41 protein-coding genes (1 of these 41 running past the window's edge) are annotated in these 57,671 nt (G+C 45.6%); 24 read left to right on the top strand and 17 right to left on the bottom strand.

What is annotated here, in order from left to right; all coding sequences use genetic code 11:
- Nucleotides 1–402 precede the first annotated feature (402 nt).
- The 3 genes from QUA42_RS07250 to QUA42_RS07260 all read right to left on the bottom strand — a co-directional run bounded on the left by QUA42_RS07250 (nucleotide 403) and on the right by QUA42_RS07260 (nucleotide 4,576).
- Complete coding sequence (locus QUA42_RS07250; RefSeq protein ID WP_333136410.1) at nucleotides 403–2,721, bottom strand: CHASE2 domain-containing protein; 2,319 nt, start codon at nucleotides 2,719–2,721, stop codon at nucleotides 403–405.
- Between the two features lie 130 nt (nucleotides 2,722–2,851).
- On the bottom strand, nucleotides 2,852–3,844 hold the full coding sequence (locus tag QUA42_RS07255; RefSeq protein WP_333136412.1) for a DUF1822 family protein: 993 nt from the start codon (nucleotides 3,842–3,844) through the stop codon (nucleotides 2,852–2,854).
- A 51-nt stretch (nucleotides 3,845–3,895) separates the two neighbouring features.
- On the bottom strand, nucleotides 3,896–4,576 hold the full coding sequence (locus tag QUA42_RS07260; RefSeq protein WP_333136414.1) for a sigma-70 family RNA polymerase sigma factor: 681 nt from the start codon (nucleotides 4,574–4,576) through the stop codon (nucleotides 3,896–3,898).
- 541 nt (nucleotides 4,577–5,117) lie between these two features.
- Between QUA42_RS07260 and glgA the strand changes: the two genes are divergently transcribed.
- Both glgA and QUA42_RS07270 read left to right on the top strand, forming a co-directional pair.
- Nucleotides 5,118–6,593, top strand: a complete 1,476-nt coding sequence (gene glgA, locus QUA42_RS07265; RefSeq protein WP_333136416.1) for a glycogen synthase GlgA — start codon at nucleotides 5,118–5,120, stop codon at nucleotides 6,591–6,593.
- A gap of 881 nt (nucleotides 6,594–7,474) precedes the next feature.
- The gene (locus QUA42_RS07270; protein WP_333136418.1) at nucleotides 7,475–8,524 is read left to right on the top strand and encodes a Fe(3+) ABC transporter substrate-binding protein; all 1,050 of its coding nucleotides are present in this window, start codon (nucleotides 7,475–7,477) and stop codon (nucleotides 8,522–8,524) included.
- Nucleotides 8,525–8,589: 65 nt separating this feature from the next.
- Here QUA42_RS07270 and QUA42_RS07275 read toward each other — a convergent pair whose 3' ends face one another.
- Nucleotides 8,590–9,111, bottom strand: coding sequence for a pentapeptide repeat-containing protein (locus QUA42_RS07275; RefSeq protein ID WP_333136420.1), 522 nt, complete (start codon nucleotides 9,109–9,111; stop codon nucleotides 8,590–8,592).
- A 22-nt stretch (nucleotides 9,112–9,133) separates the two neighbouring features.
- Nucleotides 9,134–10,855 (bottom strand): iron ABC transporter permease, encoded by a 1,722-nt coding sequence (locus QUA42_RS07280; RefSeq protein WP_333136422.1) that lies wholly within the window; start codon nucleotides 10,853–10,855, stop codon nucleotides 9,134–9,136.
- Between the two features lie 126 nt (nucleotides 10,856–10,981).
- Between QUA42_RS07280 and QUA42_RS07285 the strand changes: the two genes are divergently transcribed.
- From QUA42_RS07285 to QUA42_RS07295, 3 genes are all read left to right on the top strand, one after another.
- The gene (locus tag QUA42_RS07285; RefSeq protein WP_333136423.1) at nucleotides 10,982–12,070 is read left to right on the top strand and encodes an ABC transporter ATP-binding protein; all 1,089 of its coding nucleotides are present in this window, start codon (nucleotides 10,982–10,984) and stop codon (nucleotides 12,068–12,070) included.
- Between the two features lie 355 nt (nucleotides 12,071–12,425).
- Nucleotides 12,426–12,980: a hypothetical protein gene (locus QUA42_RS07290; protein ID WP_333136425.1), complete on the top strand. Its 555-nt coding sequence runs from the start codon at nucleotides 12,426–12,428 to the stop codon at nucleotides 12,978–12,980.
- A 169-nt stretch (nucleotides 12,981–13,149) separates the two neighbouring features.
- Nucleotides 13,150–14,139, top strand: coding sequence for a hypothetical protein (locus tag QUA42_RS07295; protein WP_333136427.1), 990 nt, complete (start codon nucleotides 13,150–13,152; stop codon nucleotides 14,137–14,139).
- A gap of 489 nt (nucleotides 14,140–14,628) precedes the next feature.
- Here QUA42_RS07295 and QUA42_RS07300 read toward each other — a convergent pair whose 3' ends face one another.
- Nucleotides 14,629–15,399 carry a TerC family protein gene (locus tag QUA42_RS07300; protein WP_333136429.1) on the bottom strand — a complete coding sequence of 257 codons (771 nt, stop codon included), beginning with the start codon at nucleotides 15,397–15,399 and terminating at the stop codon, nucleotides 14,629–14,631.
- Nucleotides 15,400–15,737: 338 nt separating this feature from the next.
- Here QUA42_RS07300 and psaM point away from each other — a divergent pair, with 338 nt between their 5' ends.
- Together psaM and QUA42_RS07310 are read left to right on the top strand one after the other, a co-directional pair.
- Nucleotides 15,738–15,833 carry a photosystem I reaction center subunit XII gene (gene psaM, locus QUA42_RS07305; protein WP_015174804.1) on the top strand — a complete coding sequence of 32 codons (96 nt, stop codon included), beginning with the start codon at nucleotides 15,738–15,740 and terminating at the stop codon, nucleotides 15,831–15,833.
- A gap of 285 nt (nucleotides 15,834–16,118) precedes the next feature.
- Nucleotides 16,119–16,535: a slr1601 family putative cell division protein gene (locus tag QUA42_RS07310; protein ID WP_333040994.1), complete on the top strand. Its 417-nt coding sequence runs from the start codon at nucleotides 16,119–16,121 to the stop codon at nucleotides 16,533–16,535.
- 223 nt (nucleotides 16,536–16,758) lie between these two features.
- Here QUA42_RS07310 and ctpA read toward each other — a convergent pair whose 3' ends face one another.
- A complete protein-coding gene (ctpA, locus tag QUA42_RS07315; RefSeq protein ID WP_333136431.1) occupies nucleotides 16,759–17,997 on the bottom strand; it encodes a carboxyl-terminal processing protease CtpA in 1,239 nt (412 codons plus the stop codon).
- A 603-nt stretch (nucleotides 17,998–18,600) separates the two neighbouring features.
- Between ctpA and QUA42_RS07320 the strand changes: the two genes are divergently transcribed.
- Entirely contained in the window at nucleotides 18,601–21,324 is a 2,724-nt protein-coding gene (locus QUA42_RS07320; protein ID WP_333136433.1) for a DUF4347 domain-containing protein, read from the top strand.
- Here QUA42_RS07320 and tnpC read toward each other — a convergent pair.
- A complete protein-coding gene (gene tnpC / locus QUA42_RS07325) occupies nucleotides 21,228–22,685 on the bottom strand; it encodes an IS66 family transposase (RefSeq protein ID WP_333136435.1) in 1,458 nt (485 codons plus the stop codon). The genes QUA42_RS07320 and tnpC overlap by 97 nt on opposite strands.
- A gap of 190 nt (nucleotides 22,686–22,875) precedes the next feature.
- On the opposite strand from tnpC, the gene QUA42_RS07330 reads away from it, so the two are divergent.
- The 7 genes from QUA42_RS07330 to QUA42_RS07360 all read left to right on the top strand — a co-directional run bounded on the left by QUA42_RS07330 (nucleotide 22,876) and on the right by QUA42_RS07360 (nucleotide 33,749).
- Nucleotides 22,876–27,429 (top strand): S8 family serine peptidase, encoded by a 4,554-nt coding sequence (locus QUA42_RS07330; protein ID WP_333136437.1) that lies wholly within the window; start codon nucleotides 22,876–22,878, stop codon nucleotides 27,427–27,429.
- Nucleotides 27,430–27,661: 232 nt separating this feature from the next.
- Nucleotides 27,662–28,090 (top strand): calcium-binding protein, encoded by a 429-nt coding sequence (locus QUA42_RS07335; RefSeq protein WP_333136439.1) that lies wholly within the window; start codon nucleotides 27,662–27,664, stop codon nucleotides 28,088–28,090.
- Nucleotides 28,091–28,102: 12 nt separating this feature from the next.
- Entirely contained in the window at nucleotides 28,103–28,723 is a 621-nt protein-coding gene (locus QUA42_RS07340; protein ID WP_333136632.1) for a hypothetical protein, read from the top strand.
- A gap of 599 nt (nucleotides 28,724–29,322) precedes the next feature.
- A complete protein-coding gene (petB, locus tag QUA42_RS07345) occupies nucleotides 29,323–29,991 on the top strand; it encodes a cytochrome b6 (RefSeq protein ID WP_333136441.1) in 669 nt (222 codons plus the stop codon).
- Between the two features lie 183 nt (nucleotides 29,992–30,174).
- The gene (gene petD / locus QUA42_RS07350; RefSeq protein ID WP_333033520.1) at nucleotides 30,175–30,657 is read left to right on the top strand and encodes a cytochrome b6-f complex subunit IV; all 483 of its coding nucleotides are present in this window, start codon (nucleotides 30,175–30,177) and stop codon (nucleotides 30,655–30,657) included.
- Between the two features lie 929 nt (nucleotides 30,658–31,586).
- Nucleotides 31,587–32,948, top strand: a complete 1,362-nt coding sequence (locus tag QUA42_RS07355) for a cytochrome 450 (protein WP_333136443.1) — start codon at nucleotides 31,587–31,589, stop codon at nucleotides 32,946–32,948.
- Nucleotides 32,949–33,203: 255 nt separating this feature from the next.
- Complete coding sequence (locus QUA42_RS07360; RefSeq protein WP_333136445.1) at nucleotides 33,204–33,749, top strand: hypothetical protein; 546 nt, start codon at nucleotides 33,204–33,206, stop codon at nucleotides 33,747–33,749.
- A gap of 492 nt (nucleotides 33,750–34,241) precedes the next feature.
- Here QUA42_RS07360 and QUA42_RS07365 read toward each other — a convergent pair whose 3' ends face one another.
- A complete protein-coding gene (locus tag QUA42_RS07365) occupies nucleotides 34,242–40,130 on the bottom strand; it encodes an SdrD B-like domain-containing protein (protein ID WP_333136446.1) in 5,889 nt (1,962 codons plus the stop codon).
- 352 nt (nucleotides 40,131–40,482) lie between these two features.
- Entirely contained in the window at nucleotides 40,483–40,626 is a 144-nt protein-coding gene (locus QUA42_RS07370; RefSeq protein ID WP_333136448.1) for a hypothetical protein, read from the bottom strand.
- Nucleotides 40,627–40,664: 38 nt separating this feature from the next.
- Between QUA42_RS07370 and mtnA the strand changes: the two genes are divergently transcribed.
- The 4 genes from mtnA (at nucleotide 40,665) to QUA42_RS07390 (ending at nucleotide 44,984) form a co-directional block, all read left to right on the top strand.
- The gene (gene mtnA, locus QUA42_RS07375) at nucleotides 40,665–41,726 is read left to right on the top strand and encodes an S-methyl-5-thioribose-1-phosphate isomerase (protein WP_333136450.1); all 1,062 of its coding nucleotides are present in this window, start codon (nucleotides 40,665–40,667) and stop codon (nucleotides 41,724–41,726) included.
- Between the two features lie 4 nt (nucleotides 41,727–41,730).
- Nucleotides 41,731–42,252 (top strand): type IV pilin-like G/H family protein, encoded by a 522-nt coding sequence (locus QUA42_RS07380; RefSeq protein ID WP_333136452.1) that lies wholly within the window; start codon nucleotides 41,731–41,733, stop codon nucleotides 42,250–42,252.
- A gap of 3 nt (nucleotides 42,253–42,255) precedes the next feature.
- Entirely contained in the window at nucleotides 42,256–43,113 is an 858-nt protein-coding gene (locus tag QUA42_RS07385) for a rhodanese-like domain-containing protein (protein ID WP_333136454.1), read from the top strand.
- Nucleotides 43,114–43,238: 125 nt separating this feature from the next.
- Entirely contained in the window at nucleotides 43,239–44,984 is a 1,746-nt protein-coding gene (locus QUA42_RS07390; RefSeq protein ID WP_333136456.1) for a CHAT domain-containing protein, read from the top strand.
- Nucleotides 44,985–45,101: 117 nt separating this feature from the next.
- On the opposite strand, the gene QUA42_RS07395 is transcribed toward QUA42_RS07390, so the two are convergent.
- Nucleotides 45,102–45,449: a hypothetical protein gene (locus QUA42_RS07395; RefSeq protein ID WP_015174783.1), complete on the bottom strand. Its 348-nt coding sequence runs from the start codon at nucleotides 45,447–45,449 to the stop codon at nucleotides 45,102–45,104.
- Nucleotides 45,450–45,690: 241 nt separating this feature from the next.
- Here QUA42_RS07395 and QUA42_RS07400 point away from each other — a divergent pair, with 241 nt between their 5' ends.
- The gene (locus QUA42_RS07400; RefSeq protein WP_333136458.1) at nucleotides 45,691–46,638 is read left to right on the top strand and encodes a cation diffusion facilitator family transporter; all 948 of its coding nucleotides are present in this window, start codon (nucleotides 45,691–45,693) and stop codon (nucleotides 46,636–46,638) included.
- A gap of 157 nt (nucleotides 46,639–46,795) precedes the next feature.
- On the opposite strand, the gene QUA42_RS07405 is transcribed toward QUA42_RS07400, so the two are convergent.
- Nucleotides 46,796–47,032: a hypothetical protein gene (locus tag QUA42_RS07405; RefSeq protein ID WP_333136460.1), complete on the bottom strand. Its 237-nt coding sequence runs from the start codon at nucleotides 47,030–47,032 to the stop codon at nucleotides 46,796–46,798.
- Nucleotides 47,033–47,250: 218 nt separating this feature from the next.
- Nucleotides 47,251–50,304, bottom strand: a complete 3,054-nt coding sequence (locus QUA42_RS07410; RefSeq protein ID WP_333136461.1) for an NACHT C-terminal alpha/beta 1 domain-containing protein — start codon at nucleotides 50,302–50,304, stop codon at nucleotides 47,251–47,253.
- A gap of 361 nt (nucleotides 50,305–50,665) precedes the next feature.
- On the opposite strand from QUA42_RS07410, the gene QUA42_RS07415 reads away from it, so the two are divergent.
- The 4 genes from QUA42_RS07415 to QUA42_RS07430 all read left to right on the top strand — a co-directional run bounded on the left by QUA42_RS07415 (nucleotide 50,666) and on the right by QUA42_RS07430 (nucleotide 54,207).
- Nucleotides 50,666–50,938 carry a hypothetical protein gene (locus QUA42_RS07415; protein ID WP_333136463.1) on the top strand — a complete coding sequence of 91 codons (273 nt, stop codon included), beginning with the start codon at nucleotides 50,666–50,668 and terminating at the stop codon, nucleotides 50,936–50,938.
- 21 nt (nucleotides 50,939–50,959) lie between these two features.
- A complete protein-coding gene (locus QUA42_RS07420) occupies nucleotides 50,960–51,493 on the top strand; it encodes a DUF2726 domain-containing protein (RefSeq protein WP_333136465.1) in 534 nt (177 codons plus the stop codon).
- 535 nt (nucleotides 51,494–52,028) lie between these two features.
- Entirely contained in the window at nucleotides 52,029–53,492 is a 1,464-nt protein-coding gene (locus QUA42_RS07425) for an ABC transporter substrate-binding protein/permease (RefSeq protein ID WP_333136467.1), read from the top strand.
- The gene (locus tag QUA42_RS07430) at nucleotides 53,458–54,207 is read left to right on the top strand and encodes an amino acid ABC transporter ATP-binding protein (RefSeq protein ID WP_333136468.1); all 750 of its coding nucleotides are present in this window, start codon (nucleotides 53,458–53,460) and stop codon (nucleotides 54,205–54,207) included. The genes QUA42_RS07425 and QUA42_RS07430 overlap by 35 nt, the downstream gene beginning before the upstream one ends.
- A 160-nt stretch (nucleotides 54,208–54,367) precedes the next feature.
- Here the strand turns inward: QUA42_RS07430 and QUA42_RS07435 are convergent, their stop codons facing one another.
- The 4 genes from QUA42_RS07435 to QUA42_RS07450 form a co-directional block, all read right to left on the bottom strand.
- Complete coding sequence (locus QUA42_RS07435) at nucleotides 54,368–55,093, bottom strand: hypothetical protein (RefSeq protein ID WP_333136470.1); 726 nt, start codon at nucleotides 55,091–55,093, stop codon at nucleotides 54,368–54,370.
- Nucleotides 55,094–55,111: 18 nt separating this feature from the next.
- Nucleotides 55,112–56,419 carry a glutathionylspermidine synthase family protein gene (locus QUA42_RS07440; RefSeq protein WP_333136472.1) on the bottom strand — a complete coding sequence of 436 codons (1,308 nt, stop codon included), beginning with the start codon at nucleotides 56,417–56,419 and terminating at the stop codon, nucleotides 55,112–55,114.
- A 111-nt stretch (nucleotides 56,420–56,530) separates the two neighbouring features.
- Nucleotides 56,531–57,184: a DUF1190 domain-containing protein gene (locus QUA42_RS07445; RefSeq protein ID WP_333136474.1), complete on the bottom strand. Its 654-nt coding sequence runs from the start codon at nucleotides 57,182–57,184 to the stop codon at nucleotides 56,531–56,533.
- Between the two features lie 214 nt (nucleotides 57,185–57,398).
- Nucleotides 57,399–57,671: the end of a UPF0104 family protein gene (locus QUA42_RS07450; RefSeq protein ID WP_333136476.1), read on the bottom strand. 789 nt of this gene lie beyond the right edge of the window; only the last 273 of its 1,062 coding nucleotides appear in the window; its start codon lies off the right edge, out of view; the stop codon is at nucleotides 57,399–57,401.

Genomic DNA, 57,671 nt, shown 5'->3' on the forward strand with positions numbered 1-57,671 from the left:
ATTCATTTTTTTTGTCATAATCAAGTATTGCATATAATTGTACCGTACTCATGATAATGATTTAGGATTGCTATATCTGCACCAGCACAAATAACCAAAAATAGCCGATCGCGATCGGGAGCATCTCACTTTTGCCGCCAAGCTAGAAATTGGAGTTGGGAGCCAGGAGCCAGAAGCTAGGAGGAAAGAGGAACAAGGAAGGAGCCAGAAGAAGTGTTTTTACAAATATGAGATGCTCCCTACTTAGTTTCTAAGTGAATAGCCTGGGGAGCGTGAAGCATTTGGGCATAAAATCAAAGGTGGGAAACATGAATTGTCGCCCAAATGCTCCACCTCTACATCTCTCGAAGGGCTTGAGATTATCGGTTGGCGATGTCATCTAACGATTGCCAATTGATATTGTCATTTCGGCCGAAAAGTAAAAACGATCGCAATTAAACCCGCTTCTACCATTGCCAAAGCTGAGGGTACCAAAGGCACCCACCAGCCCCCGATTAGCAAAAACCAGCAAACCCCGCACAAAATCCCCGCAGATGCGATCGCCCCCGACACCGCGTGCAGCCTGCGTCGGCTGACAATCGCGATCGCGCTACCAACTGCTGCCCAACCCACAATCCACAGCACTTGGGTCCATTCAGGAGCAATTTGCAGCAGCGGGCGCCGATCCAAAACAGCGCTGATAATTTGACTCGACATTTGCGCTTGAATTAATACCCCCGGCATTTTCTGGGAAGGCGATTCTCCCGCACTGTAAGGCGTCAAAAAATAATCGGGATTGGAAATCGGAGCCGTCACGCCAATAAAGATAATTCGGTCTTTTATCAAATTGGGATTGACTTTTTGTTCTAACAGTTCGGCCAGCATGACTCGGTGAACAAAATTTTTTGGTTGTCGGTAATTGAGTATTATTTGAAAACCGCGATCGTCCAAGTTTTGATAAGCGCCTGTACTGCCGTGAATCGGTGCAAAAACTGCATTGCCCAGCCTTATCTTATCTCTGGGAAGAGATTCCGGTTGGATGCCTTTTGCTGCTAGGTAATGGAGAGCAGCCCTCGCGCTCAAAGAGTAGTCTGTATTACAAGGATCGCTGCTGTGCGGCTGCATAAACAGCAAGTGGCGGCGGAGAATGCCATCGGCATCTGCCACCACATCGCTGAACCCGAGGCGCTCTTTTGGCAGTGCGGGCGGCGGTTTGATGCCGTATTTGTTGGGTTTGCCGGTTTCTTTGACGCTGCACAAACCAATTAAATTTCGATCGCCCTGAAAGCGAGCGGCTAATGCTGCATAACCGGGCCCTAAAGGGCGATCGCGGAAGATATCCAGGGCGATCGTTTGCGCCCCATACTGTGCCAATTTTCCCACTGCTTTTGCGATCGTCGCATCCGGCAGTGGAAAGCCGTATTTGTTGATATCCATTTCCGTGGCTTCCACCACCAGCAAACGCGAGTCTGAGCTTTCAGCAGGACGCAGCCGCATCAGTTGGTCAAAAGCTTGCAATTCCCATATCTGGAGCAAGCCCAGCGATCGCGCTCCCATGACAGAAACAGCAGCAGTTGCGATCGCCAACAGCCCGCTCTGAAAGCGGCGCAGCCGAGATAAAGATGGCGGATTGCTGACAGTTTCCGGCTCGGCTTTGTGCAGCAACTCTTGCCAAGTTGGCGGCTGGGATGCCGGATTTTGACAAATTATCGGCAGCCAATCCGCGCCGGGAATTTCTGACTCTAATTCTGCCAATCTTTGCCTCGCGAGGCGCACTGCCACATACAAAGGTTCCCCGCGGCAAAAAGCTTGGAGAAAATACTTTAAAAAATCTTGGGCCGCTCGATCGCACACCGGTTCCCGCATTACTATCGTTTGCGGGATGCCCAAATCTTCAAGCTGCCGCCCTATTCCCAATCCATCACAGGAATTCAAAATGGCCAACTGCAAGCCGCTGCTAACCGCTAGCTTGAAACCGTGTTTCAGTTCTTCTACTGTTAAACTCTCTGTTTGATTAATATAAAATTTACCCGAGTGGCCGTCGCTGTGGGTAGAACTGTGTCCTGCAAAAAATAAGATATCCCAGCTTTTTTCCCAAAGCTGATCGCCGATTTGGCGGCGACTTGGTTCTACTAAAAAAGTAACTTCTGCTGAGGGCAATCCTGCAAGTATAATTCGATCTTGCTCAATATCAATTTTTTGACTGTTCCCCAAAATTGCTAAAATTTTTACGCTGCCTTGAGCGGGATTTCTGTTGGCGATAGCCGGTTTTTTATAAGTAGTTGCGGGGCTCAAAGCAATTTCGGCTTTCGGGTAGCGCTCAAAAATATCCCAGCAGTACCAAGGCAGCCGCCGCAAATCGATGTCGTCAGTTTTGACTAAAAATCGAATCGTGTCCGACGGCATTAATTGTTCGAGCAATGTTTCTTTGAGTTTGCGAAACGGTTCGGAGTTGAGCCAGCTATTGATTTGCTGGCTTAACTGTTCCCGCAAAAAGCGGCATTTGGACAACTGTTCTGCACGAGAGCCCATAATGCTAATTTCGATCGGCTTAATGCGGAAATCTCCCAAACTGCGGTAGGTTGACTGCCAGCGATCGTAGTGTTCAGCTATTTCTGGTTTCGGAGGCAGGAAGGCTTGGATTTCCACTGCGGGCCGCTCTCCTTCCGCGCCGATTTCCAGAGAAACTCGCACCCCTTTTATCAAGTTATCATCTAGCTTCAAAACAACTAATTTCGGCATGGCTAACGACTGATAAGCCCAGGCGCATCTAAATTTTACAGTCACGGCGCGATGAAATTATTGTGGGCTGGGCATCCTGCCCGCCCAAGTTCAATTTCTATGCTCAACAACTTATGGCAATCGGGCCTCTTTAGGCGGCAAAATTCTCTGCAATACAGAGTTCTTTCAGTTTTACCACAACGCTGAAACATTCTCCGCGATCGGCGGCAAATTCTAGAGTCATGTAGCCGTTACCGCTGCCGGCACAAGCTTCCATGACAGTTTTTCCCTCGCCGTCGGTGACTTTCAGAGTCAGATTGAGCGGCAAGCTGTCTGCCCCGCCGGCGGGATGCACCTGTACTTTAATATTAGTTTCAGTATCGGTTGTTGGTTCGATCGCCACCAGCAAAGCTACCGATCGGGCTGGTTCTATTACACCCCTCCAGAAATTAGGTTTTTCTTGAAAAGCATCGATGGTTGCGGATGCTTTTTCCGAGGTATCTGCTGTCAGATGGATTATCTTGCCCCGCACGACTGCGCTGCTGTAACGAAAAACTAAATGAGGTTCTTTTGGCACTAAAATATCTTCTATAGACTGCCAACCAGCCTCAAAAATACTGTGCAGCCACTGGCGCAGTTGTACAGTTTTTTTGCTGCGTTCCAGACAATCCAAATGTTGGATAAGTTTGTCAAAACTTTGCAATTTCTCAATCGCTAAGTCTCCAGCTCTTGCAGTTTTCATAAATCCCACCAAAGTAGCTTCTTGTCGCTTTATATCGATTTCAACTGCTACTAAACCAATGCGATCGTCCGGTATTTCCAGCGGAATGTAACAAAACTTGCCAGACTTCAGAGGTCGGCATTCCAAATGACCTAGTTGAGTTAATTTCAAGTCTGCTGCATCGGTGTAAAGGCGCATGGCCGCGTTCCAACTGTCGCTGGCATTCAAGTCTGTGGGAATGTCCATCATTTCCATGTAATCTTTCACTGCACATACAGCTAAAGTGTTGAAATAAACTTGCTCTTTTTTTTCCGGCGATGTCACTCCGTCAAGATTTGAAAACTTCTGTGCCACCCGCAGGGCGGCGGCTGTAATGGGCAGGGTAATAGATTTTTCTCTGATATTTTCGGTGCTGTTATTCATCACGGTTTTCCTGTTTGACAGATGTTTTTTAGGACAGGAGTTGTCCTGCCTTTATTCCAGATATCCTTGATTTTTGGCAAAATTTCGCAAGCGGGGCAGACATTCTCTTTTATAAAAATTGGGGGCGGTTGACGGCGGCAAGTTAAATTCAAGAGCAATGTTTTTCCAGGGAGTCTCCGGGGGAAGACGCCTCAGAATTAAGGTTTGGCAAGTGACATCGGGGCGTTCTTTGATGTGAACACTTCTCAATTCCCCCTCCGGATCGGCCCGCACCCATTTTTTTGTCTCTTCTAGGATGGCTAGCGGACTGTCAGAATAAGTCGGCGGGTTTTCGATATTATTGATTGGGTTAATTTCTGCTGAGTCTTCGGAAATCAACGGTAAATCACGTCTAACTTTTTCCTGCTTTCGTTCGAGAGTAAAGTCTTTCAGTCGCATCTTGAGATATTTGTCCAGCCAAGTAATGACGCTGCCCAGATTGCGATCGTAAGGTTTGTTTGCGGTGTTCGCTTCGCAAACATTGCGACAAAAATACACCCAAGTTTGCTGTAAAGCATCGTTGTAATGAGGCGTGTCTTCTTGCCAAAGTTTGCCGGATTTTACAATCAGCCTCACTATCTCGCTGAGTTTTTCCCGCCGCATCAAGCTTTTGGGCGGATGCGAACAGGCTTCAGCAACTAGCTGTTGGAGTTGTTGGTTTAAATTGTTTTCCTTACCGTTGGTGTCGGGCATCGGCGAGCGCCTCCTTAAGAGTCTCTGGATGAATGCTGGACACGGCATTTGCTGGTTTAAATTCCAAGATAGAATCCCTGATTTAATTAGTCCTGGACGCATTTCAAGGTAATTGTCTCATTGGCAAGTGAAATGAATAATCTCAAACCCTTGTAACACCGCCCTTGAATGCGTAAGTCCTGTTGATGTTTGGCAGTCGAACAGGTGCTCTGTGCCAATCAGTTATCAGCATCGTGCGAGAAAATTTCGCGCAAATTAGGCAAAAATTTTAAAAATATTTAGTTGACAAATGCCAGCAAATGGGGTATTAAATCGATTTTAGATTGAACCCACGGATGCGTCCTCTGCCTCCTCTGCGGTTTAAATAATTCAGATCTGAGCGGAAACGATATCACCGATCGCCCGAATCTGCCCCAACATCCGCTAGCTGTGCGTATTTCCCTGTATTCCCAATGGCCGACTTGATTCTTTGCCGAGAACTCATATACTTTGTCAAGTTAAGAAAATATTTTTTTGATTCATCCAGGAGCGAGAAAAAAAAATGTACATAGTACAAATTGCCTCGGAGTGCGCCCCCGTTATCAAAGCAGGAGGTTTGGGCGACGTAGTTTACGGTTTGAGCCGGGAGTTGCAGAATTCCGGCCACTGCGTCGAGATTATTCTACCGAAGTACGACTGCATGAGGTACGACCACATTTGGGGACTTCACGAAGCCTACCGGGATCTGGCTGTGCCCTGGTACGGCGGCGAAATCCTCTGCGATGTCTTGTGCGGCTGGGTGCACGGGCAGTTGTGTTTTTTCATCGAACCTCGCTCTCAAGATAACTTTTTTAATCGCGGCTGTTATTACGGGTGCAATGACGACAATATGCGGTTTGCATTTTTCAGCAAAGCCGCTTTGGAATTTTTGCTCAGAAGCAACAAGCGTCCCGATGTGATTCACTGTCACGATTGGCAAACTGGTTTGGTTCCAGTCCTGCTGTTTGAAATTTACAAATACAATTGGATGGAATATCAGCGAGTCTGCTATACCATTCACAATTTCAAACATCAAGGCATGGGAGGTAGCGATATTTTGCAAGCAACGGGTTTGCACAGACCGGATTATTATTTTGATTACGATCGCCTCCGAGATAACTTTAACCCTTTTGCTATCAACTTTATGAAAGGCGGCATTGTTTACTCGAACTTTGTCACCACGGTTTCGCCGCACCATGCTTGGGAAGCTCACCTCGGCGAGTTCGGCTACGGTTTGGGCCACACTTTGCATTTATATCAAGAGAAGTTTCGCGGGGTGCTCAACGGCATCGATTACGATGTGTGGAATCCAGAAAGTGATGGCTACATTCCGCACCACTACACTAAGGATGATTTGGCAGGAAAAGCCAAAACTAAAAAAGCTTTGCGCGATCGGCTGTTCCTGCGCGATGCTGACAAGCCTATTATTACGTTTATCGGTCGTTTGGATGACCAAAAAGGCGTTCATCTCGTCCACCACGCAATTTATTACTCTCTGAGTAAGGGAGCGCAATTTGTGCTTTTGGGTTCCGCCACCGAAGCGGGAATTAATACGCATTTCCAGCACGAAAAACAGTTTTTAAATGACAATCCCGACTGCCATTTAGAACTAGGTTTTAATGAGGAACTGTCGCACTTAATTTACGCCGGTGGGGATATGATTGTGGTTCCCAGTAATTACGAACCCTGCGGGCTGACTCAGATGATCGGGTTGAGGTACGGTACTGTTCCTGTGGTGCGGGGAGTGGGCGGTTTGGTGAATACTGTGTTCGATCGAGATTACGACACCCGCCACCTCCCGGAAGAACGCAACGGTTACGTGTTTTACCAAACCGACTACTCGGCTTTAGAGTCGGCGCTCGATCGGGCGATCGGATTGTGGTATGACTATCATGATGAATTTGAAAAACTCATGCTTCAAGGCATGAATTGTGATAATTCGTGGAAATATCCAGCTAAAGACTATGTGGAAATTTACGAGCTAATTCGACACAAATAATCCTTAGGGTATCCAGTGTGCACCTTATTAACTGTAGGGTTCGCACTGCTAGCCCGCTTCTTGGTGGCTGTTGATCCTGGTCGAGAATTTCGGCAGTTGATACATGGCGTTGACGCGAATCGCTTGGAAGATGGCTGTTGCTTTTTTTAGTGCGAGCTTGTTTAAGGAATGTTTTTAAATTTACCGATCGGCTAAATTAAATAAAACTTCTGGAGGTTGTTGTCAGTCACAATTAGTAAAAGCTACTGTCTGTCCTAAAAAGGCAGACAGTCAGAAACCTATGGGGGATAGGGCTTGGGAGTTTTTGGAGATGTCTATTGCCAACAAGTGTTGTGATACCTAATCAGCAAAAATCTTTGTCACAAATACAGTCCTGGACGAATCAAAACCTTCATAAGCAAATTTTTTGATGTTGCACAATAGCGGCATGATTAGGATTTTTTTATGGAATGGGCCCATGAGCCCGAAGGCGTGTAGTTTCACAGGAGGCAGGACACCCTACAATAATCAGCCTCAAATTGTGCAAAGCCCATTTTTTACCAGAAAGAATTGGTTTAAAGCCCCAAGCCGTATCGGGAGAAATTAAAAGAAGACTATTCATTACTCCCATCCTCTTCCTTCCAGGTAGAGGTCGCTGTCAACTGTCAACTGTCAACTGAACTAATCTGCGGGCTACCACAAAGTCTTTTCGGAAAAAAACTGCAGGTTGAGCGAAGTCGAGACCGGATTTCTGACCACGGGTGCGTCAGCCCTAAAATACTTACGCTTTTGATAATCAAATAAGAATTACTTGCATTAATATAGTAAAACAATGACTATAGATGGCTGTGAATGTACCATCGTGTCAATTACCAGATGAAAAAATCTATCATTATAGAACAATGAGCATTTCTCGGCGTATTTTTCTTGCCAGCGGTACAGCAATGGCTGTCGTGGCACTGGGGGAACTAAGCAAAAAAGCCCCTGTCGCAGCCCAAACCGGCACTCTCAACCTTTATTCAGCACGTCACTACGACACTGATAATGAGTTGTACCAAAGCTTCACCAAAAAAACTGGGCTCAAGGTTAACCTTGTTGAAGCGGAGGCGGACCAACTAATTGAACGGATCAAAAGTGAAGGTGCAAATAGCCCCGCTGATGTTTTCATCACGGTGGATGGTGGGCGTTTGTGGCGGGCAAAACAAGCAGGTATTCTGCAACCTGTTTCTTCAACAGTCCTGACATCGGCAATTCCAGCAAGTTTGCGAGATCCTCAAGGTTTCTGGTTTGGTCTATCGCGCCGGGCACGGGTGATTGTTTATAACAAAAGCAAGGTGAACCCTGCCCAATTGTCAACCTATGAAGCGCTGACAGAACCTCGGTGGAAAGGCAAAGTTTTAGTGCGATCGTCCACTAATATCTATAATCAGTCTCTGGTTGGGGCTATGTTAGCCGTTCATGGAGCTCAAAAAACAGAAGCTTGGGCGCGAGGATTGGTGGCTAATTTTGCGCGTCCTCCAGAGGGAAATGATACAGCGCAAATCAAGGCGGTTGCTGATGGGGTAGGCGATATTGCCCTTGTTAATACCTATTATGTAGCTCGCTTAATGAAATCGAAAGATCCAGCAGAACAGGCGATCGCCGCGAAAGTAGGTGTATTTTTCCCGAACCAGCGCGATCGAGGTACTCATGTCAATATTTGTGGTGCCGGTGTAGTCAAAACCTCGCGTAACAAAGCAGGCGCGATCAAATTCTTGGAACACTTAGCCAGTCGCGAAGCGCAACAAATTTTTGCTAGGGGTAATTATGAATATCCTGTGATTTCAGGTGTGGCGATCGATCCTACGGTTGCCAGTTTTGGTACATTCAAATCTGACCCTCTCAACCCTGATGTGTTTGGGAAAAATAACCCCGAAGCTTTAAAGATTGCCGATCGGGCAGGATGGAAATAGAGGCTTTTTGAACAAAAAGCTACTCTTTGTGATTCGGCGGTTTCAACCGCCGAATCCCATCAACTTTAATTTTTAATTTTACCATCCGGCATTATAGCGCCTTTCAGATTTGCCCCTTTCAGGTTTGCCCCAGTCAAATCAGCACTATTTAAGTCAGTTTCACTTAAATCGGCATTACTAAGATTGGCATTATTCAGTTTTGCCCCTCGCAAAAAAGCCCCCTTGAGATTTGCATTACTCAAATCAGCATTTGTGAGATCAGCGGTAGATAAACCTGCTTTTTCCAGAGAAGCACCTTTTAAATTTGCACCTTTGAGATTGACGCTATCGAGTAAGGCTTCATTAAGTTTGACCTTTTCTAGCACAGCACCTTCCAACTTAGCACCATTGAGATTAGCGCTTGTTAAATCAATGTCGCTTAACTTGGTATCAGTCAGGTCACATCCCGGACATTGCTTAGTTTTTTGTAATGTTTCGAGGGGACCTGCCACCTGTTTTTGGCATCCAAAGGTGACAAAAACAGTAAGTAGTAAGAAGAAGATTGTGCCAGTAGTGCCGGTAAACATTGGTGAATTTTTATTAATCATCTTGATTGGTAAAGGGATAATGTTAACGGTTAACTGTTAACTCTGTTGAAGACTTGCGCGATCGCGCAATTTTCAAACTTAATAAAATAACCGGTAACATCCCCACTAAAACAATTGCGAGTGCAGGGCCAGAAGCTTCAGCCAATCGCTCATCTGAGGCAAGTTGATAAGTTCGCACAGCCAAAGTATCAAAGTTAAAAGGTCTAATAATTATAGTAGCAGGTAACTCTTTCATTACATCAACGAATACTAACATCATGGCAGTTAGTAAACCTCCCGTCATCATTGGTGTATGAACTGTAACTAAAGTTTGGATCGGACTATAACCCAAACTTCTCGCCGCCTCATCTAAATTAGGCTTAATTTTGCTCAAACTTGACTCTACCGCATTTAAAGAAACAGCTAGGAAGCGAACTATATAGGCAAATACCAAAGCTGTGATCGTACCACTTAACAACAAGCCTGTAGAAATTCCCAAGTTTTCACGCATCCAACTATCAAATAGATTGTCAAATTTTCCCAGGGGAACCATAATCCCCACTGCAATGACAGAACCAGGTACAGCATAGCCCAGTGCCGCAACTCTCGTTCCAAACTGCACTCCTAAATTAGGATATAACCGTAAGCCATAAGCCATAATCAAGGCAATAACTACTGCTAAAATTGCTGTCAGTGTTGCCAAAATTAAACTATGACGGGCAAACACCCAAAAACGTTCATCTAAAGTGAGTTGCCAATTAGCTAAGGTCAACTTGAGTAAAAGACTCGCTGGCAATAAAAAACCAAAAAACAGTGGAAAAAAACAAGCAATTACCGCTAATATTTCCCTAATTCCTTTAAGTTGATAAGTTTGTAGTTGGCGATAGCGGCTGCTAGCTTGATAATATTTAGTCCGACTTCTAGACCAGCGTTCTAGTAAAATTAAACCCAGAACAAATAATAAGAGCAGGGCAGCTAATTGATTGGCTGCAATTCGTTCTCCCATGCCAAACCAAGTCCGATAAATACCTGTGGTAAATGTATCAACTCCAAAATACTGAACAGTTCCATAATCGTTGAGAGTTTCCATCAAAGCCAGTGCTAAACCTGCTATAATTGCTGGTCTTGCCATTGGTAAGGCAACTGTAATAAAACTCCGCCAAGGGCTACAACCCAGTATTCTACTAGCTTCTAGGGTACAAGTGGATTGCTCCAAAAAAGCAATTCTTGTTAATAAGTAGACGTAGGGATATAGAACTAAGATTAGCATTAATATTGCTCCAGGGAGCGATCGCACGTTAGGAAACCAATAGTCTCCATAACTCCAGCCAAAAATAGAACGCAAAGCAGTTTGAACTGGGCCTGAAAATTCTAAAAAGTCTGTATAAGTATAAGCAAGCACATAAGCTGGGGCCGCTAATGGTAACAGTAATGCCCATTCAAATACGCGACTGGCCCGAAAGCGACACATTGTTACTAGCCACGCACATCCTACGCCAATCACGACAACACCAAAGCCTACGCCGATCATTAACAATAAAGAGTTGAGTATATAACGAGTTAAAACAGTCTCAGTTAAATGTTGCCATGTATCTTTAGCTTCAAAAAAGATACTGGATAAGACACTGATCACTGGTATGGCGATCGGCAATGCTAAAGCGATAACTGCAAGTGTCCACCCACTAGCCGATAGACCGCGTAAGGTCGATAGCCATTGGATTGTCCTGATTCCTGTTTGTTGTAGTGATTTTTGGGAATTTTTCATTGCTAGTAAAAAGTCTAGCTTGCTAGTTTATCAGTAGGTGTAAACATTTGTCAAGGCTTTCTAATAATTAATCTCACTAAACTGGTATATTGTAGAATAGTAAGTTGTTGATTATTTATAGCAATAATGGCTCGACCGATAATTCTGCATTTGGATGGTGTAACAAAACAGTATTCCCAAGCAGCATCACCTGCGGTGGCATCTGTCACCCTGACCTTACATCAAGGAGATATACTGGGGTTGTTGGGGCCATCGGGTTGTGGGAAAACAACGTTGCTGCGGTTAATTGCTGGTTTTGAACAGTTACAAGCAGGGACGATCGCTCTAGCAGGAAAAACTGTAGCCAGTGTTAATATGTCAGTCCCGCCGGAACAGCGAGACATTGGTATGGTGTTTCAAGACTATGCACTATTCCCTCATTTGACAGTAGCGAAAAATGTAGCTTTTGGCTTAACGCATCAAGGAAAAGAGTCAAAGCATAATATTCAGAAAGGTGTCACCGAAGCATTAGCGCTGGTGGGATTAGAAGGATTGGAAAACCGTTATCCCCATGAATTATCGGGGGGTCAGCAACAGCGAGTCGCCCTGGCCCGTGCTTTAGCCCCTAGACCTGCGATTATTTTACTAGATGAACCGTTGAGTAATTTAGATGTACAAGTACGGTTAAGATTGCGTCAGGAAGTCCGCGAGATTCTCAAAGCAACGGGAACCTCTGGTGTATTTGTCACGCACGATCGCGAAGAAGCACTTTCGATTTCAGATTGGGTAGCGGTGATGCGTCAAGGCCAATTAGAACAGTTTGGCACTCCAGAGGAAGTTTATCAAGAACCAGCATCTCGATTTGTGGCTGAGTTTGTGACGCAAGCTAATTTTGTTTCTGCATCGCTGAAGCAGGATTTTTGGGAAACAGAAGTAGGTTGTTTCGCTGTTAAACGAGATTCATGTTCACAAGTTCCCTGTGATGTTTCTACTGAAGGAGAATTGATGCTCCGGCAGGAAGATTTAAGTTTATTCTTAGATGAAGATTCGGCTGTTGTGATTTGCGATCGCCAATTTTTAGGTAGAGAAAATCGTTATTGTTTAAAAACACCTTCTGGCGAAAAATTATATGCACTCACAACCACAGGAAATGTTTTTCCCATTGGTTCTAAAGTTCGGTTATCTTGTGGTGATAATTCTCCCTTAGCTTTCTTTGTCGGTAAGCCTAGGCCATAGCTAATGACTAATTGCTAATTGGGGAAAAATTCTCCCCCTCTCCCCCTCTCTCCCACTCTTCCCTCTTCCTTAATAATTAAATTCTCTCTTTCGCCCTGTCTCAGCAGTCTGGCTAGGGAGTCTGAGGTGTTATTTCACAAACGTTCCTTGACCTGGGAGATGATTCGGAAGTTGAATCAAGAACTGGGGATTCCCGCTGAAATTCTCATCCAACCCTAGGAGTGGGTACAAATCCCCGCGTAACAATGACAGGATAACAGGTGTGCAATCGATTTGTGTAAAAAGGGCGATCAGCATGAGGATACTTGTCCTCCAGTGCCAAGGGCAGATACACCGAACATACTCAGTCTAAAAGTTGTTTGAACTTGGGTTTGATGATGAAATCAACGAAAAGTTTCCGCCACTCCAAGAAAATAGCTATGTTCCACGCATAAGTTTTCCGTATATTTACTTAAATCCGGTAACTCATTTGCACTTTTTATGTTTATTTGATATAATCCGGTATGTAAATCAAGTCATAATTAACACAGTCACTACTAAAATGGAATTATCTGTACTAGCTTTACAAGCAGCAACTATTGCACTTTGGGTAATGGATAAAGTTTCGGGCGGGGCTTTAGAAAAGGCTGGAGCAAATGTTCTAGATTTCTTAGAAAAACGATTTCAAGACAAACTCCAGATCAAGGGTTCTGAACCAAAACTTTTAGAAGCTGCGATCCTAAGTGAAGCTCAGTGGGACCAGAAGTTTCAAGAAGATCTCGAAAGACTGGTAACTCAGTATCAACAAATACAAAAAACACCAATTACCTCCTATGTTTCTCAGAGAAATCAATCCGGCGTAAACCTTAATGTTGACAAAAATTCTGGAACAGTCATTGGGCAAAACATAGAAAAGCAATTTTTTCGTTGAGAATTATCTTGAGCTTCAAAACATAGACTTAGAGCCAAACAATAATTTTTTTATAAGGCTTTTAAACTACATTAAAGTAGTTTTATTTCTGATATCTACTATATTTTTTTGGCTCTTATTTGGTTGGTTAGCTGACTACTCTTTTCCCTTTGGTCAAGCTTTAGATTTAATGCTTGCTTGTTTCAAAGGTACTATTTCAGCCAGGATTAATACCCTACAACAGCAATTCCAAAAAACAGATGTAGTTCCCCAGCCTGAAAACAAGCAGCAAGTTCCAAAACTAAATAACTTAGAGTCTCAAGCATGGTTATATGAGGGTATATTAGAGCGTCTTGGTGCAGATCCTTCTGCAAATCATGAAAGAATTGCAAAAACACTTGAGGCATTGGAGTATAAAAGAAGTGAACTTCTACAAGAGCTAGAGCCTCGAAGACCTCGAAAATATCGGATATTAACCGGAATACAAGATGCTGTTCGTATTCTTTTAGCTAGTCAGGCTGAGAAAGATTATGAGCAGCTTCAGAAAATTGTAACTAATCTGGTTATTTTTACGAGAAGTAGGGAACCGTCACAAATCATTCTTTCAGAAGCAATCACCAAATTAGCTGCAGAGATAGGACAAAATGCTAATCAAATAAGCCCTTATCGTCTTCGTCTTGCTTATAAAATAGAGGAATTAATCAGGGTTTTATCAGCAAAGCTAGTTTTAGGTGATGATGCCTCTATAGCTGATATTAACAATCAATCAAGTATTAATGAGCTGCAATCTCGGATCAATCTTTTATCCAAAGAGTTTAATAATTTACTTAGAGCAAAACAAGAAAATACAAATGAGATAAACGGACGCATAACAGAGATTTACAAGCTTACAAAAACTATTTCTGATTTGTACAGAGACCTATCAAATCGTGATGCAGATATAGTTGCTTTGCAAAAAAATATTCAAAATTTAACGGAATCTGTCCAAGAAAAGCAGGCTAATATAAACCGCCTGCAAAATTCCCTATCTGAATTGCAAAGAGATTTTGAAAATTCCACAATTACGCCAGAAGAATATGAGATAATCGACAATAAAAGTGATTATGTGTTTGTTAAAGCCCACGACAGAAAAAATGGGTCGCACGTCACAGCACATTACAGAAAACGACCAAACAAATAAACACCCAGCAGCCTAATAACCAGCTTGAAGCGGACTGCCGAGAGATATTGGTAAGAATACAAAGGTTACTAGCAGTCGCTCCACTCAACCGCTCGCATGCACACCCCTTCCCCCAATTCCTGCCCTCTTTTCGCCATAAGATCGCTCGCCCTCTTTCCCTAAAAACTCCTCAAAAAATACAGCAACCACCAAGGATTAAATCTGATCCGGATCGATCGCCAATATGCCGCCAACCCCCTCAGCCACGAATTCCCCTCGCTATCCCACCAGCGCAATCATTGCTGAGTCTGATTTTGATAACTGCCTTCCCATAGGCCCAATTGTACTCCTCTCAGTTTGATCGGCTAGTGAAAGAAACGATATTACAAAATAAAAGCCTTTCATCCCCGGACTAACGTCACTGGTATGAAAGGCTTTGGCACGTTTTGACCAGCCTTCAATCTTGTTGGTTTGACAGATTTAAGCTAATTTTATTCAAATGAAAGTATGTTAATTTTCGGACTTCTGTCCTTGTGATTCTCGCACAGCAACTTCTGAATCCGGCTGATTCAGAGCCATTTCTAGAGATTTTGCAATCTCGAATGACTCAGGAGTACGCTTAGAAAATCCCCAGACAAACATCAAGACGATACTGGAAACTAGCAGCCATTGCGGAGGAACTAAATCTGGATTAATTACTTTCACCAACAACCGCATTCCCACGAACCCGACTGTGATGTAACCAGCACTTTCTAGGTGAACGAATTCATCCAGCCACCGGATGAACAACCCGGCCATGAATCGCAGGGCAATAATTCCAATAGTAGCGCCTGTTACGACGATAAAAGTGTTATCAGAAACAGCGATCGCAGTAGTAACGCTATCCAAGGAAAACGCTAAATCCGTAAAAGCAATCATGGGAATTGCTTGCCACACAGACGCAAATCTGGGGCCGTGATGTTCTCCTTCGGAGTCGGTCTCTGAAGTAAAATGTTGGAAAACAAGCCACAGCAGGTAAAGAGCACCCAGCAGTTCAAACTGCCAGTATTGGATCACCCAAGTAGCCGTTAAAATTAGGGCGATCCGCAGTACAAAAGCAATTATCAAACCAACGTTGAGAGCCTGTTGCTGTTGCTTGGCATCTTCCAAACCTTTAGAGATAGACGCCAGGGCGATCGCGTTGTCAGCCGAAAGTACAGCCTCCAAAGCCACCAAAACCAACAATAATAAAAAGCCGTCAACTCCAAAATTGGGTGAAGCGTCGAGAAATTGATCTAGCATTAACTATTTTGTGCACCTAAAATTGGCAAGGATAGAGCGCAGCGCAAATTACCCGCTCTGTCTAACATTAGTGTCACCTTCATTTAAATCTTAACCTAACGCGGTAATTCTGTGGGAGGCGATCGTCCGAACAACGTCCGAAGGAAGCAGTCCCAGGAAACAAGGAAAAATTCTCCCCCTCTGACCCTCAAAAACTGCGCCACTGCGCCACTCCTCCCCGGAGGCACTCTTCCCCGGACCCACCATTTGTGTTGCAAGTTGTAACAAATGATTCCCAAAAGCGCCAATTTGTCTCAAATTGGTGAAAGCTCGTCCCCGCGAAAAGGAGTTTTGCGAATATGTCTTTAACAGATACCCAAGTCTACGTAGCGCTCGTAATTGCTTTGATTCCCGGAATCTTGGCTTTCCGGCTGTCAACTGAACTGTACAAATAGTTTCCAGACACCAGTTGCGAACCGCAAAACGCCTGCCTGAGCAGTTAAATCTCTCGCATTACAGATACAGACAATTGCTGCCCCAGTGCAGTAGATTGTTTGTGTTCAGCAAGACGAGACTGCAAGGGCAGGCATTTTTATGGGAAAATTCCGTCTTCAGGCGTCACCTTTGTCTCAACAATTTTGGCTGTCAGCACCCTGACTAACAGCGGCGAGTGTGCGTTAAGCTCAGAATTTGCTCTGTTGAACTCCAAAACGTCAGTCTCAGGTATTTGAAAAAAAATTATGCAAGCGATTCAACCCACCGTTACCCCACTGCGTCCTGTAAAAAACTCCCCTCGGGTTACTCCTGGTCGCAGCAGCAGCCGCCAGCGTTCCTACCCTCACCAAACCCTCGCGGCCGAAACAGGCGTCAAGTTGGCAGTCAACATGGTACTTTCAGTCTGTGCCACTTCTGCTTTGCTTCAGCTTTGGCCTCACTACCGGGCGGTGCAAGAAAAATTGCACGAAATCCAAGCAGAAGTCAATCTTACCCAAGGGCGAGTAAATCAGTCGCGATCGGACTTTAACCGCTACTTTGACCCTAGTCTTGCTAAAACTGTGATGCAAGAGCAAAGCAACCAAGGTGACCCGCAGCAGCGTCCGGTGATTTTGCAAGAAGCCGAGGTACCCGACGCCGAGGAATCAACCCCCCAACCTTAAGGGAACAGCAGTTTTGGGTTTGGATATCACGTCCGATGTGCATCATTCTTTTATGTCATTGGTTCGCACAGGGAACAATGACAGATGGATCTGTCGGACGTGATATCACTTTTGAGTAAAAGAGTTTTTAGGATGATTCTTGTCTGTCCCGGCGAACGAAACGCAGAGACAGACAGACCTGCGTATTGTCACCTGTTGGAATCTCAAAACTTCAAACTCCGGGTTATACTGACTTTGCCAGCACGGTTTTTTCTTTCAGTAGTTGCAGTGCAGCTTGATATTGCAAGTCTGCTGCGGTGCCGATTTGATCGCGCGCGATGGGTTCCAAAGGCACTACGCGATCGGGCGAAATCCCCAGCTTGTTAATATCTTTATGGTTAGGTGTCTCGTACTTAGCAACAGTCACGGCCAACCCAGAACCGTCAGACAAATCAAACAGCGACTGAATCAGTCCTTTGCCAAAAGTCTTTTCTCCTACCAGTTGAGCTCTGCCGTTATCTTGCAGCGCACCAGCCAAAATTTCGCTAGCACTGGCAGTTCCCTTGTTAACCAAAACAATCAGTGGATCGTTAGTTAGGGCTTGTCCAGAGGCTTCAAAACTGCCGAGAATGCCTTGTCTGTTCACCGTGTAGACGATCGTCCCGGAATCGAGCCACAAGCGGGCAATTTCAATGCCCGCTTGCAACAGTCCGCCCGGGTTGTTCCGCAGGTCGAGAATGTAGGCGGCGGCTCCTTGTTTTTCCAAGCGGTCGATCGCGTGAGCGACTTCCTCAGTGGCGTTAGCGCTGAATTGACTCAAGCGAATGTAGCCCACCGGCAAATTTTCCGAGGCCGACTGCAATTCGGCGTAAACCGGATTCAGAGCAATGCGATCGCGCACTAACTCAATGTCCTCAGCAATGTCCCTTCCCTCGCGCCCCAAGGTCAAGGTAACGGCAGTGCCGATGCGGCCGCGCATTCGAGTTGCTGCTTCGTCTAGGCTCAATTCTGAGGTAGGAGTGCCATCAATTTTCAGAATGCGATCAAGGGGTTGGATGCCAGCTTTATCCGCCGGTGAGCCGGCCAAAGGAGCCACCACTGTCAGGGTATTTGTCTCGGGGTCAATCGCAATTTGCAGCCCCACACCCGTCAATTCTCCCGAAGTGTTGACCTGTAAGCTGCGGTACTGTTCGGGTTTCAGCAGTCGAGTGAAGGGGTCGTCGAGATTCGCCAGCATCCCCTGAATAGCCGTGTAAGTCTGCTGTCTGTCGTTGAGCGGTTCTTTGACAGCTTTTTGGCGAATCGACCACCAGTTTTGAGAGTTGAAGCTGTCGTCCACATAAGAGCGATTGACAATTCGCCAAGCTTCGCTCAATAGCTGCTGTTCAGGAGTCAGCGCCGCCGCAGGCTGCGCCCACCCACCTAGAACCAGGGCGACTTGGAGGAAAAGTAAAATCGCAATCTGGAAAACTCGTCTGTACATGATTGTTCCGTAAAATACCAGTAAGTATTACATTTTATGTATTTTACGTTTGTACGCTGGGAACGCTGTTGCAGATTTAACTCGCCTTTTGCATGATCGCCAGCGTCCCGCTGGCACTTGTAAATAAATATAAGCGATCGGTCGTCGATGATATTACGTGATCGTCTCAGGAATAGGGCGCGATTCGCTTGCGCCCTCGGCTGGCGCGACCAGCGAGGGATTGCTTGTAAATTTTGTTTGACTCTCCGCAGAGATACTAAAGACCGCCTGACTATCTCCATTAGTCGTGGACGCATCGGAGTTGAGAAACCGGGTTTGATGTATGAGAAGACGCATTCTCGCCCTCAGATTCGGTAAAAAACTTGGTTTCTGAGTCTCGCAGTGCGTCCAGGACTATCTGTCTGGATGCAACAAGATTGAGTGGCCTCCGTACATCATCGATACGTTAAAAATTAATGATTATATAGTTGGTTAAGTTCTCAAAACTTATATGAATTTTTGATAACGAAAGTGGGAAAAACAAATATTTTTTGGATAGCTGCTAAACAAAAACATAAGTCATAGGGTATCCTAATATCCTATTTTAATCTTACCAGGTGTGTCATGTTAAACTCACTAACTCCACTTTCCACAAAAGCGATCGCATTTATCGATGCTGCCGTCCCCGACCCTCAAATCTTAATCGACGGCGTTATCCCTGAAACCCAGGTAATTAAATTAGAGTCAAACCGCAACGGCCTGGAACAAATTGCCGAAGCTTTGCAGGGAGAGCAATTTTCAGTAATTCACATTATTGCCCACGGGCAACCCGGTTGCGTGCAACTGGGGAACGTTGAATTGAGTTGGGAAAATTTGAGATATCGCGCGGGTAATTGCGTAGCAGCAGTCCAAGCATGGGCGCAATCCCTGACACCAAATGCCGAAATTCTCCTCTACGGCTGTAATGTTGGCCGAGAAAATATAGGCAAAGCATTGGTACAGCGTTTGAGTCAACTAACAGGGGCAAGTGTTGCTGCTTCTGAGAATCTGACAGGTTGTGCAGAAGGCGGCGGCGACTGGGAATTGGCAGTGACAGCGGGGACAATCAAAGCTGGCATTGCATTTGGAGCAGAAGCGATCGCAGCTTACGGCCACGTCCTCAATACGTTTAAACAAACACCTACTGGCTTGACAACAGGAAATCTCCCTACAGCTATTGTTAGCCAGGACTTTAATGGAGATGGCCTTCCCGATTTAGCCGTAGCTAACAGAAGTTCTGACAGTGTTTCGATATTGTTGGGAACAAGTCAAGGTAATTTTGGAACTGCTACTAACTTGACCTTGGGGAGTGGAGGATCTCCCAGCGGTATTGTGGCGGGCAATTTTAATGGGGATTCACTTCCCGATTTAGCTGTCTCGGTAGCAATTGGCGGCGATATAGGAGGAGGGGCTTATGTCTTTTTAGGAACAGGGCAAGGCAACTTTAGCAATCCTAACAACTTTGGCCCTGGCATCACTAAAGAGGCGATCGCTGCGGGAGATTTTAATCAAGACAACTTCGCTGACTTAGTTGTGGCAGAAGACAACCAAGTCTCTATTGCTTTAGGCAATGGTCAAGGAACTTTTGGTAATTTTAACAATGTGGGGACTGCAACCAACCCTTTAGCGATCGCGATCGGAGATTTTAACGGCGACAACAATCTAGATGTTGTTGCCACTAACAGGAATCCGGCTAACAGTGTTTCTATTTTTTTCGGTAGTGGTCAAGGCACTTTTGGCAATCCAACCAACTTGAATGTCGGCACAAGTCCCAGCGCGATCGCAGTTGGAGATTTTAACGCTGACGGCAGATCCGATCTGGCTGTAGCCAATGCAGGCAATCAGAACGTATCAATTTTATCAGGGACAGGTCAAGGCACTTTTAGCAATCCTGCTAACTTTAATGTTGGGTTAAGTCCTGATGATATTGCCGTTGGTGATTTCAATGCTGACGGTCAACCCGATTTAGCTGTAGCGAACGTCAGTTCTAATGATGTTTCAATTTTAACTGGCACCGGTCAAGGAACGTTTAACGGGCCGTTTAATTATAATACTGGGGGAACCAGTCCTAGCGCGATCGCGGTTGGAGATTTTAACTCTGATACCAGACCAGATATTGCTGTCGCAAATACCAACAGTAACAGAGTTTCAATTCTGTTGAATGTGCTATTGAAAGCAAGTTTTGCTAATTCTGCGTACAGCAGTCTTGAAGGAGACGCAGATGCGACTGTTAATATTCCTGTGAATGTCGAAGACGGTTTGCGCTTTACTGACTTGATTGTACCGATCGCAACTGTCTTGCCCGTTCCTGCTGGCACCTCACGAGCTACTCAAGGTGCCGATTATACTCTTTCTACTAATACTCTCACTTTTCCCGCAGGTAGCGGCAGTTCGACTCAAAATATAGCTGTCAATATTAAACCAGACAACCTTGCAGAAATGGATGAAGCAGTTGTCTTTAGTTTTGGTACGAGTGCGGGAGGGTTTGCAGGTACAATCTCTGAAACTACCCTAACAATTCCTGCTAACGATCCGATTATTTACACAGTTGGTGCTAGTGCTGGTACTGTTCCTGAAGGCAACTCCGGCACAAATCCGCTGATATTTACTGTTAGTCGCAGTGGCGGTACTGATTCAGCAGGGGCTGTCGATTATGCAATTGGTGGCACTGCAACCAACGGGAGCGATTACAATAATATCGGCACTTCTGGCGCAACAAGTACGACTGGCCTGATTAATTTTGCCTCTGGTGAAACATCGAACACTGTCACCCTAGATGTGTTGGGTGATGGTAGCGTTGAACCAGACGAAACTATTACCGTCACTCTATCTAATCCCGTCACATTGCCTGATGGCGGTTTTCCCGGCGGCAGTTCGACAATTGGTACTGCTACTGCTACAACTACGATTATTAATGACGACACTGCTGGAATTTCAGTCAATCCCGATAGCGGATTAAGTACAACAGAAGCAGGAGGAACAGCAACATTTACTGTCCAACTCAACTCTGAACCAACTGCTAACGTGACTGTTGGCTTAAGCAGTTCCAATGTTACCGAGGGAACAGTTTCTACACCCTCGCTGACATTCACTCCTGCCAATTGGAGTGCGCCGCAAACTGTAACGGTAACAGGCGTTGACGACAATATTGCTGACAGCCCTCAAACTTACACTATTTTCACTGAGGCTGCTGTTAGTACAGACGTAAGGATTCAGGTCTTTGATTGGGGAATAAGAGAAGGCATGAAAAAGTTACAAGAATGGGCAAATATAGCATCACGGAAAAAAGCCATTGCGCTTTTACCCTGAAACCGACAAGTCTGAATCACAGATAACAAATCAGCAGTTTGTTCAAACCGAGACATTGACCGGGAGCCCCCAGATACCTTACGCTTCGTCACGGCTAATCGGAGAGAACGTTCTGCCAAATTATTATCAGGAGGAATGGAAGGATGGTCTAAAAAGTACCACCATTGATGTGCTTTCTCACGCAACGAGCGCAATAAAACTCCAGCAGCATGACCAACATGACCTTGCCAAGTATTTAACAATTCTGCCAACCTGGTCTTAAAGTCCCTCGCCCAAGTCTGATAATCAAGCTCTTGAGGGTGTTCCCGCCATTTTCGATGTTGTCGAAATGCCTCATCAATTAATTCCAAGAACGCAGAGGCGACGACTGTATTGTTACCGTAACTAAGAAGCAGAACTTTCTTAAAATGTCGCCGTAGATGGGCTAAACATTTTTGTTGCGCTCCCACAATCACACCGTTGTAGACGCTAAAATCATCAGAGCTCAACACTCCAGCAAATTCATGGCCCAGCATCGTCTCTAATTCGGCTCTACTCCGAGTATCCGCAGCATGAAACAAGCAAAAATCTTGACCCGTAGCTGTCCACAACCATTCTTTGACTCCCTTGACACACCAAGGGCTTTCATCGACATGGACGTTGGCTTGTCGGCGTGCCCATTTCCATAAGGCTTCAACGGCAGACTTTACAGCATCGGCTACCCGCGCATTTGTCGCTTGTAATGTCCCTATCCCTATTTCGATTCCACCTAGTTCGCGCAGGAACTCTTGTTGCTTTTGGTAGGATATGTGCCCATAATTACCTAGCCATACCAATAATGCTTGTAGGTCGATGCTTAAGTCTTGTCCTGGAACTATCCCGGATGCTGGTGAACCCATCACCATTGCTCCACATTCTAGGCATTGACATTTGACTCGTTGATATTCCACTACTTCAATTGGTAAGGCTGCTAAACACGCTACTTGCTGCTTGCTATAACCAATCGCCTCACTTAATTCTCTGCTACCACAATGCTCACAAGAGTCAGGAGTGCTGATTTGATATCTATCCACTCGTCCAAATCCTTTTCGGGTTTTGCCGATATGTCCTGGCTGTCCTCCTGGTTTACGCTTGGGCTCTGGGTCTGACTCTTTTAAGTTATCAACTTTGGCGAGCTCTGATTTCTGTATGAGATCGCTTGATGGGGGTTTCGATGATGTTTTGCTATTGCTGGGCTGTCTCTCTTTGAGCTTTTTGAGCTCTTGTTGTAATTTTTTAATCAGCTTCTGTTGGGTTAGCACAATTTTGACCAGCTCCTCACGGCTCAACTGGTCAACTACTTCTAATTTTCGTGCTGCTGATAACTCTGGCTTTTCCCTCATCTGACTACATTACCATATTTTTCCGCTCTCAATAAACTATTTTTTACCTGAATCCTTACGTACAGACAGCAATTACAGCAATTTCAATCCTGCCGATGTCAGCGTTACGAATAGCGACAACGAAACTGCCGGCATTACCGTTAATCCCACAGCAGGATTAACTACAACAGAAGCGGGAGGTACGGCTAATTTGAGTGTTGTCCTTAACACTCAACCTACGGCACCTGTTACGGTAGCTTTAAGCAGTTCTAATCCCGCAGAAGGAACAGTTTCTACTAATACCTTAAGTTTCACTCCCAATAACTGGAATCAGGCGCAGACGGTAACGGTGACAGGTGTTGGCGACAATATCGCTGACGGTGATATTGCTTACACTATTGTTACTGAGGCTGCTGTTAGTACAGACAGCAATTACAACAATTTCAATCCCTCCGATGTCAGCGTTACTAACAGCGACAGCGATACAGTCGGCGTTACCGTTAATCCCGCCAGTACAACAGCAGCAGAAGGCGGTGCAACGGGAAGTTATACACTTCAGCTAAATTCGCAGCCAACAGCGCAGGTAACAGTCAGCTTTGACGGGGGGAATCAAATAAGTGCGATCGCCCCCATTAGCTTCGACAGCACTAATTGGAATATTGCCCAAACTGTGACTGTGAGTGCGGCGGATGACACAGTTGTAGAAGGTACTCACACAGGCACAATCAATCACGCCGTAACAAGTACCGACGCGAAATATAGCGGAATTGCGCTCGTCCCTGTCACTGTCGCCATTACTGATAACGATATAACGCCGACGCCAACACCAACTCCGCCAACTCCGCCAACGCCAACTCCACCGACACCAACTCCGTCAACTCCACCAACTCCGCCAACTCCGCCAACTCCACCAACTCCGCCAACTCCACCGACACCGCCAACTCCACCGACACCAACTCCGCCAACGCCAACTCCACCGACACCGCCAACTCCACCGACACCAACTCCACCAACTCCACCGACACCAACTCCGCCAACGCCAACTCCACCGACACCGCCAACTCCACCGACACCAACTCCACCAACGCCAACTCCACCGCCAACTCCACCGACACCAACTCCGCCAACTCCGCCAACTCCACCGACGCCAACACCAACACCAACTCCAACACCGTCGGTGCTACCGGTAATCATGCCTCCGACGATACCTGCTGGCATTACTGTCGATCCGACATCAGGATTAGTCACCACAGAAGCGGGAGGTAAAGCAACATTTACAGTCAAACTAAATACTCCGCCAACTGCTGATGTCAGAATTGATTTAGAAAGTTCCAATCCAGTAGAAGGCATAATTTCTCCACCATCGCTGAACTTCAACTTTGCTAATTGGAATCAAACGCAAACGGTGACGGTAACTGGTGTTGATGACAAGGTTTTTGACGGTGATAAAACTTACAGGATTGTTACCAAACCTGCTGTCAGCAACGATCGCAATTATTCCGATTTAAATGCAGCAGATGCGATCGCGGTCTCTATTGATAACGAGCGATCGAATGATAACGGCGGTCAATTGCCACCAATCGATCCTGTCACTGGTTCACAATACAAACCAGGCGAACTTTTAGTGAAACTGAGACCCGGTGCAAGCAATGATTTTCTAGGCAATTTTCAAGCTAATGGAGAGATAGCGCTAGAAAACCTAGTACCATCAAGCTCCCAATTTGACTTCACACCCAGTCCATTAGATCGGTGGCGAATTGTCAAATTTTCTTCAGAATTAGATTTGCTGCAAATTCAAGAAAACTTAGCTCGAGATCCCAACCTAGAGGCAGTAGAACTGAATTACCAAGGTTCCTATGATTTCATACCAAACGATACCAGATTTAGCGAACTGTGGGGTTTAAATAATACTGGATTAGAGGGAGGCACATCAGATGCTGATATCGATGCCTCGGAAGCTTGGGATACTCAAACAGGTGACAGAAGGATAATTGTTGCAGTTACGGACAGTGGCGTAGACTACAACCATGAAGATTTAATAGCCAATATTTGGACTAACTCGGGAGAAATTCCTGGCGATGGTATTGACAACGACGGTAACGGCTACACAGACGATGTTCGCGGCTATGACCTTTATAACAACGACAACGATCCAAGTGACGATCTCGGTCACGGAACCCACATTGCTGGAACCATTGGTGCAATTGGTAATAACCGCATTGGCGTTACTGGAATTAACCATAATGTTAGTTTGATACCTTTGAAGATTGGCAGTCGCATAGCACCAGATTTAGTCTCTATCACCAGAGGGATTCGTTACGCTACCACTAAGGGTGCAGATGTCATTAATGCTAGTTGGAATGTTCCTGACTCTAGAGCTTTATTTGACGCTATCAGTGAAGCTAACAGTGCAGGAGTTCTCTTTGTTGCAGCAGCAGGTAATAACAGCTCTAATAATGACATCAGACCTTCTTACCCAGCTAACTATGACCTTCCCAATGTTATTTCAGTTGCAGCAACGGATCGCAATGACCAACTAGCATTTTTCTCCAATTTTGGAGCCAGTACCGTAGACTTAGGTGCGCCCGGAAGAAACATTTTGAGCACAGTTCCCGGTAATAACTACGGTTTCTATGACGGAACTTCAATGGCAGCACCCCACGTAGCAGGTGCGGCGGCGTTGCTGTTAGCCCAAGATCCAACCTTGACTGTCGCCCAACTAAGAAACTCTATTCTCTCAACAGTTGACCCGTTGCCTTCTCTCGCAGGCAGAACTGTTAGCGGAGGACGTTTAAATCTTCGCAATGTTCTCAATCCTGTCAACCGTCCGCCGGTCTTAAATATTCCGTTCCGGGAACAAGGTTTGAGTTTGCAACCGGGTTCGAGTCCTCAATTGCAGTTTACTTTTCAAAACGACACTTTCATCGATCCAGATCCGGGCGATACCTTAACTTATACAGCAGATTGGTATGAAAATGTCACCAACTTTGAGTGGCGAAATGTCAGCGGAGGACGATCGCCAATTCCGACAAGTTGGAGTCGCATTAGCCCCTTACCAACTGGCATGAGTTTCGATCCGGCTAGCCGTACTTTCAGGGTTGATGATAGCTTGCAGCGCAATCGCAACTACTGGATTCGAGTAACAGCAGGGGATGCTGCTGGTGCATCGGATATAGCATTTTTCGATCTTTATAATCGAGGTCGAGGTTCTGTTATTGACGGCTACATCGCTGGGGCTACAGTTTTCTTAGACGCTAACAAAAATGGCGAACTTGATGCTAGCGAACCCTCTGCAAAAACTGGCCCAAAAGGTGAATACGAACTCGATATTTCCTTGGAAATTTTTGACAAAAATCGCAACGGCGAACTCGATCCGGAAGAAGGCAATATTGTGGCTTTTGGTGGCATTGATACTGCTACGGGTTTGCCTTTGGAAACGCCTGTCACTGCCCCGCCTTACGCTACTGTTGTCACTTTGTTAACCACTTTAGTAGCGGATTTAATTGACAAAGGAATTGACAGCGATCGCGCCGAATCTCTCGTCAAATCTTCACTTTCCATTCCCGCGAATGTTGACATAACGGGTTTAGATCCGATCGCAGCTACGGAAAACGCGATCGCGGGTGGAGTAGAAACTTTGACTGCAATGGTCAAGGTACAAAACGTCATTACCCAAACTGCTGCTTTAATAGACGGTGGGTCGATTCTGGACAATACCGACAGCGTAAAAGCAGTTGTAAGTGCGATCGTTCAACAAATTCAATCGGGGACTACTCTCAATCTCAGCGATCCAAACCAGTTAGCAACAATTGTCGATCACGCCGTCACAGCAGCGCAACAATTTAACTCGGATTTAAACACTCAGCAATTGTTGCAAATTACCCCGGATGCAGCTAAGGTAATGGCCGAAGCAAATCAGCGCATTGACCAAGTTGTATCCAACACTGCAACAGCTTCAATTAACCGAGAAGTTGCCCGCGTCCAAAAAGTAGCCCTAGGCGCAACCTCTGAAGACTTAAAAGCAGTCGGTACAGGTACGAAATCGATCGCCCAAGTTATTGCCGAAAATACCGGTACTGCCTTAGATACCAAAATTCAACAAACGACATTGCCCGATACACCTGCTGTTGCGGTGATTGAAGGAGAAATAGATGCGATCGCAGCTAACTCCAATCTCACCGGCACTGACGGCGACGACAGCCTCTCCGGCGACAGCGGCAGCGATACAATGGCCGGCAAACGCGGCAATGATACTCTCAGCGGTTTGGGTGGCAACGACTGGATACACGGCAATCAAGGCAATGATTTCCTCGACGGTGGCGACGGGGATGACACTGTTTACGGCGGCAAAGAAATCGATAATTTGTTGGGCAATAACGGGAAAGATATCCTATTTGGAAATCGCGGTCAAGATAGCTTGAGTGGAGGTGAAGGCAATGACAGTCTTTACGGCGGTCAAGCTAGCGATATCTTGCTTGGCGGTAACGGCGACGACTTTCTCAGCGGTGAAAACGGCGATGACAGTTTGATAGGAGGAAATGGGAGCGATCGCTTCTTAATTTCAGCGAATTCTGGCAGCGATATCATTTTCGATTTTGAAACCGGTATCGACTTCCTAGCACTTGCCGACAATTTAACCTTCTCGCAACTTTCTATTATCCCCAGCAACAGTGCAACTTTAATCAGCTTGGCAGCAACAGGCGAAATTTTAGCTGCTATCAGTGGCGTGACAGCTAACCAAATTACCCTTGCCAATTTCAGTTAAAGGATTAGGGACACAGGCAAATTTTGTGTCCCTACAGGAAATTTGTTTTGTAGTAAGGACTTCAGTTTTTTGTGACCATTTTAGGCGAACTAAGACTTGCATGCCTTACTACAAAATGTCAATCAAAACTCAAGTTATTGCACAATCCAAAACCCAAAAATGAGCGTACGGGAACAATCCAAAATCTAAAATTTATTGACTGTTGTGAAATAGTTTTCAGGAGGAAAAATTTATGGTAGTTATATGCGGTGACAATCTCAATAATTTACTAGCTGGTGAAATTGGCGATGATTCCCTGTGCGGGCTGGGAGGGAATGATACTCTATCTGGTTTGGGTGGTAATGACACTTTAGATGGCGGAGAAGGAAATGATAGTCTCGCGGGTGGAGTCGGTAGCGATCGCCTTTTGGGCGACTTTGGTAATGACAGTCTCAGCGGTGGTGAAGGCAATGACAAACTTGAAGGATGTGCCGGCAATGATTTTCTTGAGGGTGGCGAAGGCGCGGATTTAATCAGAGGAGAAGACAATAACGACAGTATCTTGGGAGGGGCTGGTAATGACTGTCTTAACGGCGGTCAAGGCAATGATACGGCGATCGGAGGAGATGGAGACGATCGCTTGTTTGGTGGCAGCAACAACGACTTTTTAATTGGCGGCTAAGGTAACGATCGCCTGTTGGGAGAAGGTGGCAATGACACTCTAATAGGTGACTTAGATAATGACTACATCAACGCCAATGTAGGAGACGATTTGCTGGAGGGAAATCAAGGCAGCGACACCCTGATTGGCGGGCCAGGTAATGACATCATATCGGGTTACAGCTTTTCATCAACTGGAGAACAAATCGATCACTTAATTGGGCAAAGTGAAGCTGACCTATTTGTTCTCGGTTCATTAAATGCCAGTCCTTATCTCTTCTATGCAGGTGAAGGTCGCCATGCCATTATTCAGGATTTTAACCGGGGCGAAGGCGACAAAATCCAAGTCGTTGGTTTCGTACAAGATCGTAACGGTCCTCGCTTCTTCTTTTATCGATTTGAATCTTATGATGACGGTACGAGACGGGGAACTCGGATATTGGTCGGATCGGATTTAATCGCCGATGTTCAAAATATTACTGATGTGAATCTATCAGATTGCGCGATCGTTTCGAGTGGGTTTACACCGCCATCGCGAGACTTTCCATCCTTCCCGTCTCTTCCTGAAATTCCCTTCCCGATACCGCCCCTTCCCTCTCCTTTCTCGCCACTGCTGCCAGTTTTTGTGGAAAGTTTGCCTTCTTTTCAATTGTGATAGGACTTTTTACGGATGGGGGCAATCACTGGCTTTTTTTACGGAAATACGCAGGTTGCAGCCCGCAGATGCTGTTAGAAAGGGCTGAAGTCCTTACTACAAAACAAGATTCGGTTGTACGATCCCACCAGTTCGGGTTACTCGACTGACATTGAGGGCATTTGCGGCAGAAAGTGAAGTTTTATGATCGAGATGAAATTTGGCCTCTCCCGGCAAACCTGTTTCCGGCTCGGACTGCTTTCTTTAGCTCAGCCCTCCCCGCATACAAGCTTGGGCGGATGTTGAGATTCCGAAAAAAGCCTTTTAAGTGTCCAAAAAGCATCGCGCGCATGAAATCTGCACGGTAATTATGTTACATTTTTTATCACAGTCTGGAATTCGATCGGGCAACGCCAGCGAGTAGGGACAAGCCACCGCTTAGTTTCCCAGGGCTTGCAGGCGATCGCACAATAGAGTTCCTTTCGTCAGCTCCAAATTTAAAAAATAGCCTCAGGCATTTGCTAGTAAAAGCAAGCTGCTCGGCGCGGGGCGACAAAAAACCTTGTGGCTGCTGCCCTGAACCTCAACCACAGCAATATTCTTTTAGGAATTCTGGCTCCATGTTTTCTAAACAAATCACCGACTCAAAAACCTACCAGTGGTTTGAGGAACGCCTGGAAATTCAGGCGCTCGCCGACGATATCACTACAAAGTACGTACCCCCGCACGTCAATATTTTCTACTGCTTGGGCGGAATTACTTTAGTTTGCTTTCTGATCCAGTTTGCCACCGGCTTCGCCATGACCTTCTATTACCGTCCCACGGTAGCAGAAGCTTTTTCTTCAGTGCAATACCTGATGAATGAAGTGAACTTTGGCTGGCTGATCCGCTCCATCCACCGCTGGTCTGCAAGCATGATGGTGCTGATGATGATTTTGCACATCTTCCGGGTTTATCTAACAGGCGGCTTCAAAAAGCCCCGCGAATTAACCTGGGTGACAGGAGTAATCTTGGCAGTCATCACTGTTTCTTTCGGCGTGACCGGCTATTCGCTGCCTTGGGATCAAATCGGTTACTGGGCAGTTAAAATCGTTTCCGGCGTCCCCGAAGCCATCCCGTTTGTCGGTTCTTTGATGGTTGAACTGCTGCGCGGCGGTGTCAGCGTCGGTCAAGGCACTTTGACCCGTTACTACAGCTTGCACACTTTTGTGTTGCCTTGGCTGATTGTAGTATTCATGCTGGCTCACTTCTTGATGATTCGCAAGCAAGGTATCTCTGGCCCGTTGTAAGTTTTGAGTTGTGGGGGCGGTATTTTTTTTGCCCCCCGCTGAATTGTGAGTTGAAAATTCAGAATTCATCACTCATGATATTTATTTACGGCTAATACTTCCTGCGATCGCGCCACTGATTCAAACTAACGAATACAGTGGAATCCCAGGCCCGGGTAAAACTAAAAGGAGAACACTCTCACTATGTCTATTATCAAAAAACCAGATTTGAGCGATCCAGACCTCCGCGCTAAACTCGCTAAGGGCATGGGTCACAACTATTACGGCGAACCAGCTTGGCCTAATGACTTGCTCTACGTTTTCCCTATAGTCATCATGGGAACGATTTCTCTGTGCGTGGGTTTGGCCGTACTAGACCCGGCTTTGGTTGGGGAACCTGCTAATCCTTTTGCTACTCCGCTGGAAATTCTGCCGGAATGGTATTTGTGGCCTGTTTTCCAACTCTTGCGCGTTTTGCCTAACAAATTGTTGGGTATTGCTTGCATGGCTGGTGTTCCCGTTGGCTTGATTTTGATTCCGTTCATCGAGAATGTTAACAAGTTCCAAAATCCGTTCCGCCGCCCTGTTGCTACTACTGTTTTCCTGTTGGGAACTGCTGTAACTCTGTGGTTGGGTATTGGTGCTATTTTCCCAATCGACAAATCTTTCACTCTGGGTCTTTTCTAAGATTTAAGTTTGCTTGATTTTGACGCCTGCGGGTTTCCTGTAAAGTGCTTTTGTACTGGTGGGAAACTTTAGCGGGCGTCATTTGATTTTAGATTTTAGATTTTAGATTGAAGAAATTGGGAATTGCAATTGATTTTAGATGGAAGAATTGGGAATTGCAATTGATTTTAGATTTTAGATTGAAGAATTGGGAATTGCATTAGATAGAAGAATAGAAGAATAGAAGAAGAGGGAATTGGAAATTTTAATTGATGGCGAAATAAAATAATTGGGGATTGGGAATTTCAATTGATTTTAAATTTTAGATTGAAGAATTGGGTAGTGGGAATTTCAACTAATTGAATAATTGAAGGATTGGAGATTGGGAATTGGGGATTTTTAGCTCTATTATTTAATAATACTCAGTAATTAATTATCTGATTTTATTCAATTAAATTCAGAAGCATACAGAAGCATAAAATATTATATCTAAATATAGATTAGCAATATTAAATGAGTCGTAATTTTTTTACCCCACCCCAACCCTCCTCGAACTCGCGGGGAGGGAGTAAGAAATTCACAAATGATTTAGGATTGCTATATAAGCACAAAGAAAACCATAGTATTTTGTAGGGCGAGTTCCTGTAAATATCTACGGTTAGGTGATACTCTCAGAGATGGGGGCTAATACTTTAGATGCAGAAAGTATATCTACTTACCAGAAATCGTTAAAAATTCCACTCAATCTCCGGGAAAAGGCTAGACTTGGCCGCAGACATATTCAGTAAAACTATATCTATATTGTCACTGCCTTCACAAAGAAAAATGGCTATAGTTATACTTACTGATTTTGGCATTTAAGTGGGATTCAATACCCGCTCAATTGCCGCTCAATACCCTCTTGCTGCTAACTGCAAAGCGGGTTATGGCGAGGGATTCTCGGAGGAATTATGATGAACCTAAATTTAGATACTATTTTCTCATCGCTGATGAACCCGGCCCTGAACGAGTTTCAGGTTTGGGCTTTGCAAAACCCGGAAGAAAGTCTCAGCAAAACGATGCTACTGCCGATCGCCCTGATTGAGGGTTTGATTGCCAACGAACCCACCTATTTGCAGATAAAACGGCTGGCTTTCGGAGCCAACTTTTGCTGCGCGGGGCAAGTCGTGATGGGAGAATTTGACACCCTAGAAAAAGCACTCACATCGCCCCAGGCGCGCGGATGGCGGCTTGGTACTTCTGTACTCGATCCCGATAGCGCCCCCAACCAAGATGTCGGCGGCAGAAACCTTTTTCTGCTGTCTTTGTCCGATCGCGCCACTGATGTTAGCAGCAACCACGCAGCATTCCGAAGCTGTATGCAGAAATATCTCTTCAACAGTGCGACAGCGGATCGCCAGGGAGACGAAATCGCCAGACGGTTGGTCGATCGGCTAGCCGCAGATTATGCCGAGATGCCGCACGGTGCGGGGGGATCGTTTTTTACCGATGTCAAGCGGGGTTGGATGGGATTTTTAGTCCGATACCTGCACTACGTCATCTTTGGGATTAATCCAGACGATTCAGAGTCGATCGAACTTCTCACCGAATTGCATTACACCCGCCAAAGCCCGCTGCACTACTTCGCCGTCATCGGCAACCTGCTGCAAAGCCTGAACCTGTTTGGACACGGGGATTTGTCCGCTCTAATCGAGCGTGCAGCAACTATCTATGAAAATTCCCCAGCCTTAGCAGACTTCGAGGAGAGCTCGGAAAACAACGGCATGACTAAGCGGGAATTGGCAAAGCTGATGACATCAATTATGGGCATAGCGGGAATGCAAGGCCCCCTGCACCTAGGCTACACGGCAATGGGATACCGCCCTCTCCCTGCCTATAAAGGACAGCAGACGGCCGAAATTAACCCGACTGATTTTTGGGATCAGCTCGATTTGGACGATCGCCAGTCGATCGAGCTCTTCCTCCTGGAATGCGCCCGCCTCTGGGCCCCCGTCAGCGCCACGCACCGAGTCGCGACAGAGCCTTTCACCGCAACGGTAGCGGGTAAAGAGCGCACTTTCCCCGCAGGAACCAAGGTACTGATACCGCTCAGCCTGGGGCTGCTAGACGAGAGTTTCTGGGGCTCTACGGTATACGAATTCAACCCTAAGCGGGAGAATCTGTGCCCTTTTCATATGGGATTTCATTCCGTGGGCGATCGGAGTGCGGGACGGATTTGCCCCGGTAAAGACATCGCACTCAAGATGCTGGTGGATGTCGTGAGTACGGTAGGCAAAGTGCGACGAGCTTCTGAGCCTAACTTGCGGCGGTAATTAATCCAGAAGCTCGATCTGACAGCGGTTGAAACTGAAATATTGCACAATTCTCGCTTAACAGGCCCGAGGCCCACCCTACAAGACATCAAGTTTATTGTGGGGTGTCCCCCCGCCCTTGAATAACTGATTGGCTAGGATGCAAGATGTGAGTTGAAACCGCACGCCACATCAACTATCGATCGATCGACTAAGAAATCAAGGGGGTATCTAATAGGAAACCCAAACACAACTATTTTGAGGGTAAATAATACCATGTTAATCGAACAAAAGCAACTAAAAGACATCGCGAATTGGATGAAAGTAGAACATCCAGCCGAGTTACCCGAAGTCCTGCGAGGTATTTTTTTTATGGACGGGAATGTTTTACCAGATCATTGTCTGACGATGTACAGTTCAGACTGGAATGCTGACGAACGGACGTTATTGCTGCGCGTTTTTGACCCTGTTATCTGGACATTTCATTCATCAATGGCGGGACGGATGTTACTTTATTTAGTCAAATTTTCTCGCTTCAGCTACTTGTTTCGATTCTCGGATGCAACTTTGCAGCACGGGCACATCACGCCGATAGTGTTTGGATGGTCTGTGCCGCAGTGGCTTGTAGATTTTTTGATCGATCGAGATCCGAATACTCCGAATGGAGATATCTGGCATCGCACAAACTCGTTTTTCGGCAGACCTCCTGACAACGGATATACACTCCGCAGGATTGTAGACAAAGATGGCAATTACACCTCAGCTTTTCCAGATATGCTGTCTAAGGTTGAGAGTGATTGTTTAATTATTGCCCAAGAGTGAAAATATTTAGGAAAACTACAAAACCCGCTTAATTAGGCGGGTTTTGTCGCTCGAAGTGGCGGGATTTGAACCGACGACCTATACGATGCCAAGTTTGATGCGATATCGTTTCCGGTTGTATCGGCATAATAAAATCGAGTCAACAGTTAACACTCAACCATTCAGTTTTTCGACCCCGAGTCATATCAACTGCGGTAGCATGGGAATTAATATTACCCACAGGTTGGACACGGCGCTGTGCAACCGAAAACGATATTACTTCGGGCTCATCAGAGTTTATTTGCCATGATTATACAGCGTATTCCAGGTTCATAAAGTAGTAGGGAAAAGGCATTGCCTTTTCCCTACGGGGATTCATGTATCAGGGGTGTACTTCACAAACAACGTGGAATTTGCAGTAAGATGTTTGGTCTCACCCTTTTTTTATTTGCCAACAGTCTCTTAATCCATCGTCCCTACAATATTCTCACCTAATTAATTAGCTCGATCACACTAGAGGAGAGCAAAATCTGTGGCAGTAATCACGCTGGCAGGCACATTGCTGAGAGTTGCCAAAAGTTGCCCGGAACCAGTAACTCGGATGAGGGTAGAACTATTCTCGGCCACAATGCTTAGTTGGGAGAAATCCAGACCACCCATTAAGCCGATCGAATCGATACCGTATTGAAAGTCTAAAATAGTCTCGCTGCCGAGGTCGATCCCCAACATAAATCGATCGTTTCCGGTGCCTCCAATCAGAGTATCATTCCCTTGATCTCCAAACAAGAAATCGTCCCCAGCACTGCCAAGCAAACTGTCCTCATCCTTACCGCCGTAAAGAGTATCGTTCCCGACCTCCCCATTCACAGTATCCTGACCTTCATTGCCAAACAGCAAATCGTTGCCCAAACCGCCACATATTTGGTCTTTTCCGCCAGTAGAACCAATAGGAAGAGGGCTACCAATATCCCCGTACACTGTATCTTCCCCCTCGCCACCGCAGATAGTATCACTTCCTTCATCGCCAAACAGCAGGTTGCTGCCCAATTCGCCGAAAACTAAGTCATCGCCCTTGCCGGCACGCACTGTATCATCACCGTCACCGCTGGCGATCGTATCTTGATTTTTCTCCCCGCTGAGGAAGTCATCACCCGCCAAACCGAACACCAAATCGTTGCCAGTCAAATCAGGGTCGAAGGGGTTAATAGTTCCCCCGTAGATAATATCGTTACCCTGGTCGCCAATTAAAGTATCGCTCTCCTGGTCGCCGAAAATAATGTCGTCATCTTTGCCGCCGTAAACAACATCGTCGTTTTTGCCCGCAAAGATTAAATCCTCTCCAGCAACTCCATTGAGGTAATCATTACCCTCATTGCCAAACACCAAGTCCGTGTCTATATCGGGGCCAACCGGAAAAGCACTGTTAAGTCCCCCGTAAACATTATCATTGCCTCGCAACCCGGCCAACAAATCATCGCCGTCAAAACCATTTATTTCGTCACCGTTATTAGTGGCGAGAATAGTGTCGTTGCCGTTAGTACCGTTGCGGGTATTAGTGGCAGAATTTGGACCGCGAATACTGCTAATGCTGGGTAAAACAATTTGCGAACAAATGCAGTCAGCATCTTGTCCTTCTTGCGGTGGTAGTGGTGTTGGTGGTGGTGTTGGTGGGACTGGGGCGAAGGAATTGCCAAAGTTAATATTGCTAACATTAGTGCCGCTGACAGCAATAATATCAGCAGGATTGCCAGTAGTTGGCGTCCAACCAGGTTGATTTACTTCCCGAACTCGATAAGTACCGGGCCCTAAATTAGCGAAACTGTAGCCGCCCAAACTATCAGTTGAAGTCTTAACTTCTCCAGCATCTAAAGAGTTATTGCTGTTAGCGTCAAGGAAGATTTGCCAGTTCGGCAAGAGCGGTTCTTGAGTGTCCAAAACCCCATTGTTATTGAGGTCATTAAACTTGCTGCCGCTAATGCTAATATTTTGGAAATTGCCGAAATTAATTCCACTACGACTTTCGCCACTGCCCAGATTAACCGCCCCCGGATTAGCAGTAGTTTGCGTCCAGCCAGTCTGCTGCACCTCCCGTACATTGTAGGTGCCGGGATTGAGATTGTTGAAACTGTAATTACCAGAATTGTCAGTGGTAACAATAGTTTCGCCCGAATCTAAAGAGTTGTTCCCGTTAGCATCGAGGAAAATTTGCCATCCCGAAAGACCAGTTTCCTCCGCATCCTGAGTAGCGTTGCCGTTGCGGTCGTTGAATTTAAGACCGCTGATGCTGCTTTGTTGGACGGGAGTCGGAGGCAGAGGCGGAGTCGGAGTCGGAGTCGGAGTCGGAGTCGGAGTCGGAGTCGGAGTCGGCGGGACTTGTTGGTTGCCGAAATTGGCAGTGGAAGTTTGACCTGGATCTAAGGGAACGGTTCGGGGGTTAGGGGTGGTTGGTGTAAAACCTGTCGGCACCACTTCCCCGACGTTGTAAGTGCCTGTTTGCAGGTTGGGGAAGTTGTAGCTGCCATCGGTACCGGTAGTAACTTGGGTTTCTCCGGTGTCTAAAGTGCCGTTGTTGTTAGTGTCAAGGAAAATCGTGACGCCAGGGATGCCAATTTCTCCGGTATCTTGAGTGCCATTACCGTTGGTGTCGTTAAATTTAAGGCCAGTTATGGTGCCCGTCTGGAGGCTATTGCCGAAATTAACTGTAGCAGGAGTCGTTTCACCTGCTGCCAGCGTCACTGCAACCGGATTGGGAGTAGTTGGCTGGCTGAATGACGGTACAACTTCCCGAACGTTGTAAGTGCCAGCAGGCAAGTTGGGGAAATTGAAGCCGCCGTTAGCATCGGTAGTTACCGAAGTTTCTGTGGCATCGAGAATGCCGTCGTTGTTAGTGTCGAGGAAAACAGTGACTCCGGCAACACCAAGTTCTCCGGCTGCTTGAGTGCCGTTGCCGTCAATGTCGTTAAATTTTATACCAGTAATGGTCCCAAATGGAGGAAACAGATCAAACGGGCGATTGCCGAAATTCACCACAGCGGGAGTCGTTTGGCCTGTCGCCAGCGTCACTGAAACCGGATTGGGAGTAGTCGGCAGGAAGGGAAACAGCCCGATTTCCCGAACGTTGTAAGTGCCGGAGGGCAAATTGGGGAAATTGAAGCCGCCGTTAGCATCGGTAGTTGCCGAAGTTTCTCCGACATCGAGAATGCCATCGTTATTGGTGTCGAGGAAAACTGTAACTCCGGGAACGCCAGTTTCTCCGGCACCTTGAGTGCCGTTGTCGTCGGTGTCGTTAAATGTTATGCCAGTAATGCTGCCGAGTACAGCGGGTGTCGATCGATTGCCGAAATTCACCGTAGCAGGAGTAGTTTGGCCTGCTGCCAGCGTCACTGAAACCGGATTGGGAGTAGTTGGCTGGCTGTTGGCGGGTACAACTTCCCGAACGTTGTAAGTGCCGGAGGGCAAGTTGGGGAAATTGAAGCCGCCGTTAGCATCGGTAGTTGCGGAAGTTTCGCCGGCACCGAGGATGCCGTCACCGTTGGTGTCGAGGAAAACTGTAACTCCGGGAACGCCAAGTTCGCCGGCAGCTTGAGTGCCGTTGCCGTCAATGTCGTTAAATTTGATGCCGGCGATGGTACTCAGCGGTACTGGTATTGCTTGGTTGCCGAAATTAACTGTAGCAGGAGTAGTTTGACCTGCTGCCAGCGTCACTGCAACCGGATTGGGAGTAGTTGGTTGGCTTCCAGCCGGTACAACCTCTCGCACGCTGTAAGTGCCAGCAGGCAAGTTCGGGAAAGTGAAACTGCCGTCAGCCCCGGTAGTTGCGGAAGTTTCGCCGACACTGAGAATGCCGTCACCGTTGGTGTCGAGGAAAACTGTAACTCCGGGAACGCCAAGTTCTCCGGCTGCTTGAGTGCCGTTGCCGTCAATGTCGTTAAATTTGATCCCGGTGATGGTACTCAGCGGTACGACAACGGGAACAGGCTGTGCGGAAAATTCAGAAGTGTTGCCGGCGGCGTCGGTTGCTGTCGCGGTGATTAATTGGCCTGCGGTGACTGCTGCTGGGAAAGTTTGATTGAAAGCAGCGTTGCCTGCAGCGTCAGTAGTTACCGGGATAGAAGCAATTAAGGTTTGACCTTGGGTTCCCGGGGGATTGTTGGCGAAAAATTGGAGGGTGAAATTGGCACTGGGAATGCTGTTGTAAGTTCCCGCGACGGTGACGCTGCCAGCGCTGGCGGTAGCGGTGGTGAGTACGGGGGTGTTTTGGAGGTTGTTTGCACCGATGTCGGCGTCGCCCGCATCGTTGGCGGTGATGCCGTTGTTGCCGAGGTCGATGCCTAAGCCATTGTTGGCGAAGATCGAGTTGTTTTGGATACGGTTGCCGATACCGGAGTCAACACCTACGCCGATATTGCCATTGTTGGCGATGATATTTCCTTCACCTACTGCTGTACCACCGATCGCATTATTACTTGCGGCAGCGGTAATCTGTACTCCGATTGAGCTATTGCCTAAGGGGCTAGTACCGTTGGCTGCAACGCCGATGAAATTGCTGCGCAAAGTGTTGCCTGTTGCAGAGGCCCCTGTAATCTGCACGCCTAAACCTGCGCTGGGACTGCTGTTGCCGGAAATGATATTTCCAGCGCCTGCGACACTACCGCCGATCGTATTGCTGGGTGCATTGTCTACAACTACACCAATAGTGTTTGGCAAGGCAGCAGTGCCGGCGGAGTTGGTGCCGATGTAGTTGCCGACTACAGAGTTGAGAGTGGCACTGGCGTTGAGAATTTGGACGCCGAAGCCGTCATTGCCGGAAATGATGTTGCGATCGCCCGCTGCAGTGCCGCCGATCGTGTTGCTGGCAGCATCCTGTATGAGCACGCCAGTCAAGGTGTTGCCCAAGTCTGCGGTGGCGTTGACATCGGTGCCGATGAAGTTGCCGACGACTCTGTTGCCTGTGGCAGTGTTGTTGGTAGGAGGGGTGTTTTGAATGACTACACCGAAAGCATTATTGCCGGAAATGATGTTGCGCGCACCTGCGGTATTTCCGCCGATTGTGTTGTTGGGCGCATTCTGAACAGCCACCCCAAAACCCACGTTGCCCAAGTCTGCGGTACCGTTGATGTCGGTGCCGATGAAGTTGCCCAGCACAGTGTTGCCTGTGGCTGTGGCACCATCGATAAACACGCCAGCGCTGCCATTGCCAGAAATCAAGTTGCGATCGGCTACAGTGGTTCCGCCAACGATATTGTTAGAACCACCCGATATTTGCACGCCTGTCAAGGTATTGGGCAACGCAGCAGTACCAGCAGCGTTGGTGCCGATGATGTTGCCTAGCACTCGGTTGCCTGTGGCACCTGCGGCATTGATTAACACGCCGAAAGCATTGTTGCCAGAAATGATATTTCGATCGCCTGCAGCAATCCCGCCGATCGTGTTACCCGCTGCATTGTCAACTACTACGCCACTACCACCGTTGCCCAAGTCGGCGGTACCGTTGGGATCGGTGCCGATATAGTTGCCGAGTACAGAGTTCCCTGTGGCGGTATTACCTAAAATGAAGATTCCAGAACCCTGAAAGCGATTGATTGCCAGTCCCCGAATGGTGCTGCCACTGCCGGTGATGAGTATGCCGTTAGTTGTACCCCCAGCATTGGTTCCATCGAGTTGGATCAGCGGGGTGCCGGCGAATCCTGGCTGAGAGGTGCCGTCAATGGTTACGGCCTCAGTAATTATTGGCAAAGAAGTCAAGGGCGCGATCGTCTGAACGCCTGCAGCGGGAATGTTGAAGTTAATAATATCCGCCCCAGCAAGGGCATTGGCTTGAGTAATTGCATCTCGCAGCGAACCAGGCCCAGAGTCAGCGGTATTAATAACAGTAAACGTTGCCAAGGTATGCGCGTAACTTGCCATTACCTCCGGCTCGATCGCCAATCCTGTTTTAATCGCTCCAGTAGCGTATTCAAGTATCCAGTTTCCGCCTTTCTGGGCGCTGCCCGTAATATCTGAAGAAGCAGCAATATTAGCTTTTGTTAACTTGCTCAGCTTTTGTACAAAAGCCTCTCCTTTTTCACCTGCTGCTACGTTACATCCGTATAGCAGAATTTCAAATCGATTTTTAATTGAGTTGACAGATGACGAAAACCACTGTTTTAAGCAGTCACGATATGTTTCTAAATTGTCGGAATTCAGGCTAGTTGGCCCTAGCTGCAAACTTCCCGATTCCCCGTGAGAAATAATGTGAACGCTTTCTATACCTTTGCGGCTCTGCAATGCTTCGGCAATTTGTTCGATCCCGTCCCGCGTGCGATAGACTAAAATTACCTCCATCCCCGCTTTAACACCGACCGCCAGACTCTGCCAATCTTCAACTGCTGAATCTACGAATACTATTTGTTGGTTTTTCATAATTACTGTTCCCCCATGCACCTAGTTAGGTTTTCACAATGTTGTTTCCGTGCGATGATAGTCGCTACTTCAATCCACCACAAATACGGCTAGCACAAAAGCCGCCTTTAACTTAGTAAAAGAGTTGTACAGACAAAGCTTTACAATTATCTATTTTTGTGATTCTTGTAAATCTGTTAGACCTGGAAAGTTGCTCGATCGCACTTTTTCATTCTCAACTTAAAAAAATCAGACTTCAGGTACAGCTAGCTTGTTCCCGATTACGGAAATTTTTCAAAAAACGTAAGTATTATTTACACAACTTAATGTACGGTTTTTTACTAAGTACACTTTTGTGAAAAAGAATCCAACTCTACGCAAATTCCAAACCCAGAGAGTGGTATGTATCCAGCCATTCTTCAATCTCAAATCTCCAGTCTCGAAGCTCAAACCGCAGGGCTGGGATTTTGGCAAATTCAGCGTGTCCCTCATAACATAGAGGAATAGTCGCCTTCATGGCATCATAGAAACTTGTCCCTCACATAATTGAAATAGATGACCGCTCAAAACTCCCCTGTTTCCCCCGTCACTTGGAAAGAAGACAGAGTTCTGCTAATTGACCAAAACCGACTCCCGAAAGAATACGGTGTAGTCGAAATTAGCCGCTGCGAAGATATGGCTGAGGCGATTAAAACTATGATAGTCCGAGGTGCTCCGGCGATCGGGGTAGCAGCAGCTTACGGGATGTATTTGGGGGCGCGAGAAATCGACACGGGCGATCGTACCGAGTTTTTTACTAAACTAGAACAAGTTGGCGAGTTATTGCGATCGACTCGTCCGACAGCGGTTAATTTGTTTTGGGCAATATCGCGAATGCTCAAAACAGCCGAGAAAACTAGCGGTTCTGTCGAACAAGTGCAAAAAACTTTGTTAGAAATGGCTAAAACCATTCAAGCAGAAGATTTGCAAACTTGTAAAGATATCGGCGACAAAGGTTTAGAAGTTCTGCCAGCTACACCGGAAAAATTGAACTTACTAACTCACTGCAATGCAGGTGCATTAGCAACTGCAGGCTATGGTACTGCTTTAGGTGTATTTCGTTCTGCTTGGCGAGAAGGAAGACTCGGAAGAGTTTTTGCAGACGAAACTCGGCCGCGTCTCCAAGGTGCAAAACTGACCACTTGGGAATGCGTGCAAGAAGGAATTCCCGTCACATTGATAGCAGACAATATGGCCGCTCACTGCATGAAACTCGGCATGATTCACGCAGTAGTTGTCGGTGCAGACAGAATCGCTGCTAACGGCGACGCTGCCAATAAAATTGGCACTTACAGTTTAGCAATTGTTGCCAAAGCGCACAACGTCCCGTTTTTTGTCGCCGCTCCTCTGTCAACAATTGATTTTGAACTTTCCGACGGCAGCAAAATCCCCATAGAAGAACGCGATCCAGTTGAAATGTATCAAGTTGGAACTACGCGAATTTGTCCTGTGGGAGTCGATTTTTACAATCCCGCTTTTGACGTAACTCCGGCGGAATTAATATCGGGAATAATCACAGAACACGGCACGGTTGCTCCTGGGGCGTTGAGACAGTTTCAGGCAAAACAATTAGTTTAATTATATGTTTCTCAACTGCTCATTCCACATGGTTTCTGTGAAATTAAGCAGGATTTATAGCAGCAGCAACTGGCAGATCAAAGTTGCGATCGCAGCTCTAACTCTGCCATTTGTTTTCAGTCCTGTCTCGGAAGCTCAAGTGTCACAAACGCTTAAAGCTAAGGAATCACAAGCGAAAAAATTTGTGGGTTCGATGAATAAAGCTCAGCAAGTTTACTATGCTGAAAAAGCAGGTTTTACAAGTTCTGTTTCCAATCTATTGGTTTATATGGGTCTCCAAATTAAACCTGCCGCAGCCAATTACAGCTACTCGATCGCCATGGTGAAAAAAGGTGCTGTATTTAACTACGGAGTATCGAAGCAAGCTAATCTCAAAAGTTTTGTGGGGGGAGTCTTTCTGGTGGGAAACAAGACCCAAACAATATTGTGTCTAAATGTTGCTCCTGGCAAGACTAAGCCAGCTAATCCAACTAATACCAAAGGGGTTTTAGCCTGCGGTGCTAATACAGCCAAAGTTACTCAATAAATTATGTCTAATTTACTGGGTAATTTAGCAAATAACTGGATAGTAAATGCAGATTTAGCTAAGCAATTGCTGGAACAAGAAGCTACTTTACTAGATGCTCGCGCACCTATTTTAAAGTGGTTTTGCCTTCTCCCACCAGCTATTCCCGTAACTTGGCAGGAATTTTCCCGTTCCGACTTTCCCCATAAGGGAAAAATTCTCGAAAATAACACAATTTTAACTCAAAAATTGCAAGCAATTGGTATTTGTCAAGACAAACCTGTGATAGTGGTTGCTGATTCTGTGAAAGGGTGGGGCGAAGACGGGCGAATTGTTTGGATGTTGCGGACTTTGGGACACGAAAAAGCTGTTTTTGTAGATGGAGGATATCGGGCTTTAATCAAAGCTGGAATTTCTCACATAAAAGCTGCAAACAATCCACCTAAAAGCGGAGATATTGTAATATCTCGCTGCTCGAATTGGGAAATTCAGCGGGATGAAGTGAAAGCTATTTTAGGCAATGAGAATTTAGTAGTTATCGACGCCAGAGAGCGACGAGAATATGCAGGTAAAACGCCTTACGGAGAAAAGCGGGGTGGCCACATTCCCGGTGCGGTTCACCTTTATTACAAACAGTTAATGGAGCGGCGCGGACAACTGCTGACTCGTGGGGAAATTGTCACTATTTTGCAGCAGAAAGGAGTTTCGCAGTCAACTCAAATTGTGAGTTATTGCTCCGGGGGAATTCGCTCTGCATGGTTGACTTGTGTATTGACAAATGTGGGATTTTGTGCTAAGAATTATGGAGGTTCAATGTGGGAATGGTCGGCGTCGCCGGCAGATAGCTATCCTTTGTCAGTAATCCTTCCACGGGCAGGCTAGAAACCCACCCCACAAGAAAATTCAATAACAACTAAAGCTAAGGAATCCGAAGCCCAACAATATAGCAGTTTGCAAAATCGTTGCGGAATCTTCTATAAACGAGCTCAAGTGAGGGTAAATCAATAATGAACCAAATTAAGATATTATTCCTGGCATCTAATCCTGTAAGCTCTACTCAGCTAAAGCTGGATCAAGAAATTCGATATATTACCCAAAAAATACGTGCTTCACAGCATCGTGACTCATTAAAATTACTCTCAGCTTGGGCCGTACAACCTGACGACTTACTTCAACTGTTTAATGAGCATAAACCGGACATTGTACATTTCAGCGGACATGGAAGCCAACAAGGGGAAATCATATTAGTTGACAAAAACGGAAGACCTAAAGCTGTTGGCATAAAAGCGTTAAAAGCACTGTTTTCAACGCTTAAAGATAATATTCGTGCTGTTATCTTAAATGCCTGTTACTCAGAGTTACAGGCAAAAGCAATAACCGAAGTCATTGATTGCACTATTGGAATGAATACTGCAATTGGTGATACTGCTGCTATTACCTTTGCAGCTTCATTCTACCGCGCTTTGGGTTTTGGTCGTTCTGTTCAGGAGTCCTTCAATCAGGGAATAACTGCTTTGCTATTAGAAGATATTAGTGAAGAGGATACTCCTAAACTTTTAGCCAAGCAGGGTGTTGATCTTGCTCAATTATTCTTTATAAAATTTTCTGCCTCTAAAAATGTAGAACAATTTGATACTGTTAAATCAGAGGAAAAAAGAAATTTATCAAATAAAGTAATTGTTGATATATCAGTAATGACTGAAGATCAAAGTTTGTATCAAAGTTTTTACGGAAGTGATACATCACTGAATTATCAGGTTGAAAGATTTAAAAAAGGTATTCTGATCAAGAAGTCAATGGAATACCTCTCAAAAATTGAGAAGGGAGATGAAATAGAACCAATTTCTTACGATCATGTTCCCTTCACATGGGACTTTCCAAATCTAGACTTTAAGGTACTTAATAACAGTCCTCAAACTATTATTCTCACAGAAGCTATTTTTGAAATTGAAAAGAGCTGGCTAGATCCGTCTCCAGTACCAATCATTGAGTGTGACTCTTATCATATGAAGGCATTACACTTTAGGATAGTTAATGAGGGATGGGGTGAGGTAAAAGATTTAAAGGCTAGGTTTCATCTAACTCCTATACCTCCAGGTATGGGCAGAGTGAATTTCAGAGACCCTGATGTAAAAGATTTAAAGGCTAGGTTTCATCAAACTCCTATGCAGCGAGGGATGGGCGAAGTGAATTTAACAGAACCTTACCCTTATGAGGTTTGTGTAGGAAGCTTTTTAGAAAGTTTTAACGTCAACATTGCTGAAGCTTTCCGCCATGCATCAATCACTTCTGGAGCAGCTTATGTTCGCGGTGAGCTTGAATTCAAAGGATGCAATATTTATGGTTTAATACAAAAAACAATCGTCAAATTTTCAACCATAGTTTTGGCACGTAATGCTGAACCTGTAATTGGAGCACCTCTATCACCAACCTACCAATATGGGACTAAATTCCAGGTCGCAGGGGAAAACTATAAACGCCACGTCTCAATCTCTCATTCCTTAAAGCCTGGAAAGACAGATCGTTTCAATATTAAAATAGGCATGGACAAGTCTTCTTACCATCGCTTTAAAGTAAAAATAGCCTACAATGATGGTCAGGAAATTTTATTGCCAGATATTAAAATGTCTACATTTGTGCCTCGCTCTGGCATAATATATATGAGGGAAAGCATGGGTGACAAGTCAAGGCTCAAAGCAAGTGGTCAATGGGATTTTCGGCAGTGGCTCAAAGAAAAATGGTTCTCCAGGTAGGATGGCATCCGGAAAGTAGTAGGGTGCGTCTACCTGACGCACTCTACTGAGAACCAAACCCAATTATTATCAGGGGAATTTAACCTTAATAAACGGGCTGGTTTCAGGTTGAGATTATTAACCGACTTGTTCGATATACTGAGCGAGATCGTCGCGCAGGCGGCTGAGTTCGGCTTCGGTGGTGACGCGCACGCGATCGTCCCTAACCGTAATCAGCACTTTCGCAGCAAAAGGAGTCGGCCAGATATTCGGATTGCAGAAAACTTCCAAAAAGACATCTCCTGCATACCGATATTCCATCGGTTTTTGGGGAGAAGCTTTAGCGCCAGCGGTTTTGGCTGCTACAGCTTTCAAGCTTTCCATCAAAGCTGCAATTTCGCTTTGCAAATCCCGCGCGGCTTGCGGGGAAAAGCTAAACGAGACAGAACCTTCGACTAAATTCAGTGTCAGCGGAGAAAGAGACATGGGCAATGAAATTTAACATAGGATTGTTAATGATAAAAAATATAATAACCCAAAAGAAGTACATTCCAGCTCAATTGGACTGCGAAACTGGTATTAATTAAAAATTGTCTCAAGAAGCTCGGCTAAATTAATGAATATAAATCTAGTCGCAAGCTAGATTCGGCAATAGTTTTAACCTTTGCTGACTTGATAAGCTTTAAACTATAAACCAGAAAAATTGACGGCATATCGAGGAGAGTTTATGGTTGCCGATAACCGTTCCGAAGTCCGCAAGGTTTTAATAATTACTTTATTGCTAAATTTGCTGGTGATGGCAATTAAAGCAGCCGTGGGATGGCTGACTGGTTCCCTCAGTTTGCTGGCAGATGCTTTGCACAGCGTCACGGACAGCGCTAATAATATTTTAGGATTGGTAACTAATCATTATGCCAATCCGCAGCCCGATCGCGATCATCCCTACGGACACCAAAAATTTGATGCTCTCGGAGCTCTGGGAATTGCTGCTTTTCTGGGAATTGCCTGTTTTGAAATTCTCAGCGGTGCTGTCGAAAGGCTGATTAACGGGGGTAAAATTGTGAAAATATCCCCAAATGAACTGTGGATTTTGCTGATTGTACTGGGGATTAATATTTTTGTCACTTTTTACGAGCGCAGAGTTGGCCAACGTCTCGGTAGCGCGATTTTAGTGGCTGATGCACAGCACACGATGAGCGATGTTTGGGTGACAATTATGGTGATCGCCGGGTTGATTGGTGTTTGGCAAGGGCAGGTTTGGAATATACCTCAATTACAATCCCTGGATGTGTTTTTGTCTTTTCCTGTGGCTGTTTTGGTATTTAGCAGCGGTTGGAAGGTTTTAAGGGAAAATCTGCCTTGGTTGGTGGATGAAATGGCGATCGCACCGGAGGTTATTCACGCGATCGCGATCGATGTACCGGGGGTTGTCAACTGTCACTCGATCGCCTCCCGTGGCGTGGTAGGGCGTCAAGTATTTATTGATATGCACATGATTGTCGATGCTGTCGATGTAGAAACAGCTCACCGGATTACAGAAGAAGTAGAAGCCCGTTTGCAAGAACGTTTCAGCCCTGTACGCATCTTAATTCACGTTGAGCCGCCGGCTTACCATTCCGACCAAATTAGCTACGATTCTGGAGAGAAGGAAGAAGTTAAGCGTGAAGTTCGGTAACGGATGAGTGTAACGGATTTAAAGGATGTAACGGATAGACTGAAGCTGGAAGAGGATCGATGTGAAGGAGGAAATATTTAGGCTGTATCTCCAGCAAACAGCAGGTTGAGGGATGAAGGAGGAAGGCCGTTTTTGCGATCGCAATTCCTCTAATTTTTTAAATGCTATCGAGGGAATTAGAGCGATCGCACTTAATTAAGTTGCAGTTTTCCACAGGAAAAGGAGGGTTTTCCACAGAAATCAGCAAGTTTTCCACAATAGATCGATCGGCTGTCGTCGATTTCTGTCTTTCTATTTGTATAAATTCCAAGTATTTTGAATTTCTGTAGCCATTTCCCGCCGCCAATGCCAAGGTAGCAAAATCTCCACTTTTGAACCGAGAGCTCGCCGCCATCTCAACGGGTAGTGCGGATGGAATTTTTACTTTATTTTATCTGGTGCTAGCCTATCTACTCTCGATCGTAGCGGAAATTCTCCTACTCTGTTTTAGCGGACGATTCTCTTAATTCAGAGAAAGATGAAGAAATGTTTCGAGCGAGTTGGATTTGGGGGTGTGAGTGCGATCGCGCCTGAGTTGGTGAAAAAGCGATCGCCTTCTGCCAAAATCAAAATTCAAGCCTCCAAAATCGATCGATGCAGCCATTTCAAAACTGCATCGATGAGATTCGGATGGTTAGGAGAAATGCGTTTTACATTGTCGCAGGGTCGATCGGTGATGATTGCGATCGTGCCTCCAAAAGCACTCAGTGCAGTTAGAAAAGGTTCGCTGAATTCGCGATCGATTTTAGAGTTGTAGAACACCAAAGCAACTCGTTTTTCTAGGTTTCTCAAATTCAGTCGCCAATAGGCTTTGAGCAGTGGCATAGTTGTGGGTGTTCCTTCTTGTCGTTCTGGACAACCTTGCTCTACCATTTGGATATAGATATCAGTGGCAGGATTATCTGGAGGGTTAAATTCGCTACCATCAATACAAATCAGTTGTACTGCTCGATCGAGCATTGGGTCGCTGACAATTGCAGAACGCAGGATTTCTGGAAATTCGGCAAAGTTGAGGAGTTGAGTAGTGTTGGAGTTGCTAACTAGGATGTTGTCGGATGCTTCTGCATTTATAGTAAATGGTTGACTGTGCCATGCACTATAAAACTCTGGATAACTCATGTTTTGGGCGCAGTGCCAGATAACTCCATAGCAATGGAAATATCGATCGACATCATCTTTGTCAGTTTTCCTGTATAGACAATTTCTTAGTCCTTCAACTACCAATGGGAACATTTCATACTGAATCATTTTTGTAAAATTTAAAGTTGCCGCGAAACAGCCCATCTCGTCTTCACTCTTACAAAGTAAATTAACTAGAGATTTTGCAATAAATTCTTTACTTGATTTAAGCTTCTTATGTTGAGAGGACTTTAAAATATCTTTAAAGGTGTATTCATTATAGTCGCTTTTTGTTAATTTATCTAAAAGCTTAATAACCTTAAGACTCTCATTTTCGATTCCAAATTTAACGTTTATAGGCTCACCTTTAAATGGTAAACCATATACTAATGAATGAGCAGACGAAAGAGCATCTTGCCGATCCATACCCCAGGAAACTCTCATTGCAGTGTAAAAACTGATTACATTTTCCAGAAGGTCTTCTGCTAATTTGTTTCCAGGGTCAAGCTTAGTTAATATCTTAGCAGCTTCATGGGTATTATCCGCATTTCCCCGAAGACGAAAAGATTGGTTTCCTAATGTAATTTTATGTTCTTTTTCTTCACCAATTAAATTGCTTAATAAATTAATTGCTTTCATGCGATCTGTTTTCTCAAATACTTCTCTAGCGGCATCTTCTACACAATAATGCAATTCTTCACAGATGTTATTAAATCCGATTTGAAACAGTCTCTCCACAATTTCATCTGCTCGTTCATAAGTTGTAAATTCAGAGATTGCACATGCAGCCAAAAAATAAGCTCTGTAGCCATAAAAATTCTCAATACCACATCTATCATTAAAATCTGTTAACAAATCAATAAACTTATCTCTGTTTTTATTGTTGTTTCCAAACCATAATATAATTACTTCTTTCCACTGCGGTTCAAAAATGCGATAAATACCTTCATCTGGATTATGAGGAACGTGATTTAGGAAAAAATGCCAATCATCGATCGCCAAGGCAGCAAAATATTCCTGGAATGTAGGATGAAAGAATGCGTAAACAGGTTCATCTGTTGCAGCTTCTCGATCTACCAAATTCAGCCAACCGAGCTCCCAGGCTAATTTAAAAAGCCTATCGCCCATTTCTTTTTCAATTAAACTCAGCGGCAAGCGAAATCGAGTATCGCTATCCAATCCTGCTATAGACAAACGACCGAGGGCTTGATGTAATTCTTCTCGCAAACCTGGTTGAGTCGCCCAATCAATAACCGATTGGGATGGTTTCCACTCATAGAAATAACGGACAAAGTGTTGATATAGTTCGGCTTTTGTTTCTGGGAATTCGACTTGCTTATTTTTGCTGAATATTTGACACAGTAGAGATAAGCGAAGCGGATTTTTTACGAGTTGGCGGATGCGTTCCTTTTGCGGCTCTTGCAGCTTTTTCTGCAACTCCTGTCCCCGTTGAATATTTTTTGCTTCAGCAAACCACTGCTGAATAAAATCATCTACTTGCTCTTGTTTAAACTCCTGAGTTTTGTAAGTATCAAAGCCTGTGAGGGGATTGTTGAGACGGGCATCCCAAACATTGGTTCGACAGGTTAATACAACCCGCACATTACCCAACCAATCAGTAAGCTGGTTTCTGATTTCCTCTAAGGACAAACAACTATTCGCCACTACAGCCATTTCATCAACACCATCAAGTAACAGCCACACCCCACCGTGACGCAACCGTTTCTGTAGAGATGTTTTGTGAGACTTCTCTACATCAATATCAGGATAAACCAGAGCCATAGCTTCCGGGAACCATTCCTGAAGAATATAGTCTTTCAGTGTCTTTCCTTGCAAGCTTGCCAGCGCAATGCAAATCGGAAAGTCTCGATTATTTTCCTGAATGTGAGTGGCGATTTTATCTAACAGCGTTGTCTTTCCTGCTCCTGGTTGGCCCACAATAGCAATATGCTTATTTTTTCCAGTAAGGTTTTGTCCAATAACGTCAGTCATGAATTCCTCATGCTCGTAAATTCGGGTAACAACTTCCTGTTCTAATTGATGTAACAGTTCCATAGGTACATTGCCACTGCGACGCTGCTGCTGTTTCCGTTTGATTAAACCTAGCGGTACAAAAACATTGATTTCAAATCCCATTTCTGTCGCTCTCCGTCTAAAGCGTTGCTCCTCTTGCTGTTCATTTAACATTTCTTGGCAAACTCGCTGCCAATCAATGGTAATGTTTGGCTGTGGCTCTCGATCGCAATTCTGCAAGTTTGAGTCATGTTCGGCAATAAATTTTATGGCTTCAAATCCTAATGCTTTAATAATTGAAATAGCATAGTTCCTATCGACTGGATTTCCCTTTAAAAAGCGTTTCACTGTGCTAATACTCACATACGCTTGCCTTTCAAGGTCTTCTTTAGACCAACCTCGTTTATCTGGATTTAGTGGCTTCTCCAATTCAGCCATCCGTTGACGAACTTTATCCAAACCTGCGCCATCAATCCGAACACTGCGAGATGCCATAGTTTGACTCATTTCTAACAACTAGAGTGGATGAAATTGAGAATTTTGCATCAGTTGCATAGCCCGCCAGGGGTTTAAACCCCTGGCTCATAGCGAAAGTCCTCTAAAAGAGGACTAAATTCTGACCCAAAAAAGCGTTCTTCAGTCCACTTAAGTGGACAGTAGCTCTTAGCCGTGGGCTTGAGTCCACGGCGGGACAACAGCACAGGCGCAAAATCTCAATAAAAACTATCCCTAGCATAGTCAGCATCAAGTTTCTTGACCAGTTCAGATGAGTTCACTTTTTTCTGAACCGTTTTGCTCTGGAGAAATTCAGTTAACCCCAATAGGCTTAAATCATTAGCACTCAAAGGTTCAGCTTATGACAGCCTTTCAACTCAGCCTTTTCTCAGACGAGCCACCCACTCCACTCGACTCCCTTAACAAAAAGAGAAGGGTAAAACTCCCATCCCAACCAACTGTAATAGAGCAATCCTGCACAACCCATAGAGGCGCACAACTGCTGGAGGTATCCACCACAACTCTCTACCGCGCTCGGAAAGAAGGCAAACCTTACCAGAAGGGCGCTTGGACTGCTACCGCTCTTGGTGCAAACGCTTGGGCAGTAGTCTACAACCCCCTTAATTCCCACTAACCCTAATCGGAGATAAAACTAATGCTCTACGCCTTTGACTATGACAATTCTTTGTCTTCATTTCCCCAATTCCAAAGCGGAGAAATTATCAACGAGTTAGAAACGATCGCTATCGATATTCTAGAGATGATTTTAGGCGATCGCTTCCGTTACTGTCCCCAAGTTCCCCTAGAAATCATCTGTTCCCGTCCAGAAACTTTCACCCGTCTTCCCATTGAACTTTGGAAATTTTGGGTGAGTTCCAGAGTCGATATCGCCTTGATGGAACGCGGTTATTGTGCTAGTCGCAAAGCCAAACTGGTGATAGAATGTCAATCTCATTGGCACGATCGCCCAGAGGTGCAGGTGCGCGATCGCAAAAAAGCCCGACTCCTTGCATCTGTTGGCGTTCCCTTAGTATACCTGCGACAAATCGATCGAGATCGACGCTTCTATCGTTTATACACTCCCAATGGACAAAAAGAAGTCTTCTACAACTCAATTACCCAACAAGGACGGACAGAACTGGAAGCATTTTTGCAACACTATTCAACACAGTTGACAGTTGACAGTTGACTCTTAGACTATAATTTTTCTGTGTAAGTCCTGTAATTAACACAGGACTTACAGACGGCATCTATCCAAATCGAAAATCAATAATCGACAATGGTATTACTCCCACTCGATCGTACCCGGCGGCTTAGAAGTAATATCGCATTTTTTGCTCTGATCTACTGAAGACCTTGTACCACATATAGATGGAATATGCTGGATGATTAGAAATACCGATCGCAACTAGGACAACGGTACAACCTGGGTGGGCATTTAGCAAACAAGCTTTACTTTCTAAAATGTTAAAAAATGTCCGTAAGGCACATTTTTTAAATATAAGTTAGTGACCCAATTATCTATCTTTAGCCCTGGACGCCTTAATACCTTTATAATCGGTTTTTTACTATTATGAAATGCTAATTATGCAGTTTGTTTGTCCCTCAAACTCGGTTTCGGGAAACCCGTGCGTCCAGGAGTATATGTTCCTTTACAAAGGTGACTTGATTCCGAATTGTGGTATATTTTCTGGGCGAGGGGATTTTTTAGGACAATGTTCGATATGAAACGTTTAAAATTAAAATCAATGCTGGCGGCGGCGATCGCGATCGCCCTTTGTTTAATTGCGATCGCCAGCTACGCCCAAGCCAACAAGACTTTAACACTGGCGACTTCCCCAGACTACCCGCCCTATGAATTTAAAGATACGGCTGTTAGCGGCAACGAAATCATCGGTTTTGACATCGATATTGCAAAATATATTACTAAAAAATTAGGCTACGAACTGAAAGTAGTTGGCATGGATTTTAACGGCTTAATTCCCGCTTTGCAGGCGGGAAGAGCCGATTTTGTGATGGCTGGAATGACTCCCACAGCAGAAAGGAAAAAAAATGTTGCTTTTTCTGACCTTTACTACGAAGCTCAAAATACAATTGTCGCCAATAAAGGCAGCAATTTGACCAAAGCTGAAGATTTAGCCGGGAAAAAAGTAGGCGTTCAACTCGGAAGCATTCAGCAGGAAGCTGTGAAAAAAATGGCCGGGGTGCAACTGGCTCCTCTCAATAGGATTCCTGACATCATTCAAGAAATTAAATCGAACCGCCTCGCGGCGGGAGTGATCGAGGATACTGTCGCTACGGGTTATGCAGCAGCGAACCCGGACTTGGAGTTTAACACAATCCCGAATACTGAAGAAAGCGGTTCGGCGATCGCCTTTCCGAAAAATTCGAGATTAGTTCCAGAATTCAACCGAGTCCTCCAGCAAATGAAAGCCAGCGGTCAAATTAAGGAACTAGCTACTAAGTGGTTTTCTCGACCAATTCCGCAAGAACCTGCTCAAGCAAATCAGCCTGCGGTAGTGTCCAAGTTCCGGTTAGATTTTGGCAAAATCTTGCCGAGTTTGCCTTATATTTTGTCCGGGATTGGGGTAACGCTAACTTTTACCTTGCTGTCGGCATTTCTCGGATTTATCTGGGGAATCGTGCTGTCTCTGTTTAAGATTTCTAGCATTAAACCGCTGTTCTGGTTTGGCACTGCTTACACCTCAATTTTTCGAGGAACGCCGCTAATTTTGCAGTTGATTTTAGTTTATTTTGCAACGCCGCAGCTTACGGGCTATAATATATCGGCGCTGCAAGCTGGCGTGATTACTTTTTTCCTGAATTCTGGGGCTTATATTTCCGAAACAATCCGCGCGGGAATTCAAGCCGTAGATAAAGGTCAAAAAGAAGCCGCAGAATCCCTTGGTGTTCCCTACAAACTGATGATGGGCGATATTATCTTGCCGCAAGCGTTGAAAAATATTTTGCCTGCATTGGTGAATGAAAGTATTGCTTTGCTGAAGGATTCAGCTTTAGTTTCAGTAATTGGCGTAGAAGACTTGCTGCGCCGCGCTACAATTGTGGGAGCAGAAAAGTATATTTACTTTGAACCTTTGATATTTGTCGGCGCAATTTATTATTTGATGGTGCTTAGTTTAACTTGGGGGGCAAATGTACTCGAACGTAGACTCCAAAGTAGCAGTTAAGGTCGATCGCCTGTATAAATCTTTTGGCAATCTGAAGGTTTTGCGCGAGATAACTACTGAGATTCATAAAGGAGAAGTGATTGCCCTTATCGGCCCTTCGGGGTGTGGCAAGTCTACTTTTTTGCGGTGTTTGAATTTACTGGAAATTCCGACTTCCGGACACATATACATTGACGGAGTGGATATTACTTTGCCGAAGGCAGATATTATGAAAATCCGCCAGAAAGTAGGGATGGTTTTTCAGCATTTCCACTTGTTCCCGCACATGACTGTGCTGCAAAATGTGATGTATGCGCCTGTAAAGGTGAAACAAATTGCTAAGGATGAGGCGCGTCTGAAGGGGTTAGAATTGCTGGAAAAAGTGGGTTTGTCCGATAAGGCAGAGGTTTATCCTTCTAAGCTTTCGGGGGGACAAAAACAGCGGGTGGCGATCGCCCGCTGTTTGGCTATGGAACCGGAAATTTTGTTGATGGACGAACCGACTTCTGCACTCGATCCAGAAATGGTTAAAGAAGTGTTAGATGTGATGAAAGCTTTGACAAAAACGGGAATTACAATGGCAATTGTAACTCACGAAATGGGTTTTGCGCGGGAAGTCGCCCACCGGATTTTGTTTTTGGATGGCGGAAAGGTGGCGGAAGATGTGCCGCCGCAGGAGTTTTTTAGCAACCCGAAGTGCGAGCGCGCCAAGCAATTTCTGGAAAAAATGCTTTAATTCATATAAGAATTAGAGTTTTTAACCGCAGAGGACACAGAGGACACAGAGAGAGTTAGAGGAGAAAGAGACAGTTGCGGTAGGCTGCGTCAGGTGGGAGATGCTGGATCGCCTCGGAAAGTATAATAATGTTGATCCGATGATTAACTTGGTAATTCTGTTAGAAACAGGAGAGAATTCTTTGAATCACCTGGGCATTAAAATCTTTCGGAAAGCGGTGTCTTTCCTGAGCGTGATCCAGAAAGAAAGTCTTGGGATAATAAGCAAGATTGGCTTCCATCTCGCTAATCTTTTCTAATAAGGGTTCGATCCGATCGATTTTGTCGGGATGGCGATGTTGGATCAGAGTCGCAGCATTCCTAAAATGCCGCCCCTCATCCTGCGTGACCAAATGTCCTACGCGAGCAAAGCCGTTCCCATAGTGTTGGTAGAATTCCTTAATATCCCGGTGATAAGACCAGACGGAACCCATTTCGTCAAACATTAAACCAACTAGAATGGTGAATTCGTTCTCAATCAGAAACGAGATTGGTTCGAGTTCATGCACCCGACTCTGGTTTTTTTGGTCGATCGCCTCTGGGGACAGACCTGATACCATGTGATAGACCTTACGTAGAGCAACGTAGTGCCGTAATTCGTCTTGCAGCCAAAGTTCGATCGCACTCATGAATTCTAACGAGAACTCCGAACTGCGAGATAGCAGATGCTCGTAGAGTGGCTGACTGTCTCCCTCAGAAAACACATCTCGGCTCAGGAGATCCATAAATCCAGCCTGAATTGTAGGCGCGACTTCGGGAATTTTCAACTCATCGGCAATAAATTCATCTACACTCCACTCACTGCTAAGAATTGGAATTCCCCGGACATCATGAGTTTGTAATTTCATAGTTTTTCTGATTAGAAGTTAAGTATTCACCAGACGATCGCTCACAATATGCGGAACGATTAAGCAATGTCGTCCGGTGATCGGATTGGTATCTCCGCGCAATACGATGCCGGATGGAGTATCGCCGACAATCCAGGAACCTACGACGAAGTGGTAGCCAAAATATTCGGGCAAGGGTTGATAGGACTGAATAATGAATCCTTCGCGATCGTAGCCCATCGCCTCGCGGGCGTGAACGGCTCCGGCAACAAAATCGCCTGTTTCAATAGAAACCCCAACACCTTCTAGACCGACGAGGGGCTTTTTGACGTGCATTTGCGTCAGTAATGCTGTGGATTCGAGCGATATAGTATCTGTGAAGAAAGTGGGTAGCAAGAATTGAGCGTAAACTGGGTGGTTGCCAAATAATTCCCACATCCACACCATCGATCCTTTATTGCTTAAAATCTGTTTCCACAGCGGTTCAATGATTTTCACGTCCCCCGCTATCAGGCGCGATGCTAGGGCTTCATCTGCGTTAAAGGATTGGCTGGCGAGTTGCAAATCCAGCCAATCGATGATTTTCCACAGCCGCAAGATCCGATTATTGAATTGATCGACAAAAAATCCTTCTTCATCCACGCCCAGATGGTTACGCAATCCTACAAGTTGGGTGAAAAAGCGATCGTTTCCCAATTCTTGATTAATAATTTCGACCAGTTGTCCTGCCATCTCGGTATCTTCTGACAGATGCTCGTCAATTAACAAGCTCAGACCGAACTGCTTTAAATCATAATGACGACTTAGAGTGCGGAATCGACCCGCAACTTCGTCCCAAAAGTTGTTGAACTGATTGGCATCGTTGGGAAGCGATCGCAAATCTCGGCTTGGTTTTTTCATGTCATCTAACCAGAGCCATTGATAGACTGTTTCTGCACCCAAGAGAGGAGTTTCGCCGTTGATTTCTAGAAGGCTAATTTTTCCATCTTCAGTGACGGCAAGATCGAAACGGGTATAAAGAGACATATCTTCTGCTTCGTCAACCCGATCCCACGAAACCTGAATTGCTTCCCAGAAAGCAGGGGGAATAGCGAGTTTTTTCATCCGATTTTCTAGACCATCAGCGGTGAAAAACCAGTCCAAAAACTCCCGACACATATCCCACAGAGCCTCAGTAGCATCCCAGATATTCGTCTCTTCCTGGCGCGAAAACATTACCCCAAATGGACGGTCTAAGGCTTCTGCCCAGTAGCGTTGGTTGATGTCTGCAAGAGGCTGACATTGGTAGGCGTTATCTAATACGTGCTGCTGCCAGTTGCGTCGTCGCTGAAACAAAAAGGGATACATGGATCAAGCGCCTTGCTAGTGGTGTGGAACTCAAGGATCTACAAAAACAGAGAAAAGAACTAGAGAAAAAATAGTTGTGGGATGAATCGCCACTCAAAAATGCTTGTTGCATCACTTGCCTCCGCTTCCCAAAGGAGCCGTGGAGCGGACAGAAGTACCAAAGCTCCCTCGTCCTTTGATGGTTCCCCGAGCTGCGTGGCCTGGGGGGCGACTTGGGGTGTCGCCACTGGAGGAAAAGTAGGGAGAATCTAGCGGTATGCCCGGTAGAGGACGAGTAATCTGGGTTCTATCTGGAGTTACAATTCCGATGTTGGAGCGGTAAACGGGTTGCACTGGATAAACGGTGTAGGAGCCGCCGTTGACCCCGTTGACCACTGTTGGAGGGGCATCATCATCGACATCATCGGTGAAATAGAAGCCGCCGAACTCTGGTCGCCATCCGGGGGTAGCAGCGCTGGAATTCGATACCTGCGAGCAAATGCTTGCTGTGTCTTCTTGGCATTCTGGCTGCGTGCGATACACGGGCGTAATGCGTTCGTATTCCTGCATTGCGTACCGGAACTGGGCCTGACACTGCTCTTTGGTGAACCCGTTGCTTTGGTTCATCGCATCTACAATACATTGCTGTTCGGATTCGTAGTAGCGTACTTCGTTGGGTTGCCGCAACATGGTATAAGCAAGATAGCCTAATCCACCGATCGCCAGTACACCTGATGTAATTAGAAGGTAACGAATTGTTGTCGTTCGATTGTTGTTATGAGTCATGGCTAACCGGAGGTTAGAGTCATTATTTCAAAGAACCTGTAATGTGATGAATTTGCTGCCACTGAGAGGATTGGATTTACACTGTCAGCCCAAGTTCAAGTAATTTACCTAAGTCTGTGAGTTGGCACTCACGACTTTGATTATAGCTTTTACTACATTCCCCTATTCAGGGATTTCTCGAACGCAGCAAATTATATTCCTCAAATATTTGATTTCAACTTCGCCTTTTTTGACTGCCCTGATTTCGCTGGCGATCGAGCTTCGCTAAAAATGCACCCGAAACATCCGCCAGAATACTAATTATCCGATACAAAGCCACGGCACTCAGAATTATACCCGTAGAAAAGCGATCGGACAGCAGGGCGATCGCCGTTGCTTCAAATACTCCCATTCCCCCCGGTGCACCCGGTACGACTAAACCGACAACAAACGCAAAACAAAAAGCACCGAACAAGTTGGGAATATTGCTAAAGTTCACCGGAGTTAA

The sequence above is a fragment of the Microcoleus sp. Pol11C2 genome (assembly GCF_036701505.1).
Lineage (GTDB): Bacteria > Cyanobacteriota > Cyanobacteriia > Cyanobacteriales > Microcoleaceae > Microcoleus.

Bases quoted from the DNA above. Each gene is read 5' to 3' on its own strand.
- QUA42_RS07250 (WP_333136410.1), bottom strand. From the start codon at position 2,721: ATGCCGAAATTAGTTGTTTTGAAGCTAGATGATAACTTGATAAAAGGG.
- QUA42_RS07255 (WP_333136412.1), bottom strand. From the start codon at position 3,844: ATGAATAACAGCACCGAAAATATCAGAGAAAAATCTATTACCCTGCCC.
- QUA42_RS07260 (WP_333136414.1), bottom strand. From the start codon at position 4,576: ATGCCCGACACCAACGGTAAGGAAAACAATTTAAACCAACAACTCCAA.
- glgA (WP_333136416.1), top strand. From the start codon at position 5,118: ATGTACATAGTACAAATTGCCTCGGAGTGCGCCCCCGTTATCAAAGCA.
- QUA42_RS07270 (WP_333136418.1), top strand. From the start codon at position 7,475: ATGAGCATTTCTCGGCGTATTTTTCTTGCCAGCGGTACAGCAATGGCT.
- QUA42_RS07275 (WP_333136420.1), bottom strand. From the start codon at position 9,111: ATGATTAATAAAAATTCACCAATGTTTACCGGCACTACTGGCACAATC.
- QUA42_RS07280 (WP_333136422.1), bottom strand. From the start codon at position 10,855: ATGAAAAATTCCCAAAAATCACTACAACAAACAGGAATCAGGACAATC.
- QUA42_RS07285 (WP_333136423.1), top strand. From the start codon at position 10,982: ATGGCTCGACCGATAATTCTGCATTTGGATGGTGTAACAAAACAGTAT.
- QUA42_RS07295 (WP_333136427.1), top strand. From the start codon at position 13,150: ATGCTTGCTTGTTTCAAAGGTACTATTTCAGCCAGGATTAATACCCTA.
- QUA42_RS07300 (WP_333136429.1), bottom strand. From the start codon at position 15,399: ATGCTAGATCAATTTCTCGACGCTTCACCCAATTTTGGAGTTGACGGC.
- psaM (WP_015174804.1), top strand. From the start codon at position 15,738: ATGTCTTTAACAGATACCCAAGTCTACGTAGCGCTCGTAATTGCTTTG.
- QUA42_RS07310 (WP_333040994.1), top strand. From the start codon at position 16,119: ATGCAAGCGATTCAACCCACCGTTACCCCACTGCGTCCTGTAAAAAAC.
- ctpA (WP_333136431.1), bottom strand. From the start codon at position 17,997: ATGTACAGACGAGTTTTCCAGATTGCGATTTTACTTTTCCTCCAAGTC.
- QUA42_RS07320 (WP_333136433.1), top strand. From the start codon at position 18,601: ATGTTAAACTCACTAACTCCACTTTCCACAAAAGCGATCGCATTTATC.
- tnpC (WP_333136435.1), bottom strand. From the start codon at position 22,685: ATGAGGGAAAAGCCAGAGTTATCAGCAGCACGAAAATTAGAAGTAGTT.
- QUA42_RS07335 (WP_333136439.1), top strand. From the start codon at position 27,662: ATGGTAGTTATATGCGGTGACAATCTCAATAATTTACTAGCTGGTGAA.
- petB (WP_333136441.1), top strand. From the start codon at position 29,323: ATGTTTTCTAAACAAATCACCGACTCAAAAACCTACCAGTGGTTTGAG.
- petD (WP_333033520.1), top strand. From the start codon at position 30,175: ATGTCTATTATCAAAAAACCAGATTTGAGCGATCCAGACCTCCGCGCT.
- QUA42_RS07355 (WP_333136443.1), top strand. From the start codon at position 31,587: ATGATGAACCTAAATTTAGATACTATTTTCTCATCGCTGATGAACCCG.
- QUA42_RS07360 (WP_333136445.1), top strand. From the start codon at position 33,204: ATGTTAATCGAACAAAAGCAACTAAAAGACATCGCGAATTGGATGAAA.
- QUA42_RS07365 (WP_333136446.1), bottom strand. From the start codon at position 40,130: ATGAAAAACCAACAAATAGTATTCGTAGATTCAGCAGTTGAAGATTGG.
- QUA42_RS07370 (WP_333136448.1), bottom strand. From the start codon at position 40,626: ATGAAGGCGACTATTCCTCTATGTTATGAGGGACACGCTGAATTTGCC.
- mtnA (WP_333136450.1), top strand. From the start codon at position 40,665: ATGACCGCTCAAAACTCCCCTGTTTCCCCCGTCACTTGGAAAGAAGAC.
- QUA42_RS07380 (WP_333136452.1), top strand. From the start codon at position 41,731: ATGTTTCTCAACTGCTCATTCCACATGGTTTCTGTGAAATTAAGCAGG.
- QUA42_RS07385 (WP_333136454.1), top strand. From the start codon at position 42,256: ATGTCTAATTTACTGGGTAATTTAGCAAATAACTGGATAGTAAATGCA.
- QUA42_RS07390 (WP_333136456.1), top strand. From the start codon at position 43,239: ATGAACCAAATTAAGATATTATTCCTGGCATCTAATCCTGTAAGCTCT.
- QUA42_RS07395 (WP_015174783.1), bottom strand. From the start codon at position 45,449: ATGTCTCTTTCTCCGCTGACACTGAATTTAGTCGAAGGTTCTGTCTCG.
- QUA42_RS07400 (WP_333136458.1), top strand. From the start codon at position 45,691: ATGGTTGCCGATAACCGTTCCGAAGTCCGCAAGGTTTTAATAATTACT.
- QUA42_RS07405 (WP_333136460.1), bottom strand. From the start codon at position 47,032: ATGGCGGCGAGCTCTCGGTTCAAAAGTGGAGATTTTGCTACCTTGGCA.
- QUA42_RS07410 (WP_333136461.1), bottom strand. From the start codon at position 50,304: ATGGCATCTCGCAGTGTTCGGATTGATGGCGCAGGTTTGGATAAAGTT.
- QUA42_RS07415 (WP_333136463.1), top strand. From the start codon at position 50,666: ATGACAGCCTTTCAACTCAGCCTTTTCTCAGACGAGCCACCCACTCCA.
- QUA42_RS07420 (WP_333136465.1), top strand. From the start codon at position 50,960: ATGCTCTACGCCTTTGACTATGACAATTCTTTGTCTTCATTTCCCCAA.
- QUA42_RS07425 (WP_333136467.1), top strand. From the start codon at position 52,029: ATGAAACGTTTAAAATTAAAATCAATGCTGGCGGCGGCGATCGCGATC.
- QUA42_RS07430 (WP_333136468.1), top strand. From the start codon at position 53,458: ATGTACTCGAACGTAGACTCCAAAGTAGCAGTTAAGGTCGATCGCCTG.
- QUA42_RS07435 (WP_333136470.1), bottom strand. From the start codon at position 55,093: ATGAAATTACAAACTCATGATGTCCGGGGAATTCCAATTCTTAGCAGT.
- QUA42_RS07440 (WP_333136472.1), bottom strand. From the start codon at position 56,419: ATGTATCCCTTTTTGTTTCAGCGACGACGCAACTGGCAGCAGCACGTA.
- QUA42_RS07445 (WP_333136474.1), bottom strand. From the start codon at position 57,184: ATGACTCATAACAACAATCGAACGACAACAATTCGTTACCTTCTAATT.